Below are 57671 nucleotides of genomic sequence, written 5' to 3'. Positions count from 1 at the left end.
GATAAAAAGTATCATAAAAAAAACGCATAACAAATTCAACGTGAGTATCTCTGAAGTTGGTGCTCATGATACGTTAAACCAAGGAGTACTAGGGATTGCCGTTGTGAGCAATAATCGCAAACTGTGCCAACAGACATTAGACCTAGTTTTGAAAGAAATCGAAGACAATGGTGAAGTAGAGATTCACTCCATTGAACGAGAAGAACTGTAAAAAAATAAACCAGAGAAGCCATTAGAGCTTGTCTGGTTTATTTTTTATTTAGTCTTCTTCCATTGGAAACGGTGTTTCTGCTCGTACGTTTAAGTACTCATCACGGAAAGGATGGTCTGACTCACTTTGCCATGGTTTGACATGTCCACTATAGTGAATCAAAGCTGGTTCATTACGTGCTTCAGTGTATTCTAGATTACCAATTTTTGTTGGGTGTTTTTTTTCCTTCGTAATGATATAGGCTTGAGCATTCCATCTAGGATGGAGCACCAACCAGCGGTCATGTAAAATAGCATTCAATGCATCTTGGTCATGGAATCTTAACTCATCTGAATTTTCAGTAGCAAATTTTAATACTTGCTCCGATATTTTTTCTGCTCGCCATTTTTCAATATCAATAATCATCATACCAGAATTGAAGTAAGTATTTGATTCGGCATCAATTTCCATTGCATCTAAACGTGCATGGAACCCAGCATCTTCAACAGCTGCTAACAAGTTATCGCCTAAATCGATATTCCAGATGTCCTCGATATCTTCTTTAGCAATAATATCGCAATCTAAATAAATGACTCGCTTGATATCTGTGTGTTTAAAATAATTAGGAATCGCAATTCTAAAGTAAGCTGTTGTAGGTATCCGATCACTTTCTACCATATCCTCAAATTTAACTGTATCAATCTGCAAATAACTGATTGAAGCATTGTACTCATTTATCATACGGTTTAAACTATCTTTAGAAGTTAATGAAATATTGTCATCAATAACATAAAAGTTAACTTTTGTTTCGTCTTTTTTAGTTTTTAAAATAGATAAGAATAATGTAGCTAAGTGAGGAACAAAGCCATCATCTGTAGCTGAAACAATTGTAATTTCTGGATCAATCATGTTGGTTTTCTCCTTCTATATACAAAATGACTAAATAACTGTCTTTTTTTGTACTGGTTGATGTGTAATAAGTGACTTAATCATAATCTTTTGCTAGTAAAGAATCAAACAAAAAGCCTAAAGGCGTATTTTGGATAATTAAAAATAAATAAGCTATTTTGAAAACGAGTGTGTGGTAAAAGAGTTTGAATGCTAGTATACTGATGGTGAAAATGATTAAAGCGTATAACAAAAAGAAGTTTTTTTACATAAAAAGGAGGTGTGGATAATGGCTGTTGGAGTACAATCAATTTTTATAAATTTACCGGTTAAGGATCTAACAAAGTCTATTGAATTTTTCAAAGCACTTGGTTTTGATTTTGATGAACAGTTTAAAGACGATAAGGGAGCAAGCCTGATTATCACCGAATCCATTTACGTAATGCTGCTTACTGAAGAATTTTTCTCTAGTTTTACCCACCAAAAAATTACGGACACATCAATAGAAAATGAAGTGATCACTGCTTTACAGGTTGAATCAAAAGATGCAGTAGATGAACTAGTAAACAAAGCAATTGAAAATGGCGCAGAAGACAAGACAACGAAATTGAGTGAAGAAGAAGAGGCTATGATGTATTACCGTCGCTTTAAAGATTTAGATGGACACTTATGGGAAGTCATGTATATGGATATGAGTGCAATGGGAGCCTAAAGTTTTGGGTAAAGACATGAGAACGATGTTTCTTATGTCCTTTTTGTCTATTTTACGAATAGATTTAAATAAGGTAGAATAAGAGTAACCAATAGTAAAAATATAGGAGTTTGAATAATGACAGAATTACATAGCATGCTGATTAAAGGGAAGCCTCAAACAGATTTAGAAAAAGGTTTGCTAGCTTATAAAAAAGAACAGTTGCTTCAAATCGCTGTGCAACAGCAACTATCCGTTAGAAAAAGTTACACAAAAATGAAGATTGTAGAACAATTAAAACCGGTTATTGTTAAACAGGCCGTAGATTTTTTTGCACAATTAGATGGTCATAAAAAGGAAAAACTAATTGATTTAGTAAAGGAATCAGCAACATCTGTCTCTAACGAAACAGTCATGCAGTTTCAATCGAGTATTGAATCAGGCTATGTATTTGCTTATTTAGCAAATGGTACAATAACGCTTATCTTGCCAAATGAACTTGTTTCTTCTATTAAACAAGATACAAAACCAGTTATAAATTATCCGCAAGCAGAAACGCAACCACTATTTTTAAGACAAATGAAAAATGCCCAAAAAATATATGGCACATATGACGTCCATCATTTGGTCTCAGTATGGAATTCTTATTTTGCTCCAACAATGACTATTGAAGAAGCGACGCAATTGATTGAAACCGTTCAGTAGAATGAACTAATGAAGTTAAAATGATTCATTGGGGGAGTTAGAATGGCTGAAAATAAAATGCAAGAAACAACAGAGAATGTGATGGACTTTGTAGAAAAAATCGAAGACGGTAACAAACGTCAAGATACGTATCGGTTGATTCAGTTATTTAATGAAGAAACAGGAAGTGCACCTAAAATGTGGGGAACAACTATTATCGGTTTTGGCCGTTACCATTATAAATATGCTAGTGGACATGAAGGGGATGCGGCTCCAGTTGGTTTTTCTCCTAGAAAAGCGCAGTTCAGTATTTACCTCTCACAACCTGATAATGAAAAAAGGGCTCTTCAGTTAACGAGATTAGGCAAACACAAAATGGGAAAAGGCTGTTTGTACATTAAAAAGTTAGCTGATATTGATGAATCCGTCCTAAAAGAACTAGTCCAGGATAGTGTAAGTTATATTAAAGAAACGTATCCGGACTCAAAATAACCAGAAGAGTAAGGAAAAGAAGGTCAATTTGGTAAATTTAATTAGATAAGGTGAGATAAAGTGACGAAATTAATTATTGATACAACCTGTGATCGCAATGTAGAAATGGAACAGCAATACGATTTTGAGGTTATTCCTCTTAGCATAACATTAGATGATAAAACTTATTTGGATGGTGAAGAAATCACTGTTGATGCTGTTTATGAAGCGATGCGAGCAGGAAAAGTACCAAAAACTTCTCAAATTTCATATGGATCCTTAACAAAAGTATTAGATAAAGGAATCCAAGAAAATGAAGATATGATTTATCTGTCTTTTTCATCAAAAATGTCTGGTACCTATCAATTTGCTTATCAGATTATTGAAGACTATAAAGAAAAGTACCCTGAGCGAAAAATTAAGTTGATTGATTCAAGGGGCGGAGCCGGTGGTGGAGCACTTATTGCGTTACAAGCATTAAAAATGATTGAGGCTGGAAGACCTTTTGAAGAGATCGTGCACCAAATGGAATGGAACATTGATCACGTCTTTTATCGATTCACACTAAGAGATCTTAATTGGCTGGTAAAAGGTGGGCGTGTTAATAAAACGACAGGTTACGTTGGAACAGCGTTGAATATTAAACCTTATTTGATTATCAATGATGGGTTTATCCAATTAAGCAAACTTGTTCGTGGAGAGAAAAAAATCTATAAAAAGTTGATTGAAGAGGTAAAGAATGGTGTAGGAGATTTTACTGATCAAACCATTGGCATTAGCCACGGGGATGATGAAGAGACCGCAAAAAAAATAGAAACCATGATTAAAGAAGCCTTACCAAATTGCCAAACTCAAGTCTTTAGGATTGGGGCAGTACTTGGTTCTCATATCGGAGTCGGTGGAATTGGGGTCTTTTATTTTGATGAAAGACCAGATTGGTACCAAAATTAAAAAAGAAAAAGGATGTGAGATAAAAAATCTCGCCCCTTTTTCTTTTGTTTTAAAGTACATGCTGTGAGCGTTTGAACTGACTCTTCAAGAAGATAAAAGTTACAATAAAGGCTAAAAATTCAGCTATTGGGACAGCTGAGTAGATGCCATAGAGTCCGAAAATAGGAGACAAAATAAGAACTAAAGGAATTAAAAAGATGATTTGACGGGCTAAATTTAAGAAGCTTGCCAACTGCACTTTTCCAACTGCTTGAAAGTAACTCGCCCAAACAATTTGGATTCCTACCAGTGGGAATGCAATGGTCCAGATTCGAATGGCTTTTATTCCCAATGAGACGACTTCTGGTTCTTGATTAAATAGGGAAATAACAAATACAGGGAAGAATTGAAAGAGAAGGAAACCTGTTGTGCTGATGATTCCGCCAATAATGCTTCCTGTTTTTAACGCTTCTTTTACACGATCTATACGTTCTGCTCCGGTATTGTAACTGATAATCGGTTGCAATCCTTGAACTAATCCGGAAACCATCATAATGATCAAAGTTGTTGCGCTTGTTATAATACCGGCAACTGAGATAGCAATATCTCCTCCGTAAGCCACTAAACTTGCGTTGATAACAATATTTAGTACACTATTCGCAATCTGTAACAAGAAAGCAGGTACGCCAGTAGTCAAAATGTCCTTTACGTATGCAGCTTTTAGTTTCATATTTTTAACAACCAATTGAATATTGGCTTTTGGCCCTAAGAAATAAACAAGCTGCCACACCATTGAAAGAAACTGACCTCCGATTGTAGCATAAGCTGCTCCTTTCATTCCCCAACCAAGCTGAACAATAAAGATGTAGTCAAAGACAATGTTGAAGCCGGCACCAATCATCATACTGATCATCGAATTACGCGGGTTTCCATCTGCTCTTGAGAAATTATTCAATGCCATAGCGACACTTTGGAAAACTGCTCCAAATAAAATAACACTTAAATAATCAGTAGCGTAGGGAAGAACAGCATTACTCGCACCAAGTATACGTAAAATAGGTTCAATAAAAATATTGCCCAAAATCATAAAAAGAAGTCCCGCAATAATAGCTAAAGTTACACCGTTACCTAAAAAAAACTTGGCCTTTTCATTTTCCTTTCTTCCTAAACTAATCGAGAAACGTGTGGATCCTCCAACACCAACCATTAATGCAAATGCAAGTAAGACTAAGGTGACAGGATAAGTAATGGAAACAGCTGCTAATCCTAATGAACCTAATTCGGGATCATTTCCAATAAATATGCGGTCCACAATATTGTAAATGGCATTAACCAACATTCCTATGATTGCAGGTATTGAAAATTCTACTAATAATTTAGGAATAGACTCTGTTTCAAGCCGATTTTTTTTAATAATCATACACCTCTTTTTATCTATTATAGTAGAAACGTTACTTGTTAAAATATAACAATGTTGTTTAGTGAAGTCAATGGTTAAAGCCTTATAGATACTGATAGAATAGGTATTCAAACTTGTTTTCTCAAGAAGTAATGAATTAGATAATGCATATTATTTTGTTAAAAAATAGACATCCGCTATACTAGTAATTGTAAAGCAAAACATTATAAAAAAGAGGAGATGTTAAGTATGAACAATGTATCAGATTCATTTAATTCGGGACTACATTCATTTTTTGATTTTCTGCCGACGCTACTAGGAGCTGTCTTGCTATTATTGCTAGCTTGGATTATCGCTACATTAGTTAAGAAAGCTGTTCAAAAAGGGTTGAAAGCAGCCGGATTTGGCAGACTATTAACCAAATGGGGTGTAACGAATTCACAAGAACAAGCCGACAAAACCATCGACTCCCTATCACAAGTCCTTTATTTCTTAGTATGGTTATTATTCTTACCTGGTATTTTAGGTATGTTGGGATTAGATGCGGTCGCTCGACCAATCTCTAATATGTTTGACACGGCGTTGAATTTCTTGCCTAACTTATTCGCTGCAGTAGTGATTATTGCTATTGGCGTATTCGTTGCTCGTTTTGTTAAAAATTTAGTTTACAATTTAGCTGTAACTTTAAATATCGATAAATGGGTATCGAAGTTTACAAGTTCTAGTTCAGAAAAACCAGCTACACCTTCTGCAGGACAAAAGAGTACAATGGCTAAAGTATTAGGAAACATTGTTTACATTGTTATCTTGATTCCAATCGTAACGATTGCTTTAGAAACATTAAATATTGATTCCATTTCTCGTCCAATCGTAGAAGTATTGAACCAAATTTTAGCTGCTATTCCAAATATTATTGTAGCGATCATCTTATTAGCTGTAGGAATCGTTATTGCTAAATTTGTTGGTGAAATGTTGACTGACTTACTTTCAAGCTCAGGTATCAATAATTTAACAAAATACGTTAAAAACTTAGGTAATATGAACTTTGACTTAGCTAAAATTATTGGTCAAATCGTTGCTGTAGTTATCGGCGTGTTCTTCCTAGTTGAAGCATTAAATGTCTTAAACTTAGAAGTCTTAAACACTATTGGTTCAGCAATCATCGCTTACTTGCCATTAGTCCTTAGTGCATTAGTTATTTTAGGAATCGGTGTTGTAGGTGGAACGGTACTTGGAGGATTCATTTCAAAATCAACTGGGAATAAATTTGCCGGCGAAACGTTGAAATACATTTTAATTGTTTTATCTGTCTTTATGGCATTAGATCAATTAAAATTTGCTACAAGTATTGTTAACTTAGCCTTTATCTTGATCTTAGGTGCTTTGTCTGTTGCCTTTGCTATTGCATTTGGTGTCGGTGGACGTGACTTTGCTAAAAGCCAATTGGCTAAATTAGATAAAAAAATGGATAAAGAAAATAAATAAACAAATAATCAAGGTCCTACTTTATAAGACCTTAATGAAAAAAGTCGGGCTTCTAACTTAAGAAGTCCGGCTTTTTTTGTCTATTTATCTAGTCTACAGCCACTCTTTTTCAATATATAGATTCAACGTGTAGGAATACAGATTTTATTTTTAGTCAATTTTATGGTACAATTTATTATGGGTAGTAAAGTGGGTGCTTGCATGAGTGGTTGATGAAAGCAAAAAACTTTCATGTTAAACGAATAGATAAAAGGACGGCAAATCATCTTTTTGTTTTCTTCAGCAATTCTCATTAAGTAAAGACGGAACTACCAAAATTAGGAAGGATGTGTCGTTTATTTGAATATACTTACAGAAAAATTTAAAGAAGTGTTGCTCTCAGTTTTACCAATTGTTGCAATCGTTTTGATATTGCATTTTACCATAGCGCCACTTGAAACGAATTTATTACTGCGTTTCTTATTAGGTGCTTTATTTGTAGTAATAGGACTAGCAATTTTCTTATTAGGAACGGATATAGGGATCACCCCGATCGGGACCAATCTAGGAAAAGGAATTGCTAAAAGTAATAAGGTTTGGATTGTTGCTGTGGCGGGGATCGTGTTAGGCTTCTTTATTTCAATAGCTGAACCTGATCTGCATATTTTAGCAAATCAAATCTCAGACGTAACAGGAGGACTCATCAATAACTCAAGTATACTGATTTATGTTTCGATCGGGATTGCAATTATGATGACCATTGGTTTGTTACGGATCGTGTTTAATATTCCTTTATACAAATTATTAACAGGAATTTATTTTGTTATTTTTATTCTTTCATTATTTACATCAAATGAATTTTTAGCCATCGCCTTTGACGCTTCTGGAGCGACTACAGGTGCTTTAACTGTTCCGTTTATGTTGGCTTTAGCTTTAGGTGTATCGAATTTGAAAAAAAATGGAAAAGCATCTGAAAAAGACAGTTTTGGATTAGTAGCCGTTTCTTCTTCAGGAGCCATTATTGCAGTTATGATGATGAACATACTTGGCGGACAAGATGAACTTTCAGGAAGTTTAGCAGTCGATTTAAGCGGTTCTGAATCGGTTATCGCACCATTTCTTCATCATTTTCCTACGATTACAAAAGAAATCTTAATTGCTTTAGTACCAATTATTTCCATTTTCTTACTATACCAAGTCTTTTTCTTAAAATTATCGAAAAGAAAGTTAGTTAAGATTTTAAAAGGTGCCTTATATGTTTTCATTGGTTTAGTTATTTTCTTAGTTGGAGTAAATGCTGGTTTCATGGAAGTTGGAAGTGTGGTAGGATATACTGTAGCGGCATTGGACAATAGCCTATATGTCTTGATCGTTGCTTTTGTACTAGGAATCGTAACCATATTAGCTGAACCAGCTGTATATGTGTTGACGCATCAAATTGAAGATGTAACAAATGGATATGTTAAGAGAAAAGTTGTACTAACAGCTCTATCTATTGGTGTCGGTTTAGCCGTTCTTTTATCAATGATTCGTATCTTAGTTCCTGGTTTACAACTATGGCACTTTATCTTACCAGGTTACATTGTAGCTATTGGATTAATGTATGTCACGCCTAAAATGTTTGTCGGAATGGCATTTGATGCTGGTGGTGTAGCTTCTGGACCAATGACAGCCACGTTCATTTTAGCGTTTGTTCAAGGAGCAGCTGAATCGATTGAAGGTGCTAACGTCTTGTTAGACGGATTTGGTATGATCGCAATGGTGGCAATGATGCCGATTATTACATTAGAAATACTTGGTTTGTTATTCAAAATCAAATCTCGTAAAGGAGGACTCCAATCGAATGAGTAATACGATTATAGAGGGAATGGACTTTGATATGCTGTTCTTAGTAGTCAATAATGGAACAGGGAGCAGAGCCCTTCAAATTGCAAAAAAATGCGGTATATCAGGCGGAACCGTTTTTCGAGGATTGGGAACAGCCTCTAATTCAGCATTGAAATTCTTTGGAGTAGAAGATGTCAAAAAAGAAATATTAATTATGGCAGCACGCAAAGAAACAGCTGAAGAAGCATTAGATACTTTAACTGAAAAATTACAATTGAAAAAAAGAAATCGTGGAATCGCCTTTACGATTCCTTTAGCAAATTTATTAGGAAACCGAAATTGCGTCTATAATCAAGATGCTCACAGCAGAAAGGTTGAGGATATTATGCATCAAGCTATATTTACGATTGTCGATCGTGGCCAAGCAGAAGAAGTGATCGATGCTGCTGTTGCAGCTGGATCTCAAGGAGGAACAGTTATCAACGCTCGTGGTTCCGGCAGCCATGAAACAAGTAGATTGTTTTCAATGGATATTGAACCAGAAAAAGAGGTTGTCATGATCCTTACCGAGCAACACACCACAGATGCTGTAGTAGCATCCATCAGCAACGCCATGAAAATCGAACAACCCGGAAACGGTGTACTCTTCACAATTGATGTATCAAACACAAGAGGATTATTCTAAAGATTGCTCTCATCTTGTTAGTCCAAAAAAAGATAAAGTTCCCTTAAACAGCTAAGGCTGAAAACGGAATTTTATCTTTTTTAGTTTATTTCTGTCATTTTTACTAAACAGTGGACAAACAAGAGCAATTTTAGAAGATGATTGTCCATTAATAATAAACCGGTTAGCAGCAATTTAATTTGATGATTAAAATAATTCTTTTGCTCTTTTACCATGTAAAAGGTAAGTAAATTGAAATTAAGCTTTATCTACGTTAAAATAATGAATATCAATCGAATTGATAATCAAAAAATAGACAATGGGTAAGTCACTACAAATAAAGGCATCTTGTAATAATCATGATTTATATGAGAAGGCTTACAATAATTGTAGGAGGATTTATAAATTAAACAATGAAGGAACGATTTGCATCGTTTATGCTTATGGATCTGATACTTTAGAGGTCTTAATTACTACAGCTATTAGTAACGTAACAGAACATGAGTTGCAAGCAATAGATGGGGAAAATCAGTTGATTCAAAAGAATGCTAAAGTGAATGTAGAAAGATGTAACAAGAAAGGAATACACACTCATGAGCCTTAATGAAAAAGAAAAGTTAATTTTAGAATCTATTCGTGATAACCCTTTTATACCGCAACAAGAATTAGCTGATACTATTGGCTTATCTCGTTCAGCTACAGCTAATCTTATTTCAGGGCTTGTTAAAAAAGATTATTTATTAGGAAAAGCATATGTATTAAATGAAGAAGAACCAATCATTTGTATTGGCGGAGCAAATATTGATCGTCGCTATTTGGTAAAAGATAAGATGATTCAAGGGACGTCTCATAATGTGCAATCACGTACCAATGTTGGAGGTGTAGCACGCAACGTTGCTGAAAATTTAGGACGGTTAGAAGAAAAAGTGATGCTGTTTTCTGTTACGGGAAATGATACAGAATGGAAGATGATTGAAAATCAATCGGAACATTTTATGAATCTTAAAGCTGTTGATAGAATTGAAGGCTGTCCTACTGGAACGTTTATGGAAGTCATAGATATGAATGGAGAAATGGTTTTAGGCTTAGCTGAAGTGGATATTTTTGATAAAATGACGCCTGAATGGCTCAGTAAGCACCTTTCTGTGTTAAAGCGTTCAAAATATATCATTGCTGATTTGAATTGTCCGAAAGATACCATAGAGTTTTTAAAGAGTTTTGCTACTAAATACAATATTCCAATTGCATTAATGACCGTCTCCGTCCAGCGTCTAAACAATTTGCCGGATTATTTAGGTGGGATAAAGGTGTTGGTCACGAAACACAATGAAACAGCAGCTTACTTTGATATGGAAGTCGAAACGGATGAGGATTTAAAGGATGCTGTAAAAAAATGGTTAGGTAAAGGTACAGAACACGTTATTATTTCTAAAGGAAGCACTAAAATTGCTTATGGAAGTCAAGAAGACGGTGTTCAGATTTTTAATTATTCAAGTGAACAAGATGATCGCTATAATTGGGGAATGAATGAAGCCTTTTGTGCTGGATTAGTCTATAGTCGTTTACAAGATAAGTCGATTCCTGAGAGTATCACTGTTGGCTTAACGAATGCTTTTCAAACATCTCAATCCATTTATGTTGTCCGACCTAATTTATCCAAGAATCAATTACAAAATGAATATAATGCATGTTTAGTAGATAAAACTTTTTATGATTAATTCATGATTTTTGTTTGGCCATAAAGGAAATACGATAGATTTAATAAGTGAGATATGCTATCTTTAATGAAAACGTGAAGATAGCGAGGAAATTTAAAAATGAAGATAGTAAAATATATTGGAAATACAATAGTGTTAGTTGCAGTTCTTATTTTTGTCGTAATCGCCGGAATTAGCTTCTTTTCTGCACCAGATAGTAGCGGGTTATTTGGGTATAAAGGCTACACTGTAGTAAGTGGAAGTATGGAACCTAAAATATCAGTTGGAGATTTCATTATTGTTGAAATAGGGCCCTATGATGATATTGAAACCGGAGATGTTGTAACTTTCGAATACAATACAGAAATCGTTACACATAGAGTAATGGATAAGACAGAAGAAGGATTAGTTACAAAAGGGGACGCAAACAATATCCAAGATCAAGGATTTGTAGCAGAAGAATCTTATATTGGGATTCAAAAATTGCTTATTCCTTATTTTGGATACGTTATTACCTTCTTACAAAAACCGATTGCTTTTGCTCTTGTTGTTGCTTTAATGGGCGTATATCTCATTTATCTTTATCTCCATCCGACAAAAGAGGAAGAAATAAAAGAGTAATTTTAAATAAACAAGTGTTTGTTTATTGGTATATCAGTAAATTGTCACAAATTAGACAAAAAAATATTTATGCATTAGAAAGCGTAATTAATAAATAGATAGTGGATAAAATAGTCCGCTACCTATTTATTTTTTTTGTTTTTTTTATTTTTTTTTAGTTTAGTAAGAAAAAATTAGAAATTAATTCAACTAAAAAGAAAATGGAATTGCATCAAAATTTATAAATAATACTAAAAATAGCTTTTTTTTTATAAAAAGACATTTTTAAATTCCAAAAGATACGCAATCGACCTTTTTTATGCAATAAATATTCACTATATACTTTTTATCTAAAAACAAATGTTGCTTTATTGTTTAAAATTACATTTGTTCTTATACATAAAGATAACAATATAATTATAAATGCCATTCTAATGCAATTTGTTTGATTATCAAACCTTATCTTAAAGGTTCTGAAAAATGAACAAATGTTACATCTTAGAAGATGTATATTTATAGTGTTGAATAAAAATGATATAATTTGACTTCTTTTTTTTCTAAGACTATAGTTACGGATGTTGGGAACAAATAAAAAATTAAAGAAATAATGGAGGAGAAAATAAAATGAAAAAAGAATCGGCAAGCAGAAGGAAAAAGTTACCATTATTACTAGGAGCCTTATTAATCATCAGTGTGGCAGCATACGGGACACGAGCTTACTTTTCAGATAGTGCTACACAACAAGCAAACATTGAATTGGAATTAGGAGACGTAGAAATTTCAACAGATAAAACAAAAGAGTGGAAATATACTCCTTTAGAAACTGGAATTAATTTAGATGCAACAGAAGCTAAAAATAAAAAATTAGGTAAATCAAAACAAGACGCTAACGTGGTTTATACTAATGTACGTCCAGGGGATTCATTTACAAGAGAGTATGTTATTGAAAATACAGGGTCTCTAGATGTTAAAGTAGGATTGGAGTACAGTGGTCAATTAGTACAATCTCCTCTACCTATTAAGTTAGAAGGAGCAGAGATAAATGTACCTAATATTAAGGTTGAAGATACACCTTTCCTAATTTCTATTAGTGGACTACAAACAAACTTTACTCTTAAACCAAAAGGAACAGAAAAATATACTGTTACAATCACTGTAGATGAACAGGCAAATAACGATTTTAATATTAATAACAAAAAATCAGCTGACTTAGATAAATTCACATCTGATTTTCTTGAAGAAACTCTAAGTATAAAAGCTGTTCAAACAAATGCGGATAATGCTACATTAGTAGATTAATAGTTAGCGAATAATATTAGAAAAAATATATTTTGAAGCAAACTGTTAGGCACGACGTCTAATCGTTTGCTTCAGAATTTTTTACTATATAAAATAAATTGTGTGAAGGGGATAGTAATGGGAAAACTAAAAACGATATTATGTATGTTAACCAAAATTAGTTTACTTTGTTTTGCTTTCTTTGTGCTATTCCCTTCATTACAGGTACAAGCCGTTTTTAGTGATACGGCTAATATAAACATGGGGATCAAACTAGAGCTGGGAACAGTAAGTTTAGCTGCAGAGGATACCAATATTATTAACCCTGTGAGTTTCACTGAAGGTGGTCCCATCTTAATCGCTTCAAGTAAATTGGTAAATGATGGTAATCTGTCTGGGAAACTTGCTTATAAGATTGATGTGACAAAAGAGAATAAGCCACTGACAGCCGATGAATTAAATGATACGGAAATTTCAATTAATTTTGGAACCCTAGCGAATAAAGTAGAAGCAACTGCAACAACTTTAAATACTAATAGTTTTACTTTTGTAAAAAATTCGAGCGGTAGTGATGTCTTTATTGAACCTGATTCTGTAGGTAAAGTTCCAGTAACTGTTTCCTACAAAAATAGTACTTCTACTAAACAAGAAAAGTTGAAAATTAAAGCTACATTTAGATTGATCCAATCGAATGCTTCAAATGCGGATGCTAATATGTTTTTGGATGAAATAATGTTAGAAAATAGTATTTTGTTAGTTCCGAAAGTTATTGAAGAAAAAAGTTATTGGCCAGATAAAAGTACATTTACTAATAAAACTAGTAACAATAAAGTTACTTATAGCTTAGAAAAAATGGAAATGGTATTTAGCGAAGTTTACAATCCAAAAAATTATCCTATTAAAGAAATAAAAAATTTAAATAAAGCAGTATTATATATACAGTTACCAATTGAAGAAGAATTAAAAACAACAGATTATAAAACAGGGAAACAAATTGATACTTTTAAGTTTTATAGCAGAACTCCAAATGCCACAGGTAAAGTTAATGTTGAAAGTATAGAACTAGATGAAAAAAATCATGGTTATAAAGTGACGTTTAGTCTATTAGATTCTTATGATTCTTCTGATCCTAATAAGGTGCAGGAATATAAGAATAAACTTAATTATCAATTACATCAACAATTCGGATTGGAAAAATATACTTTTAATGGTTATGATGATGGATATTATGACACATATGCTGAGATAGGTATTGATAATGACAATTATGCTAGCCGATTAGTTCTAAGTAGTGACATTCCGAATGAAACAGATGCATGGAATTATGAACAAAAAATAATTCCGTTATCAGCGGCGGAAAAAACGATTACCATAAAACAATTAAATAAAAATTCAAATTGGGTATACAAAAGTGAATTTAAAGACGTTCGATTTACTGAAGAAACTCTCGAATTTGAAGTGAAAGAGAAAGATTCTAAACTAGTGGACTATTCTTTAATTTCTAAGAATGCATTTTCTCTAAAGTTAAATCCGGGTGGAAATAGTAATGAGGCTACCTTAAATGTAATAATTACTGGGGATACAAAAAATACATTGATCATTTCCAGAAAATTAGAATTGCAGAATTATTTAGTGAAAATAAAGTCAGCTAAGATATCTTCAACAACTGAAGAAACTAAACAACAAACAAATTCTGAAGAAAAGATAAAAGAACCCAGTTCAATGATTGACAGCACCGTGCCAAATGGTCAAGTTATTGAAGAACCTATTGATGGAGATGATCAAGAAGAAGTAGAAGAAGTAGAAGAAGTTGTTGATTCTTCATCAGCTGACAGCGATGCTGAAATAAAGGAAGAAACTGTACCAATTGAAAATTCGGATCAATCTACATCTGAAGAAAAAATAAGTGATGAACAGATAAACGAATAAAATAAAATACAATAAGTCCTTACCTTTAAAACAAAGATAAGAACTTCATCTAAGAGAACTAGGAAACTAGTTCTCTTTTTTTTGCCTTTTTTTAAAATAATCCTTAACTAATGAAATTTTATGCCGATTAATTATATAAGAAGACAATTTTTTGAAAGATTAGTTTAAATGATAAAATTAAAATGTAAGGGCTTTATATAATAAAAACAGAATCTTTATACAACATTTACACAAACAAAACGTGACAAAAGCAACGAAAAGTAGTAAATTTATTGTATGAAAATAGATTAAAATTGAATAATAGGAAGTGGTGTTTTTTATGAGAAATCCAACTGTTCAACCTCATACAACTAAAAAGAACGCAGCGCATCCTCGTTTAAATTCAGTTGTCCTTTTTGGTTTAGCCTTATTATTACTCATTTACATTCTTCATCCTGCTTATACTAGAATAGTAGATGATGTAATCAGCACCTATCGTACTACTTTTCCATCAGAACAAATGGAGAAGAAAGATACACTTCAGGTTATCGGTGATTCTGCCAGCTCTGAAAAAGAGATAGTAGAAGAAGCAAAAGCTTTGAAACAGGAAAAGCACCAAGAAGTGACAATTTTAACCTATTATGATTCTAATTTACCTTCTGAAGAATCCAATTCTGCAAGAGAAATAAAATATAAAGCTGAAACAACTGATGAAGGAGTAAAAATTAAGAATTTTTATTCTAATAAAAATGTGGCTCCGGATACGACGTTATCTAGTCAATGGGACGTTAGCGAGAATAATTTTGATTTAGTCAGTGGCGTTCTTACAATTGAATTAATGATTGAAGAAAAGTTGAGTCCGGAATCGATTATAGCTCAATCAAGAGGATTGATCGAATTACTTATGACGTATAATGCTGAGAAAGAAATCCACTCTATTGAACTTGAAATGAAAAGTGGTAAGGAAAATTATTCATTTAATTCTAAGGAAGCAGACACATTAGTAAGTACAAAGATAGTATATACAAACTAAATACAATAAAATTAAAATTCCAGTTCTGTATAAATTAGAACTGGAGTTTTTTTGAAAAGTTCCTTTCTTTGGTAACCGTTTTAATAAGAAAACTATGATACAATAAGGCTAGATTATTAAAAGGAACGCATAGAAGCAATTAGATTTAGTTTGGTCAAGGAGGAATACACATGTCAGGATGGGCAATAGTTGGTGTGATCGTAGCAATTGTATGTGTCATCATTCTTTATTTATACTTACAAAACACACAACTACAACGAACAGAGATCGAAATAAAATTACCCTTTACAGAAAAAAAACTAAGTGGCACGAAAATTATTCACTTATCTGATTTTCATCTGCCACGTCAAGGAGTGTCTATCAAGAGACTAATTGAAAAAGTTGCAAATGAGAAACCAGATATGATTGCATTAACAGGTGATTTAATTGACGTACGAGATGACTTTCCTCAAGAACAGTTGGAGTCTTTGTGTCGTGCTTTAGTCGATATCGCGCCAACTTTTGCGGTCACAGGAAATCATGACCTTGGTTCGGGTCATTTACAAAAGTGGGAAACAACACTAACTTCTGTTGGTGTCAGAGTATTGATTGATGAAGCGGAGTGGTTGCCAGTCGGTGATGATGGAATAGTCGTGATGGGATTATCCGAAAAAGAAGACTTTGAGGCTACTCCAAAACCAATTTTAAGAGGAGTGACGATCCCTGAACCTTTGCGCACAAAACCACGTATTTTATTAGCGCACCGTCCAGAATTGTTTGAAGAGTATTTAATGGATTTAACACGTGTTCCTGCCCTTACACTTAGTGGGCATGCTCACGGTGGGCAAGTGAGAGTACCTTTCTTAGGCGGCTTGTTTGCCCCAGGACAAGGCAAATTTCCGACCTATACCAGCGGAATTTATTATGATCCTGAAATGCCTGCTTATCGTATGATGGTCAGTCGTGGAATTGGAAACTCGACTTTCCCATTTCGGGTCAATAATCGTCCAGAAATGATCGTCATTATCTTACATTAATAAATAAAGTAATGATCAAATAGAAGACAAGATCGGAAGGACTGTAATAGGTCCTTCCAATCTTGTTTTTTTATTTTTGTAAGTGTTTTCTTTTGAAGTTTAGGTCACTCTTGTTTAAACTAAAGGTAATAAAGTTTAGGAGGCGGATAACTATGGTAGTAAGCTTATTAGACAGAATGGCATTAAACAACGGATACACGATTCCAGGAATTGGTTTAGGAACAAGTGGAATGAAAGGCCAAGAAGCTGAAGATGCAGTTTTCTCAGCTATTATGAAAGGTTATCGTTTGATTGACACAGCTTCAATGTATGATAATGAAGAAGACGTAGGACGCGGAATTAATCGTGCTGTCAGCTCAGGTGTTTCACGAGATGAAATTTTTGTTGTAACTAAAATCTGGAAAACGGATGCTGGGTTTGATAATGCTATCCAATCTTTTGAAGCAAGTTTAGAACGGTTAAATCAACCTTATGTAGACTTATTGTTGATTCATTGGCCGGATAAAGATGACGCTGTAAACTTAGATACATGGAGAGCTTTAGAAGATATCTATGAATCTAACAGAGCAAGATCAATTGGTGTATCTAACTTTAGCAGAGGCGATTTGGCTGAACTATTAAAAGAAGCAAAAGTACGTCCAGCAATTAACCAGTTTGAAGTTTATCCAGGTAACCCAAATCAAGACTTAAACGACTATTGTGATTCTGAAAATATTGTAACGATGGCATACAGCCCATTGAAAAGAGGAAATGTCAGCAAAGAACGCCATTTAACAACGATTGGCGAAAAGTATGGCAAGACGCCTTCGCAAGTAGCTTTACGCTGGGATATCCAACGAGACGTTATTCCAATTCCAAAATCTAGCAACAAAGATCGGATCCAAGAAAATGCTGAAGTCTTTGACTTTGTATTATCAGATGAAGATATGAATACGATTAATGGTTTAGATAAACAAAATAGAGACCGAAATCCGAATGGAATGGTTCGTTCTGGAGATGTAAAAGGACGGACAAGTCGCGAAAACAGACAAGGACGTCGGTAAAAAGTAAAAGGCCAACCACTACAAAATAATTAACTAAATAAAAGAATAACTGACACCATATAGTGTGAATAACCTTTAAACCAATGGATAAAATGCTTTTTAAAGCATTGATTATTCATTGGTTTTTTTGCAAAGATAAAAGATGGATACCAAAGTAACATCAATCGAAATAAGAAAGCAGCAACTTGCCAAATACGTATTCTTGTTTCAATTAGAGAAAGGAATATGGTATGATAAAAGAAAAAACGGTTGCACTAAAAGTGTAAACGATTTATTAGGTGGGGTTGAAATGGTGTTAAACTTAGGAATAATTGGAACAAATTGGATCACAAACCAATTTGTGGATGCTGCAATAGCTACACAAGAATATCAAATGGTAGGGGTTTATTCTAGATCGATCGAAAAAGCAAAAGCTTTTGGCGAACCGTATCATGCAACTGTTTTTGAAACAAGTCTGGAAGCTTTTGCAACCAACACAGATATTGATGTCGTATATATTGCTTCTCCAAATAGCATGCATTACGAACAAGCGGTGACTTTAATGAAAGCCGGTAAGCATGTTATTGTTGAAAAACCTATTTTCTCTAATCCACGCGAATGGACTGCGGCAATTAAAGTAGCTGAAGAAAATAATGTCTTTATTTTTGAAGCAGCTCGCCATGTTCACGAAGAAAACTTCAAAATTGTAAAAGAAGAAGTTAAATCGATTGAAAACCTACAAGGCGCAACTTTTGCTTATATGAAATATTCGTCTCGTTATGATGCTGTTTTAAATGGCGAAGAACCTAATATTTTCTCACTAAACTTTTCTGGTGGAGCTTTAGCTGATTTAGGGATTTATCCACTATATGCCGCTATCTCATGGTTTGGTGTGCCAGAAAGCAGCCATTATTTCTGTACAAAAATTGCTACAGGAGTAGATGGGAAAGGGACGATCATCTTACGCTATAAAGGGTTTGACGTCACTATTCTTGCTGGGAAAATTGTTAACTCTTATTTACCAGCTGAGATTTATGGATTAAACAAAACGTTGTCGATGGACAGCATTGAATCTATCAATACAATTGAAGTGATTGATCGCAAAACAAAATTGAAAGAAAGTATTGCTCAAAGTGCTTCTGAAAATCCAATGGAGGATGAAGCGAAAGATTTTGCAGATGTTATCAATTTTCCTGATGATGCAGCTAAACAAGCAGAATACAAAGAATGGTTGACGCTAAGCCAACAAGTAAATCAAGTCATGACCGATTTGCGTAAAGATGCCGGTATTGTTTTTGCAGCAGACGAAAAATAAACGGAACAAAACTAGAGTTGAGACAAAAGTCTCAGCTCTTTTTTAATTATCTAAGAGAGTTCTACCGTTCAAAATAAAAAAATTCTTTTAGTTTTTGATTAAATAAGATAAGTGGTAACGGAAAAGTTAGCTGAAACAAGATAAATTTGTTATGATAGACGATGACAGCAAGCAACCTGTACCAAAAGAAACGAGGACTTAATTATGTTAATAGAAAATAGTTTACCCGCATTTAAACAGCATTGGGAAGAATTAGCTTATTCAGAACCTTCTGCTATTCAAGAAAAAGTATATGAACCTTTAAAAACAGGCAAAGATGTGGTGGGTATTTCGCCAACTGGAACTGGTAAAACAGTCGCGTATACTCTTCCAGCACTCGAACAAGTTGAGCCAAAAGCAGGTTTACAACTTGTTATTTTGACACCCTCACAAGAATTATCGATCCAAGTCGGGGAAGTCGTGCAAGAATGGGCAAGCCAAATCGGACTAACTAGTCAAACCATTATTGGTGGAGCAAATTTAAAACGTCAAATCGATAAATTAAAAGAAAAACCTGAGATTATTGTAGGTACTCCAGGTCGGATCTTTGAAATTTCGGAAACCAAAAAGCTAAAATTACATGCTGTAAAAACAGTTATTTTGGATGAAGCGGATCAATTATTGCAACAGGAACAATTAGCAACGGTGAGAAAGTTAGTCAATAAAATGCCTGGCCAACGTCAAATGGGATTCTTTTCAGCAACGAGCAATGAATTGATGCAAGAACTAGCCAAGTGGTTTAATGTAGAACCATTATGGATCGATGCAACAGAGGAAGACCGTTCTAAAGGTGAAGTTCTTCATGCCTACATTGAGACTCCTACACGTAAACGAGTAGAGACACTTAGACGATTGACGCACATGAAAGACTTTAGAGGATTAGTTTTTGTTAACAATGTAGCCAACTTGACATTGGCATTTGAAAAACTGACTTATGAAGGTATCTCAGTAGCTGTATTGCATGGAGAAAAATACAAAACCGAACGTCGACAAGCTTTGCAACAGTTTCGTGATGGAAAAATCAAGTTGTTGTTAACGACCGATGTTGGATCTAGAGGATTAGATATTCAAGATCTACCCTATGTTATTCAATACGATGTTCCGCAAACAAAAGAAAGTTACATTCACCGTTCGGGCCGTACTGCTCGTATGGGGAAAACTGGTACTGTTTTGACTTTAGTAAATGAACGAGAATTGAGAGAGTTTAAAAAATTGATTTCTTTATTAGAAATTACATTGACACCAGTGTATCTGTACGGAGGAGACATTGTTAAAGAACGTCCTTTGGCAGAAGAATCCCCCGTGAAAACTGAAACTGAAAAACCGACTAATAAACCGACTAATAAACCGAAAAAAACAGTTAAACCTCAGACAGAAAAACTAAGTAAAGTAATTGAAGAACCAGTTAAGAAAAAGAAAAAGCACCGCAAAAAAGTGGATAAAAATAAAGGTGCACGAAGAAAAACAAAAAATAAAGAAACAGACTAGAAAAACGAGAGTGAGACAAAAAGCGTTTAGACCCGAATCACTGGAACGAATAAGCGCAGTATGGTCATCGACCATCGAGCATTGTTCGCGAAGTGGACGTCGGGTCTACTCTTTTTATAGTTTAGGTTTATAAGATATCACTTGGTATTTTCCAACCAGCATCTAAGTATTCTTGAGAGGTAACGGGGTAAAAAACAACCGTGCTATTGGTAGATTTTAAAATGTATAATCCATCTTTTTTAACAAGCTCTAATGTTAATTGGTACGTTTCATCCGTACTTTCAAGGTTGGAATTAGGGGTGTACAGTTTTAAAGTTAAGGTAGAGCCTTCAATCGTATAATCTTTAATCTCACTGGCTCCCAGAGTCGTTCCCCACTCGCCAGGAACAAATAAATCATCCGTAATGGCGACAGTATATTTGCCGATATCGGATTGAATCGGTTCTGATTCTTTAGAATCAAAAGTAGCCCAGTACCCTTTGAAATCATCAAAAGTGATTATTCCATCATCTTTTTTTTCGTCGGATGATTCAATCGGCATAGCTAAGGCAGAACTTGATAGAGAAGAAGACTTTTCTTTTTGATCCGAACTAGAGATATCTGCAGTTGGTGATGCTGTCTCTTTCCCACAGCCTGTGATAATCAATAAGAATAGTAAGAGCGTGAACAGAAAGCCAGAGTGGAATAACAGAGAATAATGGCTCATTTTTAATTTATTCATTAAATAGACCTCATTTCGTTTTGAACCAATATTTATAGTGTAAGTGTAACAAGATTTAATTAAGAAACAAAGGAATATGCTGGTGAACAAAGCTTTCTGTTTAGTAGCGACTGGGGTATCGAATCATTATTTTTTGTAGAATAACACACTCTGGAATAAAGAAGAAGCATTATCGTTAAATAACTATCGAAATAAGTGTAAAAAGTTGACAGTCGTTTTTATTTTGTTGAAAATAGAATTGTAAAGGATTACAAAAATAGTTACACACTAGTTGTAGGATCAAATAAAGTGAGGATGAGAAAGCATGCTGAAAAACGGATTGTTTATGATGACAATTGGGTTTATTGCTGTGATACTAGGCCTGACAAGTTTAGATGAACACCGTATCATTATTTTAGGTATTGGTATCTTGCTAATTGTCTTAGGATTTATTTTATACAATACAGCTGAAAAGAAAGAAGATTAGTTAGCAAAAAGAACGTCAACTAAAGAATATGCGGGGGTGCGGATAGAATGTTGGCAGAAATACAGCAATTAAATGATGAAACGGTGGTTGAGTTTCATCGTGACTTTTCCTATCCTGTCTCAAAAGTATGGAGAATATTAACGGATAATGACCAGTTAGCAAAATGGTTCAGTGAACTAAAGATACAAGAGTTAACTGAAGGCGGAAAACTAGTATTTGATATGGGAAATGGGACATACGAAGAGATGACGATTACTGAAGTGAAAGTCCCAACTGTATGGGAATTTACATGGGATAAAAGTTTGGTTCGTTTTAATTTAAGTGAAAATCCAAACGGAACCCATTTAGTTTTAAAAGAATATATTAAAGTTGTGACAGAACATACGGCACGTGACGTTGCTGGCTGGCATGTTTGTTTAGATGTGATAGAAAAGGTATTAAAAGATGAGCCAGTTCAGAACCGAAAAGAAGAGTGGGATAAAGTCTATCCTGAATATAAAAAGAAACTGGAAGCCTAGCAAACGAAAATCTTTGAGAAAAGAAAAGTCCCTTTTTAGGGACTTTTTTTAGGTTTCAGACCAATCATCACTTTTGAACCATTTAGGTGTAGATAAAATAGAAATATGACGAATCGATTCTAGTTCTACAACCACATAGTCAGAGTCTGTTCGAATATAAATCAAGTTGTCTTCAAATCCACTCACGGTGCCAGTAATATCATCTTTGTAAAGACCGTTTTCTAGAATATCTGTTTGGAGCATCACAGACAGCTTTTTTGAAAAAGCATGGCTCAAACATTCAGAGATATCTTCTACTGTTTGCTTTACCTTTGGCTCATTAACCTTGTGGCGAATAGTCGCATGTTTCTTTTGTAACTCTGCATGGTCGGAGAGGATGAATCCTTGCCACTTGGCCATTTTTCGATCTTGATAGCCTTGTTGAGCAGGAATGAATCCTTTTTCAGGCTGTTCTTGAAAGTCTTTTACCATGTCTACCAACTCCTATAGTGTTTCTTTTCATTATACGAACAAACGTTCTTTTAGTAAAGGCGAACAGATTAATAAAAAAGTTATTGACAGCAAAGTGTATGAACCATATAATACAGAAATGGTGTATTAAGCAACTCATACACTTTTTTGTTTATAGCGTATTAAGTAAGTAGTACAGTTTGGAAAATAAAATTAGGAGGCTGTTATGAAGGTAAATTTCAATAAGCGAGACCCACTTTATGAACAAGTTGTGCGTCACTTTAAAGAAGAAATTGCAGCAGGAAATTTAATCCCAGGTCAAGAAGTTCCATCTAGACGAGAACTAGCAAGTCAATTAACTATTAATCCAAATACAGCTCAACGGGCATATAAAGAAATGGAGGAACAAAAGTTGATTTATACAGAAAGCAATTTGCCAAGCAAAATTACAGAAGACCCATGTATATTAGAAAAGGTCCAGAATGAATTATTGGAAGAAGCTGTTTCTTCTTTCGTAACTGCCATTCGTCCAATTCAACTGCCGCTTGATAAAGTTATTGGATTGCTAAAAGAAAAATATGAAGATAGTGTACTTGAAGAAAAGGAGGAGAAAAATGATTGAAGTAAGAGGGATAACGAAAAAATTTGGCCGAAAAAAAGTGTTAAAAGGAATCTCGTTTACTGCTAATAAAGGGGAAATCACCTGCATTATAGGAATCAATGGTGTTGGGAAAACGACGATCTTGAACGGAATCATGAATCTGACACCGATGAATAGCGGCGAGATTCTGATTGATGGAGAGAAAATCACAAAAAACAGCTATGAAAAAATGACTTATATCCCTGATACAATGACAATGTTGCCAGGTTTCAGAATCGAACAAGCTATGCAATTCATGCAAGATTTTTATCAGTCATGGAACCAAGAACGAGCTGATGAACTATTAAGCTTTTTCAAATTAACCAAAGAAGATAAAATCTCTTCACTATCTAAAGGAAACACAGCTAAAGTTAACTTGATGTTGGGCTTAGCTTTGGATGTTGACTACTTATTAATGGATGAGCCTTTTTCAGGAATTGATATCTTTAGCAGAGAACAAATAGCCAATGTCTTTACAAGTCATCTAATTGAAGACCGCGGAGTAATTATCACGACACATGAAATCAATGATATTGAACATTTGATTGATAAAGTGGTCTTGATCAATGAAGGACAAGTATTGAGAGAATTTAATGCAGAGCAAGTCCGTGAAGAAGAAGGTAAGTCCGTTGTGGATGTAATGAGAGAGGTGTTCCAACCATGAAAAATTATTTAAAATTGGTAAACTTTGAATTTAACCGTTGTATTAAACTTTATTCCGTCTTGATCGGGTTGACTATTGTATCGCAGATCATTGCTGTTTTTGTGGAGTCGAGACAATATTTGAGCATGGTGAATCAAGAAGTCTATCTAAATAAAATTCCCAAAGAAGCTTTTTTAAGCGAAACGGGTGGAATGAGCATGTTTTGGGTAGTAAATAATGGTTTGTTTTTAGTACCGATTCTTATTTGTATCTCAGCGATTTTATTTTATAGTTTCTACATTTGGTATGTTGAGTGGATGGGTAAGAATTCTTTTATCTATCGCTTATTGACTCTTCCAACATCACGAATGGCTATTTTTTGGTCTAAATTAACAACAATTGCTTTAATGATTTTTGGATTGGTTTCCGTTCAATTGATTTTATTGGTAGCGGAAAGTCAGCTATTAAAGGCATTGATCTCAGATGAGTTTAGAATTGATTTATCGATCCAAAAAATAAGCCAATTATCCTTTTACCTTTCCGTTCTTATGCCAAAAACATTTTTGGACTTTCTGACTTACTATGGTATTGGATTTATTTTACTCTTTTTACTATTTACCGCTATTTTATTCGAAAGAAGCTTTCGATTTAAAGGAGCAGCAATCGGTATTGGCTATGGTATTGGTTTATTCTTTATCTTTTTAGCACCCGTTATGGCTAGAGACTTATTTAATTTTAATAAGCTTTATCCAAATGAAATCATGTTCCTAGAATTTATTTTAGGAATACTTGTCATAGCAATAAGCTGTTGGACGAGCCGCTACTTATTGAATAAAAAAGTAACCGTATAAAAGGAGGCGAAAAAAACTATGAAACGTTATGTAAAATTAATCATTATTGCAATAGTCATTTTATTATCCATTGGAGTCTATTATATTCAACCTATGTTCAGTGCGGATGAGAGACCCGAATTCAAGATCATAGCGAATAGCGGGGATGAAACATTGAGTGAAAATATGGTCTTAAAGGGTTATTACTCAGAGAATGTGATGTTAGGAATGGGAATCGGGGATGACCTAAAAATCACATCAAAAGGGACCACCTATTATTCAGAGAGTACGAATAGTTTTCAATCACAGACCAGTGAAAGTGACTATGAAAAAATAAATCAATTGCAAGAGGATTACCGAAGCTTTATGCGCGGTAAAGAACCAAGTTTAGCAAACTTTTTTGAAGATGACACACTATTAGCTTATGCAGAATTGACCACCAATAATTATTCTTCTGTCACAGAAGATGAAGAGTTTAAAATCGAAGTGCTAAACAAGAAAACAAATAAAGAATCATCATTTTCAGTAGACCTTCCTAAAGGCACAAACTATTCTTATATGTATATAGAAGATATAGAAGTAGCGAATAACCAATTGATTATTGTCACAAACGGGTATTCTTTAAACAATGAAAACGAGCAGGATGAGCACCACTTTTATTCCATCAGTCTGCCGAACGAAAAAATTGAAAAAGATGAAAGTCTGCAACTGGACCTAGTAAATCTAGACGGTAAACAAATTCAATATGTTGAATTATTGAGCGGAATGAACACGGTTCAGACATCAAAATTTTTGGTGTACCGTGTAGAAATCGGTGATGAACAATCAGAAACAGAACTGTATGAAGATCAAGAGATCTATGAAACTACTTACGAATTGATTGGTGTAAATATAGAAACTGGTGAACAGTTTTTGATTGATCTGTCAGATGAAGTAGGAAACCAAGCATTAAGTAGTGCTTTTTCAATAGAAAAGGATATCCTTTACTTTTACAAAAAAAATAAAGAAACCATAACGATCTATACTTACTCTTTAGAGCAAAAAGAATTAAGAGAAATGGAAACAGCTGAATTATCTGAAGCTCAAAAAACAGCTCTAAAAGAAGAAATAACACTATCTGTTCATAACGGGACGGCTTTCTTCGTAAACAATGATAAAATAAAAGGGAAAGATCAACAAATTATGGCTTTTGACCTTGAATCAGGTAAAGCCGTTTTTGAAGGAGCTTTAATAGAAACCAAAAAACAATCCGCTACAAATTCGGAACTGTACCTTTATGAAGTGAATTTTCAAGAATAATAGACACTAAAAAGAATGACCTCTTTTCCAAAGTTGAACTTGGAAAAGAGGTCATTGTTTTTTTAATTTGATTGTACTAATAAAATGATCCTAGAGAGATTTGAACTCCCGACCTAACGTTTAGGAAACGTTTGCTCTATCCACCTGAGCTATAGGACCTTTTTAACACAGGTTCTATTTTCTCATAATTTAAAATAAATGTCTAGGAGGAATAAAAAAGCAATCGTTTTGTTTTGGACCACAATCCTTAATCAACAAGTTCATCTTTAGGTATACGGCCAAATACGGGTAATTTAAAAACATTACGATCCAACACGAAGATATCAGCCAATTGTTGTGCCATTTCAGCAAGTGCTGAAACATAGGATGTTGCATCCCATTCAACTAGATAACCATATATCCCATTCGCAACATAGGCACCAAGAAGATCTTGATACTTTGGAGAGTACGGTGTAGCCGACAAAAAGTTGTTAATTAAAAAATCTTTTAAAAGTGCAGAGAAATGCATTTGGAAATTTAAGAAGCCAACTGAATGAATGGCTAAATGGAAAAACCGGCGATGTTCATAAATAACGGCAAACAGAGCATCAGACAAAGGAACGGTTTGTAACTGAGAGTAGTCGATTTGTTGGTAGTTATCTTGTAATACAACAGCTAAGTAATCTAAGAACTGGTCTTGTATTTCTTTTAGAATATCTTCTTTGTAGGCATAGTGTTTATAAAAAGTTCCTCTATTAACTCCAGCTTTATTGACGATGTCTGTAATTGTGATCGTTTTAAACTCATTTTCTTTTAACAATTCAATAAACGCTTCAGATATAGCTTTTTTACTTCGCATAATGCGTATATCGACTACTTCTTTTTCTGACATAATGGTTCCTCCTGCAATAATCCAGCAACTTGTATTTACAAATAGTATACAGTAAATGAAAAGCGAAAAGCTAAAAGAGACTGAAATAATAAGTGAACAATTGGTGACAATGTAGCGATATGTCACTATTTGTTCAAGAAATGCCTGTTGAAGAGGCATATTTTGTCCGAAATTGAACTGAAATGATTATAAATGTACCAAGAGAGAAAAAGTTACAAAAAAGTACGTAGAAATAAAAAAACATGTGCTATAATTAGATGGAATAAATAAAGCGGTTAATATTTTTAAGGGGTTGAAAGGAACGTATGGGTATAAAGAATCTAGTTAAAAAATGGATTGGGGTCCAAGTCAAGGAAACGACTTCAGCGGATGTAGCAGTTCTGGAAAGAAGTGAAACCGTTTTTTTAGAGAAGGATAAAAAGCTTAATGAGCAAATAGAGTATGCTGCAATCTTTAATATGATCCAACAAGAAGTTGCATTGACTGGTATCGTATTATCTTCCCAATATGATGAAGAATTAGCTAGTGATGTGGTTAAAGTAGAAGTGAGTGGCATTCCGGTTGTCATTACTCGTGAAGAGTTAGGTTGTACGCCACATAATCTCCCTTTGATGCGTTACGTGGGTGAAACGATTCAATTCCAACTAATCGAAGCCAATGAAGCAAACGGTTTGGTGATGGGTTCTGCCAAAAAGATAAAAGAGAAAGAATTCGACAAACTCTATCAAGAGCTTAAAGATGGAAAACAATTTCAAGCGAAAGTGACTAAGATTTTGCGTTATGGCGCGTATTGTGTGATTGGAGATATCTCTGTTCAAATGTTGAATAAAGACTTTGCTGAAGACCACACCACAATCGGAGATGTTTTAGAAATAGGGGATACCATCGATGTGCGATTCAAACGAATTACTGAAAATAAAAATTTAAGAGTCGAACCTCTTGTAAGATACAAAAACGGAGTATCCGTTTCATTAACCGAACTGGAACCAAACCAAGTGGTATTAGGAACGGTTAGAAGTGTAAAAAAATGGGGAATCTTTGTAAGAATTGCACCAAATTTAGATGCGTTGTGTTCAATTCCTTCTCACCTAGCAGTAAGAGAAGGCGATAAAGTTTCTTTTAGAATCACACAAGTGTTAAAAGAAGAAAAACGAGTCCGTGGAAAAATCGTCCGTTTAATAAAGAAAGATTAAAAAATACATAATAAAATAGAGGAGGTGAGACTATATTGTCTTATCGTCTCTATTTTTCTGTTCAACTGAAATGTATTCTTAAATATAGTCCTGATAAATATTTTTAAAAGAATAAAAGCAGCATTTGCGACAAAAATTGATGTCACTCTTTCGTGAATAGACTCTACACGAAAGAGTGAGATCTAAAATGAAGTGAACCCATCATTTTAGATAAAAAACCCAATAAGAAAAAAGCTCACTCAGCCATAATCAAAAGAATATGGCTGAGTGAGCTCAATTTTTTTTATTTGTCCAAATACTCATCATAGTTGGCATGACTAAAAGTTAATTCACACCAAACTATAATATTAAGCCCAATCACCATTACGGAAAACAGGAACTTTAGTACCATCTTTACGGATTCCATCTACATCCATTTTGTCAGAACCAATCATGAAGTCGACATGGACAGTTGAACGATTTAATCCAGCTGCTTTTAATTCTTCTTCAGTCATTTCTGTTCCGCCAATTAAGCTAAAGGCATAAGCAGAACCTAAAGCTAAGTGATTTGATGCATTTTCGTCGAATAAAGTATTGTAGAATACGATACCTGATTGAGAAATAGGAGAAGGATCTGGAACTAAAGCAACTTCGCCTAAACGTGCAGAACCTTCGTCTGTTGCGACTAAATTTTTCAAGACATCTTCGCCTTGTTCAGCAGTTACATTGACAACTTTTCCGTCTTTAAACGTAAATTCCATATTTAAGATCGTATTTCCAGCATAGCTTAATGGTTTAGTACTGCGAACCACACCGTCAACGCGATTAGCGTCAGGGGCCGTGAAGACTTCTTCAGTGGGCATATTTGCCATGAAACGTTCGCCACGAACGTTATCACTACCGGCGCCTTCCCAACGGTGACCTTCAGGTAAACCAACCGTTAAATCAGTACCAGGAGCTGTGTAGTGCAAGGCTACAAATTGTTCTTTGTTTAATTCGTCAGCTTTTTCATTTAATGTGATATCCTTTTTAGCCCATGATTCAACAGGATCAGCATCATAAAGACTAACAGCTTTGAAGATGGCATCCCATAAAGCATCAACCTGTTCTTCTTCAGTTTCTAAATTAGGGAATACTTTTGCAGCCCATTTAGCACCAGCAGCTGCAGCAACTGTCCAACTCACTTTATTTGCTTGAGTTGCTTTACGTTGTTCGCTTAAAGCAATGCCAGCTGCAGATTGATAAGCAGCAATTTTGTCGCTGTCCACACCAGATAGTGCATCTGGATCTGAAGAACGAACACTGATGCGACTAGCACCTTTAGCAAGTTGATCTAATGATTCATCGATTTTATATTGAGGAATATTAGTTAAGCGTTCTTGGGGCGTTCCAATAAATTGTTCACGATTGACAACGTCATCTGCCCATTTCACGATAACTTCTGACGCACCTAATGCGTAAGCTTCTTTTGTAATCAAACGAGCCAATGGAGCTTGGTCTACATCGATTTGCAAGACAACTGTGTGTCCTTTTGTAACATTTACACCCGATTTAACTAATAAATGAGCGTATTTTTGTAAATTTTCTTCAAAGTTTGGCAATACCATAATCTTTTCCTCCTAATATACGAAATGAGGTTGGAACAAAAGGAACTAAAACAGAAAACGAGTTGTCTAGTTAGTTTGGTTTCAAACTCTTACTAAACAATAATAGCATACGAAAGAAAGAGAAACAATTTTACTAAAAGTCTTTTTTAAATTAAAAATAAAAAAAGAATTGACAATAGTTTGGCTGCGTGTCTCTTATCCTTTTTCTGAAGATAAAGAACAACTAGACCAATTTTGTTCGGGAAACACTTAATATATACGCAGTAATTTTTGTAAGACAAAAGTGTTCTCTTTTAATCACAATAGTGATAAAATAAATTAAGGAATATTGGAGAGAGAATCCGGATAACATAAAAGCAGTATTGTTTTTAAAGGGTAAGGATAAAAATAATATTACTTGATATTGGAATCAATTTCTAAATGAGGATGGCCAGTTATTCGTAAAAAAAGAAGTCAAAAACTGTTGGTTGTTATGATAAAAGATTTCAGGAGATAAAGATGCCCTATCCTAATCGATGGTAAAAGAGACCGAAGAGGTGAGTTGAAATGGCCAGAAAAAAGACAATTTTAAAATCACAAATTCTTGAAACAGCTTATCAAGTTGTGAAAACAGAAGGATTTGAAGGTTTTACAGCGCGGAATATTGCTAAAAAGATGGATTGCTCAACACAACCCATTTATTTAGAATTTAAAAATATGGATGACTTAAAACAAGAACTTGTTGAAAAGATAAAAACGTATATAGATGAAACAATCTATAAAAATGAACGAACAGAAGACCCTTTACTCAATATGTGTTTAAATTATGTTTATTTTGCAAAAAATGAACCCATCTTTTTTAAAGCACTTTTCTTTGAGTCTCAACTAGACCCTGATCAAATGCATAAGATTTCATTAGACATGATGATGGGAATTTTTAAGGAACTTGAAGGAACGAAAGAGTTGTCAAAAGCTGAAAAAACAAAACTGTTTAAAAATATTTGGATCACGGTTCACGGTACAGCTGTATTGATCGCCCAAGGGTTCTTGAAGTTTCATGAAAAAGATGTAATGGATTACATCGAACAAACATTAAAACAACACATGCCTAATTACAAAGCATAATAAAAAAGCCCTTATCTCCTGATAAGGGTTTTTTTATTGTCTAAGCTAGAGATTCAACTTTTTCAACTAATGCTTTTGCAAAAGCTTTAAAGTTTTCTATGTCTTCATCATTAGCATCTAAATCGACTTTTACGCTTTCAGTACCTTCTATAGCACCGATTGAAGCCAATTTATCAGAAAAATCATCTACGGATTGGCAGAACTTATCGTAAAAATGGTCTCCTGAACCGAATGTTCCAAAAACTTTTCCAGTTAAATCAATTTCACTGAGTTCTTCATAAAAATCAACGAATTCATCCGGTAAATTTGCATCATTTCCATAAGTGTAAGTACCTATAATACAGATATCTACATCAAGAAAATCCTCTGGTTCAGCTTGCATACACTCAACTGTTTCAACGTCCACATCTAAATCTACCAAAGCTTTTTCTACAATATCTGCACATTCTTCTGTGTTGCCGGTTAAACTTGCAAAGACAATTAAGGCTTTTGTCATTTTACATCTCATCCTTTTCTGTGCGTGTGTGTTTCCTTAGCAAAGTATACCAAAGGAATGGTAAGTTCTGCAATGGAATATAAGAGATTACTAACTGGATAATAGGTTTTATGCATGAATGAATGTTTCATAAAGTGCTAAAGTAGCATCATAGAATTTTTTGAGAGAAAATTGAGTAGAAGCTAATTGGTAAACTAACTCACCTTTAGTCTCTAGCGTTCCATTTTCCCATTCATCATAAGCTTCATTGAGAGTTTCTGTTAAAGATTCAATAGATCCAGCGGGGACACACCAACCATATTGTTTATCTGGAACTAAAAGGGAAATATCCCCAACATTTGTAGCGATAAAAGGAACTTTTTGATTGGCAGATTCCAACAACACCATCGGGAAACCTTCGTTATAGGAGGCTAATAGTGTCAAATCTGAGTTTTTAATCGTTTCGTCTACTAGAGGTTTATTTAAAAAACCTAAAAAATGAACACGGTCTTGCATATTAAGTTGCTGAACTTTTTTTTCAAGAGCAGATCTTAATTCTCCATCTCCTACTAAGTTTAGTGTAAAGTCTGAAAATTTGGCCGCATCTAAGCTTTCGAGTAAAAGCTCATGCCCTTTAATAGGGTGCAGACGAGCAACACATGTTAAAGTAAATTGCTTATTTGTTTTTGTTGCTTTAACCAGAGGAGAGCCAAATTGGAGACCGTTATAAATCACCGTTATCTTTTCTTTATTGATGCCTAAATCGCATAAAGGTTTTATCAAGCTGTCAGTCACAACGATTAAATGATCTGCTTTTTTTAAGCTGGCTAAATTAAGTTGAGTGAATACGTATCCTTTTACCCCTCTATTCATAAAATCAAGCGTAGGGTCACTGTGAACTGTAGTAAGCCATAGAGCTGGTACTTTTTTATGAATAAGAGAAAAGATAAGATTTGCACGTGCACCATGTGTATGTACAATATCAAAAGAATGGTCATTAATAAATTGAGCCAACCGTTTCAAAATAGATAAATCATAACGGGACTGTTGTTTGAGCGTGTGTACAGTTATTCCTAGTTTTTTAGCTTCCTCAGCAATAATTCCTTCTTCCAAAACAAGCAGTTCCGCAACAGATGGATCAAATTGAGAAAGCAGGGATAAGATATGATTTTTTCCACCACCATCTTCTAACCCAGCATTGATGTGTAAGACTTTCATAACGAAATAACCTCATTTGTGTTTGATTTTTATCATTAAACTAGTAAAAAACTGAACAGAATTTGTTCAGCTTTTTAGACTAATGTTTAGATACTTGTTTTTTTTCATTTTTTACTTCACGTAAGAAGCGAGGCAAAGCCATCATACGCTTTATTCTAAAGGGTTGTTTAATCAAACGATACAACCATTCAATGTTTAACTTGATAAAGATTTTTGGTGCACGTTTTGATTTTCCAGAAAGAACGTCAAAACTACCGCCAACACCCATTAACAAACCTGTTGAAGCAGTCCTCATATACTGGTGGATCCATTGTTCTTGCTTTGGATAGCCTATAGCAACGAACACTATATCTGGTTGAGTTGCTTGAACCGCTTCAATGACCGCAGAATCAGAAAAATCAAAATAACCATTTCGTGACCCAACTAGATTGATAGAAGGGTAAAGCTTCTTAACTTTAGCAACTGTGCTTTGCAAGACATCTTCTTTTGCACCTAATAGGTAAACACGACTGCCTTGTTGATTCGCTTCATCCAACAAAGCCAACATTAAATCGTACCCAGCTACTCGTTCAACAATTGGAGTACCTAACATTTTTGATCCTTTGATAATACCGATTCCATCCGCAATGACGTAATCCGCTTCTTTTATAAGCGACATATAATTGGGATCTTTTTTTGCGTACATGACAATTTCAGGGTTGGCAGTAACCACAAAAGATTTTTTTTTGTGGTCGATACGCGCCATTAATTCTTTGAGAAAGGCTTCTTTTGTTTTATTGTCAAAAGTTACACCTAAGACAGATACTTTTTTATGCTCCATAATTGCTAACCATCCTTAACCCCTTTTACTAAATATAACCATTTTACTTATCATACCATTGAACTAGCAGAGAGATAAAGCAAAGCTTTCTAATTTTTTTATTAATACAGAATATTTTACGTAAGTCTATTTTGAATGCATCAAAAATACTTTAGGTACTTTAGAGTGGAAACGTACCAATTCACCGCTAGTAGGGTGGATCAAAGCTAAAGTAGTGGCATGAAGGCCCAAGCGTTTTAACGGGTTCGTAGAAGCACCGTATTTTTTATCACCAGCTACAGGATGACCAATTGATTCCATGTGTACGCGAATTTGATTTTTACGTCCTGTTTCTAATTGAGCTTCTAATAAAGTAAATTCATCATTAGAACGAATTTTTTTGTAATGCGTGATGGCTAACTTTCCGCCATTATCATACGTACTTGAATGAACTTTCATTGCTTTACTACTTTCCACTAACCATGTTTTGATGGTTCCTTTTTCCTCAGTAACAACGCCTTCAACTAATACAGTATAAATTCGTTCCTTAACGATGTCTTTCCAATTTTCTTGCATAGCATCTTTGATTTTTTCAGTTTTTGCAAAAACCATTACACCTGAAGTGTCGCGGTCTAAACGGTGAACAATGTAGATACGGTTGTTAGGGTTGTCTTGTTTGACGTAGTTGATCAACTGACGATGAGCAGTCAATTCTTGAGCAAATTTAGCTGCAATCGATAATAGACCAGCTTCTTTATCAATGACAATGATTGCATCATCTTCATACACAATAGTCATTCCAATCAATGCGGTTTCTTTGATCGCCGCTTTGTTAGATTGAATCGCCACAACTTGACCAGGAAGCAAAGCATGATTGTGTTGCTTTACCATCTTTCCTTCGACCATCACTTGACCTCTCGTTAAAGTAGATTTTACAGAATTACGACTTGCGTTTTTCATGACACTTAATAAAAAAGGCAATAATTCTATTGCTTCAGTTACGGTATAAAGATTGTTATTGGTATTTTTTTTAGGGGTATACTTCGTTTTGTTATTCATTAAACCACTCGCTCTCATTAGTTGTTCTCTAGTGAAGTATAACGGAAAACGAAAGAAAAATAACCCTAAAGTCACAATTTTTCGAAGAGAATAGCCTATAGTTCGTTTCCAACTCACTTAATTATGAGAGAAAGGGCCTCCATTTTAATCAATAGGAAGAATGGTTCACAAATGGATAAATTAAGCTTATAATAGAAAAGAAGAGAGAATAATAAATGAGTAAGACTAAATAGAAAAGAGGAACAAAATTGATCACACTAAAATCACAACGTGAAATTGATGCAATGGATGAATCAGGAACATTACTGGCAAATGCACATATTGCCTTGAGAGAGATTATCAAACCGGGTGTCACGAGCTGGGAAATTAACGAATTTATGCAAAGTTATATCGAGGAACATGGCGGCATTGCTGAACAAATTGGATTTGAAGGCTATGAATATGCTACTTGCGTCAGCGTCAATGATGAAATTTGTCATGGATTCCCTAGTAAAAAAGAAGTATTGAAGAACGGCGACTTGATTAAAGTTGATACGGTTGTTAATTTAAAAGGTGCAATGTCAGATTCTTGCTGGAGTTATATTGTTGGTGAAGGAACTCCTGAAACCGAAAAATTGATGGAAGTCACTAAAAAAGCTCTTTATTTAGGAATCGAACAAGCACAAGTGGGAAATCGTATTGGGGATATCGGTCATGCAATCCAAACCTATGTTGAAGGGGAAGGTTTTTCTGTAGTTCGTGAGTTTATTGGACACGGAATTGGACCTACCATGCACGAAGCACCATCTGTTCCGCATTATGGAGAAGCTGGAAAAGGTCTTCGCTTAAAAGAAGGTATGGTTATCACGATTGAACCTATGGTCAACACAGGAACGTGGAAATCTAAGATGGATGACAATGGTTGGACAGCTCGTACTAAAGACGGCGGAATCAGTTGCCAATTTGAACATACATTAGCGATTACTAAAGAGGGTCCAAGAATCTTAACAGAACAAAAAGCTTAATTAAAAGTGAATTGAGTAAACTTAAAAATTAAAAAAGTAGGTTGAACACCAACTATGTATTCGTTGATGTTCAACCTACTTTTTTTAATGGTATACTAATAATAGAAAATTAGTTCATGAAAAGGAGGAAGTCTATGAAAGAAAGAGTTTTGTATGCTGATATTCTGCGTGTAGCAGCTACTTTTTTAGTAATTACCATTCATATTGCTTCACGTGATTTTAGTTTATATGAAATGGATTCCTATCAATGGCAAGTATTAAATATCTTTGACAGTTTTGCACGTATGAGTGTACCGCTATTTTTTATGTTGAGTGGAGTCTTTTTTTTAGATCCTAAGCGAGAATTTTCGATAAAAAAGTTATATAAAAAAAATCTTTTTCGATTAGTAACAGCTTTTATCTTCTGGTCAGCCTTATATGCAATGATTTTTACATGGAATGAATACCGGACATTCAATGCAGAAGTATGGGGAGTAATGGTTGAAGCATTTAAAGAAGGGCATTACCATTTGTGGTTTCTTTTTCGAATGATTGAAATTTATGTCATGATTCCTTTTCTGCGAAAGATTGCTGAAGATAAAAAAATCATCCTCTATCTTGTGACGTTTTGTTTTTATATTGGATTTATTTTACCTTCCTATAATGAATTTCCAGTTAGTTCGACTGTAACGTTTGTTGAAAGAGGAGTTAACCTAGATATCACATTTGGCTATGTTGGGTACTTTTTTATTGGCTATTATTTAGCGCATTACGATTTGAAAAAATGGATGAAAACAGGCATCTATCTATTAGGAGTGGCTGGATTGATCAGTACAATTATGATCACAAGTGTTGAGTCGCTTAAACAAGGCGAACATTATGATGTTCCTTATGAATATCTAACTCCAAATGTATTTTTTACTAGTTTAGCAGCTTTTTTATTGGCAAAAGAGAGATTACAAAGTAAGAACTTTTCAACTACATTTAAACGTGTTCTTTCAGAATTTTCAACTTATTCATTTGGCATTTATTTGGTTCATGTGCTGATTATATTTCTAGTATGGAAAGCGAACTTGAATACACTGTTTACTACTCCGATTCTATCTGTCCCACTATTAACCTTAGCTATTTTTTTAATCAGTTACGTTTGTGTAAAAGCAATGTCAAAAATACCTTTTGTCAAACGATTTATTTTATAAGACTTAGTCTATACAATAAATTGTTTGTTTTTTTTTGCCAAATGAGTATAATGGTGTTTGGTTTGAAAAAGGAGTTTAATCATGGCGGAAAATAGTCATATAGCTAAATTAGAAGTAAAAAAAGAAAAAACAAAAAGAGTAGCAGTAAAGTTTAGTAGAATTTTGATCCAAAAATATCAGGAAGCTGAGGTTTGGAGTTCAGGAGCCATTATTAGTTATTACATTTTATTATCCGTTTTTCCTATTATTATTGTGGTTGGAAATATATTGCCATATTTGAATATAGATGTAGCGCAATTGTTGCCTTATATAGAAAATGCTATACCAACTTATTTATTTGATCAAGTTGAACATTTGTTAACGAGCTGGTTTACACAAAGTAGCGGAGGAGTTCTATCTATTGCAGTAATTGGAGCGCTTTGGTCAGCCAGTCGAGGAATGAACGCGATGCAGGTGAGCATGAATAAAGCCTATGGAGTAGAACCGAGAAGAAATATCATTATGATACGGTTGTTTTCATTGATTTTAACGACGATGATGATTCTATTAATTATGGTATTAGTAATCATTTTTGGGTTTGGACAGTTAATATTGGAAAAGATTACACCGATAGTTGAATTACCTACTATCCTTATTGAGACATTTCAAAGTTTAAAATGGCCGGTTACGATGAGTGTGCTATTTGTCATTTTCTGTTTGTTATATTATTTTGTACCACATGCAAAAATAGCGTTTAAAAGGGTTCTTCCGGGAGCGGCATTTTCAACAATAGGCTGGATGTTAGTTTCTCAATTATTTGCTATTTATGTTGAATTCTTTGCTTTGGGGACAAAAAGTTACGGGACGATTGGAACATTTATGATCCTGCTGATTTGGTTACAGGTTATAGGTGCCCTAATGACTGCAGGTGCAGTGATTAATGCCGCTCTTGAAGTTTATCAAACTGGCTCTATCAATGAAGCTGCGCCACTTCGTGCAGAAAGATACATTCGAGCTAAAGTAAAAGGTTATTTTTAGATAATTCAAAAGAGTGCTAAAACCAGTCAACTGGTTTTAGCACTCTTTTATTGTTTATTCGTATCCGTTTGGATTGTTTTCTTGCCATTTCCATGAATCACGACACATATCTTCAAGTGTATGTTCTGCTTTCCAGCCAAGTTCTTTAGCTGCTTTTGAAGCATCTGAGTAGCAAGTGGCAATATCGCCAGGACGTCTATCAGTAATGGTATAAGCTACCTTTTTACCTGTAGCTTTTTCAAAGTTCTTAACTACATCTAATACACTGTACCCTTTTGCAGTTCCAATGTTGTAAGCTTCAATACCTTTTGTAGAAAGTACCTTTTCAACAGCTTTTAAATGCCCTTTAGCTAAATCAACCACATGAATGTAATCACGCACACCAGTGCCATCTTCAGTGTCATAGTCGCCGCCGAATACACTTAACTGCTCACGTTTGCCTACAGCTACTTGTGTGATGTAAGGCATCAAGTTATTCGGGATACCATTTGGATCTTCGCCGATTCGTCCACTTTCATGAGCGCCGATTGGATTGAAGTACCGCAACAATGCAATGCTCCAAGAAGAATCTGCAACATAAACATCTTGTAGAATTTGTTCGATCATCATCTTAGTTGTCCCATATGGATTAGTTGTGCTTAACGGTAAGTCTTCTGTTAATGGAGAAACATTAGTCATTCCATAAACGGTTGCAGAAGAACTGAAGACCAATTTTTTAACATTATATTTTTCCATTAGTTCGGCTAAAACAAATGTACTGGTTAAGTTGTTGTGGTAGTATTTCAACGGTTCGCTCACAGATTCTCCAACTGCTTTGTAACCAGCAAAGTGAATAACAGCTTCTATCGTATGTTTTTTGAAAACAGCTTCTAATGCTTCTTTATCTAATACGTCTACTTCATAAAAAGAAAACGATTTTCCAGTAATTTCTTTAATTCGATTTAACACTTCTGGTTTGCTGTTTGAAAAATCATCAACGATGACAACTTCATGTCCAGCATTTAATAATTCTACAGTTGTGTGGCTGCCGATATAACCGGCTCCGCCTGTTACTAATATAGCCATATGCTTATCCCTCATTTTTTTAATTTTTTTGTATTGTCAATAGTTCTATCTAACAAGGTTAAGTCTACTCATTAGAGTAAAATAAGTCAACGCTAATCAAGTTGGAAAACTTTAAAATTTCATTATAAATTTGAAGAAAATACTCTTTAGGAAACTGTAATGTTTCAGGCAATCGAGTGTGCTATAATAGGAAAGTCATTGTTTAATGAAGATAAGAGGGATAGAACTATGAATAAAGTATCAATTATTATGCCAATTTACAATGTTGCTGAGCAGCTAGAAAAAGCAATTCAGTGTGCATTAAATCAAACGTATAAAAACATAGAAATTATTTTAGTGAATGATGGATCGACTGATGAATCAGGAGCAATATGTGACCGTTACGGATTAAAAGATATTCGTATAATCGTGATCCATCAAAAAAATGCTGGTTCTGGATTTGCCCGAAATGCAGGATTAGATAGGGCTACTGGTGAGTATATTTATTTCGCTGATCCTGATGATTATTTTGAAGCAAACTTAATTGAAGAAAACGTTGCAAAAGCAGAAGAAACAGCTGCTGACATGGTCGTTTTTGGATATATTGATGAAGTAATAGATAAAGAAGGCAAGGTCACAAAAACAGAAAAAATACCCAAATTAAATGGACTTATAGTAAAAGAAGATTTTAGAAATGAATTTAGAAAACATTATGCATTATCTCCATATGCTTTATGGAATAAGTTGTACAAACATGATTTTCTAAAAAAACATCCTATTCGGTTTACAAATCAAAAAGTAGGCCAAGACGCGTTATTCAATCAAGCAGTTGGCTTAGATGTAGAAACGGTTTTTTACCATCAAAAAACCTATTACCATTATGTCTTTCGTGAAGGCTCTGCTGTCAATCGTTACCGCAAAGAGCGCTTTTATTATGAATACAATATTGCGAATCAATTTGAAGAGTGGATGGTCTATTGGAAGAAATCAGAAGAGTTCCACGATTTAATCAACCAGCACTATTGGGGAGCAATGTACTTAGAACTAAGCAATTTAGCTTGGGAAGATTGTCCTTTAACAAGTCTTGCAAAAGAGGAACGGGTCGAAGAACTGATGGAAAACCCTAGAATTAATCAAGCTATTGCTAAAATAGAAATAGAAAAGGAAAAAAATTCATTTGTAAAAGTATTGATATTACTATTAAGGTATAACAAATATACAGCTGCGTTAAAATTGATGCAGACGAGAGTCACGATAGGAAAGAAATTTCAGAAAAGTTTCAAAGTCATTAAAAAAGCTTTTGGGTAAATCATTAAAAATGAAGGAGTTGATGGATCATCATGGGAATGGCCGATGAGTTTAAAAAAGGCATTTTTTACAGTGCGATTGGGAAATATTCCAATGTTGTGATTCAGCTATTGGTTACCGCAGTCTTATCAAGAATATTAACTCCGCAAGAGTATGGAATAGTCGCTGTTGTAAATGTCTTTTTGGTTTTCTTTCAAATGCTGGCTGATTTTGGAATTGGTCCAGCTATTATTCAAAATAAATCTTTATCAAAACAGGAAATCAATAGTATTTTTGGATTTTCTCTCTATTTAGCTTTATTTTTAGGAATCATTTTTGTATTTCTAGGTTACCCAATCAGTGCTTTTTACAATAACGAGGTATACAAACCAATTAGTATGGTATTAGCGGTGTGTGTGTTCTTTTATGGTATTTTAGTCGTTCCGCAATCAATGTTATTGAGAGATAAAAAATTTAGTACTGTAAACATTGTAACAGTGTTAGCCAATATTGCATCAGGTGTTGTATCTATTGTACTAGCTATAAATGGCTTTAGTTACTATTCATTAATCATTAGTAATACCGTAAAAGCTGCATTATTATTTATTATTTTTTATGTCAAAACAAATTTAACGATTCGTCTAAAAATAGATAAAGACCCCTTGAAAAAGATTTTTAGTTTCTCAAAGAACCAATTTTTATTTAACTTTATTAATTATTTTTCTAGAAATTTAGACAGCATGTTGATTGGTCGCTATTTCTCAGCTAGTTCTTTAGCTTTTTATGACAAAGCCTATCAAGTGTCTTTATATCCTAATCAGATTTTGACAAATGTGATTTCTCCAGTTATTCAACCGATTATGTCTGATTATGAAACAAATCTAGACAAAATAAAATCAGTTTACTTAAAAATTACCACTATTTTAGCGACAATTGGATTGCCACTGTCTATATTTTTAGTTTTTAATTCTAGTGACATTATTTTGTTTTTGTTTGGGGACCAATGGGGCGGAAGCGTTGTAACCTTCCAGATTTTAGCCGTATCTGTCTGGATTCAAATGATATCAAGCAGTACGGGAGCCATTTTTCAATCGGCTAATCGAACAGATTTGTTATTGCTTTCTGGGATTTTGTCTGCAGTTGTGACCGTAACAGCTATTTTTGTAGGTGTTTTTGCTGGAAAAATAGAATATGTAGCTTTAATGGTTATAATGGCTTTTTCAATAAACTTCATTCAAACGAATTACTTATTGATGTATCGTTTATTTAAATCAAACTTTATTGAGGTCGGAAAAGCATTAGTCAAACCAGCTATTATGGCTGCTATACAAGTTTTATTTTTCTTGATCGTACCTCAATTTCCTTTTTCGAATTTCATGAATCTTGTGATTAATGGAATAGCCTTTTTACTCTTATTTGTTATAGGATTAATGATTACCGGACAAATGAAACTAATAAAAGAAGTCATTAAAAAGAAATAAGCATGATACAGGTTTGGAAAGGAAGAGTAAGATGCAGATACACCCAGTCGTTTCAGTCATTGTACCTGTTTACAATGTTGAACTGTATATAGAAGAGTGTTTAGATTCTATAATAAAACAGAGTTACCAAGAATTGCAGATTATTATAGTTGATGATGGAAGTACAGATACAAGCAAACAAAAAGTGAAACCTTATTTATCAGACACTAGAGTTCAATTTATTGAACAAGCAAATAAAGGCCTTTCAGGGGCTCGAAATACTGGATTAGCAGCAGCAATTGGAAAGTATATATTATTTGTGGATTCTGACGACTATCTAGAGTTATCGACTATTGAAGAATTAGTTAAGTTAACAGAAGAAAAACAAACAGATCTTATAAGGTTTAATGGCAGAGCATTCTTAGATGAATTGAACGAACCGATTGAACAAAACAACTATGATTTTAGCCAACGATTGCAAGAAGGAAGAGAATATATACAGGATCGTTTTGAAGCGAATCGTCGCACATTTGTGTCTCCTGTATATCTGTATATGGTGAAAAGAGAAGTCTTAGTAGAAAATGCTCTTTCTTTTTATGAAGGAATTTTACATGAGGATGAGTTGTTTACCACTCAAATATTTTTGAATAGTAGTTCTATGTTGTATGTTAATGCTTTTTATTATAATAGAAGATACCGTGAAAATTCGATTATGACGAATCAAAGTCCAGAAAGATTGCAGCGAACTTTTGATTCCTATTTGATTATCTATCAAGAACTCGAAAAATTATATTTGAAAAAAGAATATTCTAAAGAACAAAAAAAATTGATTAAAAGACAAATGATCTCCATTTATTCAGGTTTGCAGAATAGCAACATAAGCAATAATAAAAAAGAAAATGCTTTAAAAAAACTAAAAGGGATAACTAGAATAGACAAAATTTATATTTTTATACAAAAGTTGAGAAGTGCAAGACAGAATAACAAAGGGTAAATTATCTATTTAATAAGGAATAGATAATTTTGGGAGGCTAAGGTTATGAGGAAAATAAGAGTATTGACAATATTTGGGACTAGACCAGAAGCCATAAAAATGGCTCCGGTTGTAAAAGAACTTAATAATCAATCAAATCGATTTGAATCTATTGTAGCAGTAACGGCTCAGCACCGTGAAATGTTAGATCAAGTATTACATACGTTCAATATTTCTCCAGATTATGATTTAGATGTTATGAAAGAAAATCAAACGTTGTCGGAAATTACATCGAATGTATTGATCGGTTTAGACAAAGTTATGAAAGAAGTTAAGCCGGACATTGTTTTAGTTCATGGAGATACGACAACTACATTTGCTGCCAGTGTTTCTGCTTATTACAATCAAATCAAAGTAGGCCATGTTGAAGCAGGCCTTCGTACTTGGGATAAATATTCTCCTTTTCCAGAAGAATTAAATCGCCAATTAACAGATGTGATTGCTGATGTTTATTTTGCACCTACAATTGAAAGTAAAATGAATTTATTAAAAGAAAATCACCCAGAAGAAAAAATTTTTATTACAGGAAATACAGCAATTGATGCGTTAAAAGAAACAATTACAGAAGATTATCATCACCATGTGTTAGATAAAGTTTCTTCTACCAGCAAACTTGTTCTAGTAACCATGCATCGTCGTGAAAATCAGGGCAAACCGATGGAACAAGTATTCAAAGCTATACGGCAAGTAGTAGATGAACAGGATGACGTTGAAATTGTTTTTCCAGTTCATCTAAATCCGATTGTTCAAGAAGCTGCTGAACGAATTTTAGGGCAACACCCTAGAATTCATTTAATTGCTCCACTTGAAGTCATGGATTTTCATAATTTAGCTGCTAAGAGCTATATGATCATGACGGATTCAGGTGGTGTCCAAGAAGAGGCGCCTTCACTAGGGGTGCCTGTTTTAGTGCTTAGAGATACAACTGAAAGACCTGAAGGAGTAGCAGCAGGAACGCTTAAATTAGTAGGTACTCAATCGGAAACGATTCTAAAAGAAATGACAAATCTTTTAACAAATAAAGATGAACATGAAAAGATGGCAAAAGCTAAAAATCCTTATGGAGATGGAGTGGCTAGCAAAAGAATTTTAGATTCTATAGCTTATTTATTAAAAACAACAAATGAAATGCCAAGTTCTTTTACTGCGGTTAAAGATAAATAAGCTATGTGAAAGTAGGAAATCCTGTGGAACCAGAAACAATAATAGATAAATGGGTAATATTCAATGATAAATATAAAACAATTTGGATGTATATCATTCTTATCAGCGTGGGAATAGCTTCTACTGTAGCAGATTGGATGGTTGGAATATTCTCGCTGAGCGATTTTATCTTTGGATTTATATTAATTTGCTTAATCATAAGTAATAACTACAGAATAACCGTTAAGCAAATTATTGGGATTTTAATTTTATTAGGAATCCTATCAGCTAATATAGTAGTTAATTATTATAATAATGATTTGTTTGTCCTGAAAACTGGAATTGCAGCATTAATAAAAGTTGCTTATTATGCTGTTGTACTTGTAGGTTGTTACAATCTTATTAAAAATAGAAAGCAAGAAAAGAGACTGTTAAAAATAATAAATGTTATTGCTATTTTAGTTAGTATAATAGGTATTTATATAACTTTAGCTATCTATTTAAATGGTAAGTTGCCATATGAATTTTTTTGGAAATTTACGCGTACCGATGCAACGAGTTATCTCTATGATGGAATTGAGCATCTGTATCGAACCAGAAGTATTTTTTCTGAGCCTTCTTATTTAGGGTATTACTTAAATATTGTACTTGGTATGAATTATTTTAATAAATGGGATATAAAAATAAATAAATACATTAGTCTCTTTATCACTGTGACAATCATATTAACCTTTTCATATAGTTCTATAGCTGTTATGTTGGTTATTCAAGTATTACACTTTTTTACTTTAACAAATTTAAAAAAAATAAGGTTTAATTGGTTTTACTTATTGTGCTTGATAGCCTTGATTATAGTTATAAGTTTATTTTGGGATATTATACAAGTAACAATAATAGACAGAACAATGTCCATTTTAGATGGAACGGACTACTCAACCAGAGGAAGGTTATTAGAGAGTTGGCAATATGTGAATCATGAACATATTTTTATGGGTAACGGAATTGGACATACACCCTCTATTTGGAATATATATGCTTATATCTTATCAGACGTAGGATTAATAGTTTTTTTGTTATTCTGCCTGTTAACGATATTTATTGTAGTATCAAATGCTAAACTAGGTATTCTATTCATTTGTTTGAATTTTCAAAAAGGTGGGTATTTGTCGCCTGAATTTTGGCTTTTTCTACTAATGATAGTCATTTTTATGGGTAATGGATATTTTAAAAAAGATAAAGTAGGGATTTTTAATAAAATAAATTAAAACATTTGGTATATTGGACAGTTTTGTTTATGGTAAGAAATTATGGTACTATAAATTGATTGTAAATAGTGAAATAGAATTGTTATTGGGAGGAAATATCATGAACCAGGAAGAAAAGTTTAGCAAAACAAAAAAAGTTGTAATAGGAATAATAGATATTGTTCTGTTGCATCTTTCTATGTTGCTTTCTTTTTATCTAAAATTTGGAAATTTAGTTCCAGATAGAAATTACGAAACATATAAAAATTCATTTATTTTTATTGTGATAACATTTATCATTTTAAATATTTTATTTGGCATATACATCTTATACAATAAATCGTTGACTGACTTCTTGTATATTACAATTATTGTCCAGGTAATTTTGACATTGGCAATTATGGTGGTTACTTTTGCTGGGAGATGGTTTGCTTTTCCTAGATCAGTGCTGCTTATCAACTTAGTAGTTAGTATAGTTGTTTTATTTGTCTGGCGAGTCATTGTATTTAAGGTATACGAAAAAATGAGTGGAAGCAAAAAAGTAATGGTTGTCGGCTTTGAAGAAGATGTAAAGTCTGCGGTATATAACTTTGAGAATTCAAAAAGTAAACGCCATGTAGTTACTTTTGCCGTTATATCAAATTATTTTGAAAATGTTAAGGCATCTTTAGATAAAGTTGATATAGTATACCTCGCAAGTAGAATAGATGAAAAAGAAAAAATGGAAATTTACGAATTGCTAATGGAAAGTGACAAAAAATTATTTTTAAATACTAGTTTTGAAAATTTAGTTTTAGTTAACCCTAATATTATGAATATTGAAGATGAAAGTATTATTGAGGTTTCTCAATTTAAAATACCTTCAGAAGATGGAGCAATAAAAAGGATAGTCGATATTTTGTTTTCTCTGTTGTTAATTGTTATAACTTCACCATTTATGCTCATAACAGCTATTCTAGTGAAATTAACCTCAAAAGGACCAGTCTTTTATAAACAAATAAGAATAACCCAAGATGGAGAAGAGTTTCCTATATTTAAATTTAGAACGATGAGTGCAACAGCCGAAAAAGATACTGGCCCTGTACTTGCTACATCTAATGATGCAAGAATAACACCACTTGGAAAATATTTAAGAGCACTTAGAATCGATGAATTGCCACAGTTGTTTAATGTATTAAAAGGAGACATGTCTGTTGTAGGACCTAGACCAGAAAGACCATTTTTTGTAGACCAGTTTAAAAAGGAAAATCCTTACTATTATTTAAGACACAATGTTAGAGCAGGAATTACTGGATATGCACAAGTTTATGGGAAGTATGCAACTGATTTCAATAGTAAATTGAATTTTGATTTACTTTATATTAAAAAATATTCTCTACTATTAGACATTAAAATAATGTTGCAAACAATAAAAATTTTATTCGATAAAGTATCTTCTAAAGGATTAGAAGAAGAAAATGAAATTGGCACAAATTATGTTATTCCAGACAATGTCAAAATCATAAAATAACTACCAAATTTTTCTCCTCTTTACTATTGTTTATATAAAGTAAACAATAAGCATAGAATTATGCATAGGGTAAGAGAAAAAAGAGAATTGATATGATATAATTGACTGGATATATTTAATGGTATTCAAAATGCTAGAATCTTATATAAGATAGAGGAGAGAGAAAAATGACAGTATTAGTAACAGGAGCAGATGGTTTTATTGGAAGCCACCTTGTAGAAGAATTAGTTAAAAAAGGAGAAAAGGTAAGAGCTTTTGCCTATTATAATTCATTTAATTCATGGGGATGGTTAGATAGTTTACCTAAAGAAATATTAAGTCAAATTGATGTTTTTACAGGTGACATCCGTGATCCAAATGGCGTAAGAGAAGCAATGAAAGGCGTTGATACGGTTTATCATTTAGCAGCATTGATTGCTATTCCGTTTAGTTACCATTCACCAGATTCATACGTAGACACGAATATTAAAGGAACGCTAAATGTATTACAAGCTGCGAGAGATTTAGGTACTAGCCGTATTCTTGTAACGTCTACGTCAGAAGTTTATGGAACAGCTCAATATGTGCCAATTGATGAAAACCATCCTTTCCAAGGGCAATCTCCTTATTCAGCTACAAAAATTGGAGCAGACCGTATTGCTGAGTCCTTTTATAGAAGCTTTAATATGCCGGTTACAATTGTTCGCCCATTTAATACCTATGGTCCAAGACAATCTGCTCGAGCAGTTATTCCAACGATTATTACCCAATTATTGGCAGGAAAAGAAGAAATCAAGTTAGGTTCTTTAACTCCAACACGTGATTTTAACTATGTAAAAGATACTGCTAATGGTTTTATTACATTAGCTAAAGCTGAAAATACAATTGGAGAAGAAATAAATATTGCAACACAACAAGAGATTTCTATTGGTGAATTAGCAAATGAAATGATTCGCCAAATCAACCCTAATGCAAAAATTATTACAGATGACGTAAGATTACGTCCTGAAAAAAGTGAAGTTAACCGTCTTTTAGGATCTAATGAAAAAATTATGCGTCTAACAGATTGGAAACCAAATTATACACTTGAACAAGGATTAGCTGAAACAATTGAATTTTTAAAGAACAACATGGATAGCTACAAAACAGATATTTATAATATATAGGAGGCTTTCGATATGGAAAGAAAATTTATCCCATTATCTGTACCAAATATTAAAGGTAATGAATTAAAGTACGTCACTGAAGCAGTAAAAGATGAGTGGGTTTCTACTGGCGGAAGTTATATTGAAATGTTTGAAAAAAATGTTGCAGAATATGTTCATGTTGAAAAAACAGTGGCAGTCCAAAGTGGAACAGCAGGATTGCATTTAGCATTGATTCAAAGCGGAGTAGGTTTAGGCGATGAAGTATTAACTGCAACATTAACTTTTATTGCAGCAGTTAATCCTGTACGCTATGTCGGAGCGGAACCAGTTTTTATGGACTGCGATGATTCATTATGTCTAGATCCGATTAAAGTGGAACAGTTTATTGAAGATGAATGTACTTTTGAAAATGGTAAATTGATAAATAACCATTCTAATCGCCAGATAAAAGCTATTTTAGGGGTACATGTTTTTGGAAATTTACTAGACATGGAAAAATTAGTGAAAATAGCTGAAAAATATAACCTTAAGCTGATTGAAGATGCTACAGAAGCATTAGGCTCATATTATACAAGTGGTTTATATAAAGGCCAATTTGCTGGAACAATAGGAGACTTTGGTGTGTTTTCTTTTAATGGAAATAAAATTATGACAACCGGTGGCGGGGGTATGATTTTAGCTAAAAATAAAGAAGACTTAGAGTATGTTCGTTATCTGTCAACACAAGCAAAAGATGATACATTAAATTTCATCCATGGCGATATTGGTTATAATTACCGTATGACTAATTTGCAAGCTGCTCTTGGAGTGGGACAATTAGAACGTTTAGAAGAATTTATTGAAACAAAAAGAACAAATTATAACCTGTATAAAGAACTTTTTGAAAGCAATGAAAAAGTTGAATTGATGGATTTTAATCAAAATATACGCCCTAATTATTGGTTTTATGCTTTAAATATTAAAGAGAATCCTGATATTCAAGATATTATTCAAAAGTTACAAGCTGAAAAAATTCAAACTCGTCCTATTTGGGGCTTGATTCATGAACAAAAACCTTACCAAAAAGCTCAAGCCTATAAAATTGAAAAAGCAGAATATTATGTTAATCATATTTTAAACATCCCTTGTAGTTCAAACCTTGATCAAGAAGAAGTACGATATGTAACGGAATGCTTAAATGAAGTGCTATGAGTGGGAGGATACTATGGAAATAAATGATTTTATTGTTTCAGAACAAACAACGATTAAAGAAGCAATGGAACAAATGGATAAAAATGCTCGAAAGATTATCTATATAACGAAGGATAATAAGTTAGTAGGTTCGTTATCGGATGGCGATATAAGAAGATTTATTTTAAAAGATAAGTCGATTCAAGATCTAGTTATAGAAGCTATGAATACTAACCCGATATGTATTTTAAAGAGTGAAGCGAATAATGGTGTGAAAGAAATGGAAGAGATGAAAGTTGATTCTCTTCCTATATTAAATGAGGACCATTCTATTCGAAATATCATGTTTAATTCTAGTGAATTAGTACAAGGTAAAAAAATTAATCCTCCAGTTGTCATTATGGCAGGTGGAAAAGGAACGAGACTTTATCCGTATACTAAAATTTTACCTAAACCGCTAATTCCTATTGGAGATACTCCGATTATGGAAAGAATTATTGATAAATTTCATAATTATGGCTGTTCAAATTTTGTTGTAAGCGTAAATTACAAAAAAAATATGATTAAGAGTTATTTTAACGAAGAAGAAAGAGAGTATCATCTTACTTTCGTAGAAGAAGACAAGCCTTTAGGTACGGGCGGAAGCTTATCTTTAATGAGAGACTATCTAAATGAAACATTTTTTGTATCTAATTGTGATATTTTAGTAGACACTGATTATACAGACGTAATGGATTTTCATCAAAAAAACAAAAATGATATCACATTCGTAGCTTCCCTTAAAAATACTCAAATTCCTTATGGTGTTTTAAAATTAGATAAAGATGGTCTACTTGAAAGTACAGTTGAAAAACCTGAATATAGTCATTTGATTAATACAGGAATGTATTTAATGGAGCCACAAGTATTAGATTTTGTTCCTAATAATGAATTCGCAGATTTACCAGATGTTATTATGAAAGCAAAAGACGCTGGGTTTAAAGTAGGCGTATTTCCAGTAAGTGAAAACTCTTGGTTGGATATGGGACAGATCAAAGAAATGGAAAATATGATCGATAGTTTGGGTGTTAGATAAATGGAAAAAATACTTTTGATTGGTGGCGGCGGACACTGCGAAAGTGTGATTGATTCTATTCTAGAATCCTCTTCTTTTGATATTATCGGTATATTAGATACACCAGAAAAAGTTGGAGAAACAATAGGTGGAATTCCAATTGTCGGTGTAGATGAAGACTTGCAAGGGTGGCGAGATAAAGGTGTTCAAAATGCCTTTATTACTTTAGGAAGTATTGGGAATACTCAATTACGACAAAAATTGTTCCAAAAAGCTAAAGACCTTGGTTTCTTTTTTCCAGTTGTAAAAGATAAAACGGCAATTGTTTCTAATAAAATAAATATAAATGAAGGTACATTTATTGGTAAAGGTGCAATTGTAAATGCATCTGTGAAAATCGGTAAATTAGCTATCATTAACTCTGGTGCTATCGTGGAACATGGTAGCACCATTGGTGATTATTGCCATTTAGCACCTGGGGCAACCCTTAGCGGAAACGTAAGTATAGGTAAATCGACTCATATTGGAACCAATACTACTATTATTCAAGGTGTTAAAATAGGAGAAGATACAATAATTGGTGCAGGAAGTGTAGTTATTCGTAATATAGGAAGCTTTAAAAAAGCTTATGGGAATCCATGTAAGGAGGCAACTAATGAATAAAGTTTTTATTATAGCAGAAGCAGGAGTTAATCATAATGGCAGTATTGAGCTTGCCAAACAGTTAATCGAAAAAGGTGCAGAAGCTGGTGTGGATGCTGTTAAATTTCAAAGTTTTAAAGCCAGTAAATTAGTAACAGTAAACGCTGAGAAAGCGGATTATCAAATAGCTAATACTGGTAATAATGACGAAAATCAGTACGATATGATAAAAAAACTAGAATTAGATTATGATAAGCATCAAGAATTAATGGATTATGCTATCAGTAAAAATGTTATGTTTTTATCTTCTGCATTTGATTTGGAGAGTATCGATTTATTAGTGGATTTAGATCTTAGTGTGTTCAAAATTCCTTCTGGTGAAATTACTAATCTGCCATATCTAAGAAAAATTGCACTGACAAAAAAACCGGTTATTTTATCTACTGGTATGGCAACTTTAGGAGAAATAGAAGAAGCATTAGAGGTATTAAAGAATAATGGAACTACGGACGTTACTATACTTCATTGCAATACAGAATATCCAACTCCTATGTCTGATGTAAATCTTACGGCTATGAATACCATGAAAGATGCGTTTAAAGTAAAAGTAGGCTATTCAGATCATACATTAGGAATTGAAGTTCCGATAGCAGCTGTAGCACTTGGAGCTGTAGTGATTGAAAAACATTTTACATTAGACAAGACAATGGAAGGTCCAGATCATAAAGCAAGCCTTGAACCAGATGAGCTAAAACAAATGGTTAAAAGTATACGTAATATTGAAAAAGCTTTAGGAACGGGTGTTAAAACACCTACAGACTCTGAAAGAAAAAATAAACCTATTGCGCGTAAAAGTATTGTCGCAAAAGCACCTATTAGTATAGGTGAAATTTTTTCAGAAGAAAATTTAGAAATCAAACGTCCAGGAACTGGAATTTCACCTATGTTATGGGATGAAATCATTGGATCAAAAGCGACTAAAGATTATCAAGCAGATGAGTTGATTGAGAGATGAAAAAGATTTGTGTAGTAACAGGAACAAGAGCTGAATATGGTCTATTGATGCCTCTTCTTGAACAAATAAAACAAGCTAAAAATTTAGAATTACAATTACTGGTTACAGGTATGCATTTATCTCCAGAATTTGGTTTGACCTATAAATTGATTGAAGCAGATGGATACACCATCAATGAAAAAGTAGATATCTTATTAAGTTCTGATACACCTGTTGGGATTTCAAAATCAATGGGGCTTGGAATGATTGGCTTTTCTGAAAGCTTTGAACGTTTGCAACCTGATATGGTGGTACTGCTTGGAGATCGTTATGAAACTTTTGTAGCTGCAACAGCAGCCTCGGTCGCTCGTATTCCGATTGCTCATTTACATGGTGGAGAAACAACGGAAGGTGCTTTTGATGAAGCATTTAGACATGCCATTACTAAAATGAGTTGGTTGCATTTTACAAGTGCTGAAGAATACAGAAATAGAGTCATTCAATTAGGAGAAACTCCTGATCGCGTGTTTAATGTTGGAGCAATTGGGATTGAAAATATTAGGAAAATGCCTTTAATGAATAAAAGTGAATTAGAAGCTAGCTTAGATACGGAATTTAAAGAAAGATTATTACTTGTGACTTTTCATCCTGTTACTCTAGAAGATGCGACTTCTGAGGTTCAGTTTAAAAATCTTTTAAATGCATTAGAGACAATAGAAAATGCAACTATTATCTTTACAAAAGCCAATTCTGATACAGATGGTCGAATCATTAATGAAATGATTGATGACTATACAAATAAACATTTAGATAATACTCTTTCATTTGTATCTATGGGACAACTACGTTACCTTAGTGCGATGAAACTAGCTTCAGCTGTTATTGGCAATTCATCAAGCGGAATTATCGAAGCTCCATCCTTTAAAATTCCTACAGTTAATATTGGTGACCGACAAAAGGGTAGAATGCAAGCTCAATCTGTTATTAATTGTGAACCACAAGAAGAATCAATTAAAGAAGCTATTTCATTAGCTTTATCAGACTCTTTTAAAAGTAGTATCCAGTTAATGTCTAATCCATATGGTGATGGAAGAGTTACCGATAAAATAATGGAAGTCATTCAGAAATCTCTTTCTAAAGAAATATCGCTGAAAAAAACTTTTTATACTATTTAATTCTAAGATATAAATAATCTGGGTAAAAGAAGTGTATTTTATATAACTTCTTTTACCCAATTATCTTGTGAATTTCAATAGCTAGTTATATAGAATACTAAAAAAGCGGAGTGAAATCGAATTATGACGCATCAAGAAATAAAAAAAACAGTAAAACAATAGGTAAACTATTTTTTTTGATCTCTTTATTATCAATTTTAATTATAGGCAAACTTTTTTTTGACTTATCTATTATTAATTTTTCTTTGTTTTTGTTGTATATAGCTTTATATATTTATTCTCCTGGAAAAATAATATTTAAAATACTAAAAATAGAAAATTTTAGTAATATGATAGAAGAAGTAATGGCCTTTTTTTTAGGGGTATTTTTGATTATTATCCAGTATTACATCTTTTCATTTTTCAATAGTTTATTTTTAATCAAGTATTTTGTACCAGTTCTATTAGTGGCTAGGCTAATTTATTTAGTAGTGCAAAAGAAGCCCATTTATAAATCAAAAGATAATAATACATTAGATGCAGGCACCTATTTATTTATGGGAGTAAATATTTTTATATCTGCTATATTTACACTGTTTGCTTTTCCAAAACCAACAGTTGTTTCAAATGCAGTCATTAATCAAGATATAGGTTGGCATATGGGTAATGTCAACATTCTTTCTAGCGGCAGTAACATGGATTCAAGAGTATATGGCATTAAATTTCTTTATCATTACTTTTCAGATTTATTCTATGCTATTGCAAAGTATATTTTTGGCTTTAGTGCGTATGAATTAATTGTCCAATTTCAATTTATTGTAATTGGAACAATAGTGACTATTTCGACTATTGCTTTTTTTAAAACGGTTTTTAAAGATAAAAAAAATCTAGCTTACTTTGCTGCTTTTGTACTTTTTTATGTACCAACAGTTGCTAATGGTTATTACAATAACATTTTTTATCATATATTCACCAATGTTAATGCAATGGCACTTACTTTTCCAGTCGTATTGATTACATTGTTAACAATAAAAAATAGTTTAGAAATTAAAGGAAACAAACAAAATATTTTATTAATGTTTATTTTTATATTTCTGTTAGCAGGATTAAAAGGACCAATTGCGCTAATAATTCTAGTTGCTTTATTTGCTTTAACTATTGCAATGTTAATTCAGAAAAAAAGTAATTTATTTTGGTTGAAATTGTTAATGGTTACTGCCGTTTCTTATGCTATTATTCACTTTACACTCTTAAGTCAAGGAAGTGATTTAGTAGAAATCGGTATGAATTCTGCTTTTGATGTTATTACTTCTACTTCTTTATTTCCAGGTGGGTTGAATAATCCCGATAGCAACTTTTTCATAAGATTTACTTATGTTATCCCTCATTTTGTACTTGCTGTCTTTTTCTTTTCGATTCCTTATTTATGGAGTTTAATAAGAAATGCTTATCAATTAGTAACCAAACAATACATATCTTTGTTTGAGCAATTCTGCCTTATTTTTTCGATAATATCTCTTGGAGCCTACTATATAATTAGGCATTCGGGTTATTCGCAGATGTATTTTCTTTTTGGTGCCCTTCCAATTATTTATTATTTAGGAGGAAAAGAAGTAGAGAAGCTATTAGTAAAAAATACTGATAAAGAATTTAAAGTGATTTTTATAATTACTATTTCTTTATTCTTTATCCGACCAGTACTTGGAACAGTTGATACTATTATTGAAAAATTAGAAGAGAGCTATTCTAATTTTCAAAATGAACAAGAAGATTATTTCAATAGTAGTATCAGTGCTTTAGAATACGAAGGTATGATGTGGTTAAAAGATAATACTACTAGTAAAGATTTATTAGCTACTAACAGACACAACGATAATAATCTTTTTTTCTTATATAGCGCCTATTCTGATAGGAGTTTTTATATAGAAGGTTCTGATTATGCTAAAAACAGCGGTTTAAAACCCGAAAGAGCACAAGAAATGTTAGAAGAAAATGATTTGTTGTTTTCCGAAGAATATCAAAATAAACATAATCTAGCGATACAATTGAATTTGGATTATATTGTACAATATAAAAAACAACAAACAAATGATGTATTTAGTAAGGAAAGTGGTTTTCAACAATGCTTTGAAAATAATGATATAAGTATTTTCAAAGTATTAAAGTAATTAAAAAAACAGTGTAGATAAATAAACTGAAAGAAGCGATATAAAATGGAAAATACCTTATATATGGTGATCCCTTGTTACAATGAAAAAGAGGTATTAAATGAAACAGCATCTAGATTAAAAGAGATCTATTTAAAACTAATAAAAAGTAATAAAATTAATAAAAAAAGTAAAATTGTCTTTGTTAATGATGGTTCAAAAGATACAACTTGGGAAATTATAGAAGATTTGCATAGAAGCGATAAATTATTTAGTGGTATAAATTTAAGTAGAAATAAAGGACACCAAAATGCTCTCTTAGCTGGATTATTAACAGTAAAAGATTATTCTGATATGGTTATTTCCATGGACGCGGATTTACAAGATGATATAAATGCAATTGAAAAGATGGTCGATAAATATTTAGAAGGATACGATATTGTTTATGGGGTTCGAAGTAAACGTGAGACAGATACCTTTTTTAAACGTGTTACAGCAGAGAGTTATTATAAAGCGTTAAACTTTATTGGTGGAGAAGTAATTTATAATCATGCTGACTATAGATTAATGAGCAAACGAACAGTTGAAGAATTAGCTAAATACAAAGAAGTTAACCTCTTTTTAAGAGGAGTTGTTCCTATGCTAGGCTTTTCTTCTACTACTGTTTCTTATGAACGCAATGAAAGATTAGCAGGAGAAAGTAAATATCCTTTGAAAAAAATGTTATCTTTTGCTTTAGAAGGAATAACTTCTTTAAGTATAAAACCAATTAGAATAATTTCGGGATTAGGTGTTTTAATATTTTTAGTAAGTATATTGATGTTGATTTACATTATTGTACGCCATCAAATGGGAGACACCATAACAGGATGGGCAAGTGTAGCCGTGTCTGTTTGGGCTATTGGTGGTCTAATGCTCTTGTCTATAGGAATTGTAGGCGAGTATATCGGGAAAATTTATTTAGAGACAAAACAACGCCCTAAATTCATTATCAAAGAATTTATAAATGATCCTAATGAATGAGTGCAAACAAATACATGATAACATTACAAAATGATAGTCCTTAGTTTGCTAGTAAAAGTTTTTATTTTGATTTAATTAATGTCGTTTGAAGAATCTTTTCAAATGTACTACAGTAGTATATTTGAAAGAAATTGTTCTATTCATTAATTAAAGGTATATTTAATACTGAATTTATAATACAATTATAGTAGTTGCGAATAGAAAAAATCTATTCACAACTACTATTTTTACAAGAAAACAAGAAGGAGAATGTAATTTAATGAAGAAAAGTTACAAAGCTGCATTGGTTTTAAGTATAGTGGGTATTGGTGTTATTGGTCTATATCAACCGACAGATACAGTAGAAGCTGCATTAGACTATAGTATATTACAAAGAAGTACATATCCAAAAGTCAATACATATATTAAGCAACAAAATTTATGGATCCCAAAGATAACTCAACAGGTTACTCAGTTTCCAAAATTTGATTATCGCAATGGTAATGGTCAAGCAGAAGGAATTGTCATCCATGAAACAGCAAATAAAAATTCAACTATTGCTGGTGAAATAGCATATATGAAACAAAATTATGAGAATGCTTTCGTTCATGCATTTGTTGATAAAGATAATATTATTCAAATTCACCCTGCTGATTATGCTGTTTGGGGTGCAGGAAAACAAGCTAATCCACGTTTTTATCAGATTGAATTAGTCGAACACAATACATTTCATCAGTTTGCTCAATCAGTAAATAATGACGCTTTTCTGATTGCTAATATGTTGCATTATTTTGATTTAGCACCCTCAAGAGCTACTAAAGAAGGATCAGGAACTGTATGGACGCATGATGAAGTTTCCCGCTATTTAGGCGGAACAAACCACACAGATCCAGTGGGCTATTTTGCTCAGTGGGGATATACAGTAGCCGAATTTTACAGTCTAATTGTTGAAAAATATAATGCAATGCCAAATCAAGTATACCAAGAAGAAGATATGGTTGGAGCATATGCGTTACCTGTGGATCCACATAACTATGGAGTTTGGAGTTCAGCTATAAATGGTACAAAAGTAACTAATTTATCTAATTACTCCAACCAATACATTTATATTCAAAAAAGAGTTAGAACTAATGCTGGCGATTGGTATCTAATTGGCAAAGATGGAAAAGATATAGGTTGGGTCAGTGCAGATGGCGTGCAATTATCTTCAATTTCAAGTACACCAGACAAAGATGCTTACAACTATGGGGTTTGGAGTAACTATATTGGTGGAACACGAGTAGCAGGTTTATCCAGTTATTCTGGGAAAACTATTGAAGTGACAAATGAAAAATATGTGAATGGTTCGCCATGGGTACAATTTGCAGTAGATGGAAAAGTAATCGGTTGGGTAGCTAAAGATGGGGTTGCTATTGGATCAAAACCTCAAGAAGTACCACAACCCGTTGATTTGACAGGTATGCCAGTAGCTAATGCCTATAATTATGGTATTTGGACTGATTATAATGGAGGATCACTGGTTAATGGCTTAAATGTATATTCTGATCAGATCGTTAATATTGTAAGTACTGTTAAAGATGCAAACGGAAATGAAAAAATACAAATTGCAGTTAATGGAAAAGCAATTGGTTGGGTAGCTAAAGAAGCTGTTGATACGAATATTAGACCAGTTAATTATGCTGGAATAGCAACGACAGACGCTTATAATTATGGTGTGTGGAGTAATTACACGGGAAGCAACAATAAACGTGTAGGCAGCTTAAATGATTATGTTAATAAACAATTAACCATAACAAAAGAAGCGACCTTACCAGACGGCTCTAAATGGGTGGAATTCTCAGTAGACGGAAAAGTAATCGGCTGGGTAGGCGAAAAAGGAATTGATACAAGCATTATTCCAGTAAACTACATTGCAATGCCAGTAACAGATGCTTATAACTATGGTGTGTGGAGCAGTTACACAGGAAGCAACAATAAACGTGTAG

At 33.3% G+C, this 57671-nt stretch carries 55 protein-coding genes and 1 tRNA gene (2 of these 56 running past the window's edge); 44 read left to right on the top strand and 12 right to left on the bottom strand.

Going from position 1 to position 57671, the window contains the following annotated elements:
* Nucleotides 1-211, top strand: the 3' portion of a protein-coding gene (locus tag BR65_RS04980; RefSeq protein WP_034537082.1) for a DUF503 domain-containing protein. It extends 71 nt beyond the left edge of the window; only the last 211 of its 282 coding nucleotides appear in the window; its start codon lies beyond the left edge, outside the window; it ends in the stop codon at nucleotides 209-211.
* Nucleotides 212-259: 48 nt separating this feature from the next.
* On the opposite strand, the gene BR65_RS04975 is transcribed toward BR65_RS04980, so the two are convergent.
* On the bottom strand, nucleotides 260-1099 hold the full coding sequence (locus BR65_RS04975) for a glycosyltransferase family 8 protein (protein WP_034537080.1): 840 nt from the start codon (nucleotides 1097-1099) through the stop codon (nucleotides 260-262).
* A 268-nt stretch (nucleotides 1100-1367) separates the two neighbouring features.
* Between BR65_RS04975 and BR65_RS04970 the strand changes: the two genes are divergently transcribed.
* From BR65_RS04970 to BR65_RS04955, 4 genes are all read left to right on the top strand, one after another.
* Nucleotides 1368-1790 carry a VOC family protein gene (locus BR65_RS04970; RefSeq protein ID WP_034537079.1) on the top strand — a complete coding sequence of 141 codons (423 nt, stop codon included), beginning with the start codon at nucleotides 1368-1370 and terminating at the stop codon, nucleotides 1788-1790.
* A 117-nt stretch (nucleotides 1791-1907) separates the two neighbouring features.
* Nucleotides 1908-2474: a hypothetical protein gene (locus tag BR65_RS04965; RefSeq protein WP_034537078.1), complete on the top strand. Its 567-nt coding sequence runs from the start codon at nucleotides 1908-1910 to the stop codon at nucleotides 2472-2474.
* Nucleotides 2475-2516: 42 nt separating this feature from the next.
* Nucleotides 2517-2945 carry a DUF1801 domain-containing protein gene (locus BR65_RS04960; RefSeq protein WP_023178481.1) on the top strand — a complete coding sequence of 143 codons (429 nt, stop codon included), beginning with the start codon at nucleotides 2517-2519 and terminating at the stop codon, nucleotides 2943-2945.
* A gap of 60 nt (nucleotides 2946-3005) precedes the next feature.
* Nucleotides 3006-3875, top strand: a complete 870-nt coding sequence (locus tag BR65_RS04955) for a DegV family protein (protein ID WP_034537076.1) — start codon at nucleotides 3006-3008, stop codon at nucleotides 3873-3875.
* Nucleotides 3876-3924: 49 nt separating this feature from the next.
* Here the strand turns inward: BR65_RS04955 and BR65_RS04950 are convergent, their stop codons facing one another.
* Complete coding sequence (locus tag BR65_RS04950; protein WP_081901353.1) at nucleotides 3925-5274, bottom strand: MATE family efflux transporter; 1350 nt, start codon at nucleotides 5272-5274, stop codon at nucleotides 3925-3927.
* A 228-nt stretch (nucleotides 5275-5502) separates the two neighbouring features.
* Here BR65_RS04950 and BR65_RS04945 point away from each other — a divergent pair, with 228 nt between their 5' ends.
* From BR65_RS04945 to BR65_RS04885, 13 genes are all read left to right on the top strand, one after another.
* The gene (locus BR65_RS04945; RefSeq protein WP_034537075.1) at nucleotides 5503-6738 is read left to right on the top strand and encodes a mechanosensitive ion channel; all 1236 of its coding nucleotides are present in this window, start codon (nucleotides 5503-5505) and stop codon (nucleotides 6736-6738) included.
* 339 nt (nucleotides 6739-7077) lie between these two features.
* A complete protein-coding gene (locus tag BR65_RS04940; protein WP_034537074.1) occupies nucleotides 7078-8568 on the top strand; it encodes a DUF1538 domain-containing protein in 1491 nt (496 codons plus the stop codon).
* On the top strand, nucleotides 8561-9229 hold the full coding sequence (locus BR65_RS04935; RefSeq protein WP_034537073.1) for a P-II family nitrogen regulator: 669 nt from the start codon (nucleotides 8561-8563) through the stop codon (nucleotides 9227-9229). Before BR65_RS04940 ends, BR65_RS04935 begins: the two co-directional genes overlap by 8 nt.
* 298 nt (nucleotides 9230-9527) lie before the next feature.
* Nucleotides 9528-9812: a hypothetical protein gene (locus tag BR65_RS13960; RefSeq protein WP_034537072.1), complete on the top strand. Its 285-nt coding sequence runs from the start codon at nucleotides 9528-9530 to the stop codon at nucleotides 9810-9812.
* The gene (locus BR65_RS04925; RefSeq protein WP_034537071.1) at nucleotides 9802-10926 is read left to right on the top strand and encodes a carbohydrate kinase; all 1125 of its coding nucleotides are present in this window, start codon (nucleotides 9802-9804) and stop codon (nucleotides 10924-10926) included. The genes BR65_RS13960 and BR65_RS04925 overlap by 11 nt, the downstream gene beginning before the upstream one ends.
* 99 nt (nucleotides 10927-11025) lie before the next feature.
* Entirely contained in the window at nucleotides 11026-11526 is a 501-nt protein-coding gene (locus BR65_RS04920) for a signal peptidase I (protein WP_034537070.1), read from the top strand.
* 603 nt (nucleotides 11527-12129) lie between these two features.
* Nucleotides 12130-12804 (top strand): M73 family metallopeptidase, encoded by a 675-nt coding sequence (locus BR65_RS04915; protein WP_034537068.1) that lies wholly within the window; start codon nucleotides 12130-12132, stop codon nucleotides 12802-12804.
* 117 nt (nucleotides 12805-12921) lie between these two features.
* Nucleotides 12922-14712: a hypothetical protein gene (locus BR65_RS04910; protein ID WP_034537066.1), complete on the top strand. Its 1791-nt coding sequence runs from the start codon at nucleotides 12922-12924 to the stop codon at nucleotides 14710-14712.
* A gap of 319 nt (nucleotides 14713-15031) precedes the next feature.
* On the top strand, nucleotides 15032-15724 hold the full coding sequence (locus BR65_RS04905) for a hypothetical protein (protein WP_169741892.1): 693 nt from the start codon (nucleotides 15032-15034) through the stop codon (nucleotides 15722-15724).
* 170 nt (nucleotides 15725-15894) lie between these two features.
* Nucleotides 15895-16740 (top strand): metallophosphoesterase, encoded by an 846-nt coding sequence (locus BR65_RS04900; RefSeq protein ID WP_034537064.1) that lies wholly within the window; start codon nucleotides 15895-15897, stop codon nucleotides 16738-16740.
* Between the two features lie 152 nt (nucleotides 16741-16892).
* Nucleotides 16893-17783 carry an aldo/keto reductase gene (locus BR65_RS04895; protein WP_034537062.1) on the top strand — a complete coding sequence of 297 codons (891 nt, stop codon included), beginning with the start codon at nucleotides 16893-16895 and terminating at the stop codon, nucleotides 17781-17783.
* A 292-nt stretch (nucleotides 17784-18075) separates the two neighbouring features.
* Nucleotides 18076-19077 carry a Gfo/Idh/MocA family protein gene (locus BR65_RS04890; protein WP_034538623.1) on the top strand — a complete coding sequence of 334 codons (1002 nt, stop codon included), beginning with the start codon at nucleotides 18076-18078 and terminating at the stop codon, nucleotides 19075-19077.
* A gap of 204 nt (nucleotides 19078-19281) precedes the next feature.
* Nucleotides 19282-20604 carry a DEAD/DEAH box helicase gene (locus BR65_RS04885; protein WP_034537060.1) on the top strand — a complete coding sequence of 441 codons (1323 nt, stop codon included), beginning with the start codon at nucleotides 19282-19284 and terminating at the stop codon, nucleotides 20602-20604.
* A 127-nt stretch (nucleotides 20605-20731) separates the two neighbouring features.
* Here the strand turns inward: BR65_RS04885 and BR65_RS04880 are convergent, their stop codons facing one another.
* Nucleotides 20732-21325, bottom strand: coding sequence for a hypothetical protein (locus tag BR65_RS04880; RefSeq protein WP_034537058.1), 594 nt, complete (start codon nucleotides 21323-21325; stop codon nucleotides 20732-20734).
* Between the two features lie 304 nt (nucleotides 21326-21629).
* Between BR65_RS04880 and BR65_RS13955 the strand changes: the two genes are divergently transcribed.
* Nucleotides 21630-21791: a hypothetical protein gene (locus tag BR65_RS13955; RefSeq protein WP_023178450.1), complete on the top strand. Its 162-nt coding sequence runs from the start codon at nucleotides 21630-21632 to the stop codon at nucleotides 21789-21791.
* A gap of 47 nt (nucleotides 21792-21838) precedes the next feature.
* A complete protein-coding gene (locus BR65_RS04875) occupies nucleotides 21839-22309 on the top strand; it encodes an SRPBCC family protein (RefSeq protein WP_034537056.1) in 471 nt (156 codons plus the stop codon).
* Nucleotides 22310-22357: 48 nt separating this feature from the next.
* On the opposite strand, the gene BR65_RS04870 is transcribed toward BR65_RS04875, so the two are convergent.
* Nucleotides 22358-22780, bottom strand: a complete 423-nt coding sequence (locus BR65_RS04870; RefSeq protein ID WP_051932661.1) for a hypothetical protein — start codon at nucleotides 22778-22780, stop codon at nucleotides 22358-22360.
* A gap of 205 nt (nucleotides 22781-22985) precedes the next feature.
* On the opposite strand from BR65_RS04870, the gene BR65_RS04865 reads away from it, so the two are divergent.
* Genes BR65_RS04865 through BR65_RS04850 form a run of 4 tightly spaced genes read left to right on the top strand, consistent with a single transcriptional unit; the run spans nucleotide 22986 to nucleotide 26171 of the window.
* Nucleotides 22986-23381, top strand: coding sequence for a GntR family transcriptional regulator (locus BR65_RS04865; RefSeq protein ID WP_034537054.1), 396 nt, complete (start codon nucleotides 22986-22988; stop codon nucleotides 23379-23381).
* Complete coding sequence (locus tag BR65_RS04860) at nucleotides 23374-24063, top strand: ABC transporter ATP-binding protein (protein WP_034537053.1); 690 nt, start codon at nucleotides 23374-23376, stop codon at nucleotides 24061-24063. The genes BR65_RS04865 and BR65_RS04860 overlap by 8 nt, the downstream gene beginning before the upstream one ends.
* Complete coding sequence (locus tag BR65_RS04855) at nucleotides 24060-24893, top strand: hypothetical protein (protein WP_034537052.1); 834 nt, start codon at nucleotides 24060-24062, stop codon at nucleotides 24891-24893. The genes BR65_RS04860 and BR65_RS04855 overlap by 4 nt, the downstream gene beginning before the upstream one ends.
* Before the next feature lie 18 nt (nucleotides 24894-24911).
* A complete protein-coding gene (locus tag BR65_RS04850; RefSeq protein ID WP_034537050.1) occupies nucleotides 24912-26171 on the top strand; it encodes a hypothetical protein in 1260 nt (419 codons plus the stop codon).
* Between the two features lie 85 nt (nucleotides 26172-26256).
* On the opposite strand, the gene BR65_RS04845 is transcribed toward BR65_RS04850, so the two are convergent.
* A tRNA-Arg gene (locus BR65_RS04845) sits at nucleotides 26257-26330 on the bottom strand.
* 88 nt (nucleotides 26331-26418) lie between these two features.
* A complete protein-coding gene (locus BR65_RS04840) occupies nucleotides 26419-27042 on the bottom strand; it encodes a TetR/AcrR family transcriptional regulator (RefSeq protein ID WP_034537046.1) in 624 nt (207 codons plus the stop codon).
* Between the two features lie 305 nt (nucleotides 27043-27347).
* Here BR65_RS04840 and BR65_RS04835 point away from each other — a divergent pair, with 305 nt between their 5' ends.
* Complete coding sequence (locus BR65_RS04835; RefSeq protein WP_156098849.1) at nucleotides 27348-28235, top strand: S1 RNA-binding domain-containing protein; 888 nt, start codon at nucleotides 27348-27350, stop codon at nucleotides 28233-28235.
* Nucleotides 28236-28582: 347 nt separating this feature from the next.
* On the opposite strand, the gene BR65_RS04830 is transcribed toward BR65_RS04835, so the two are convergent.
* On the bottom strand, nucleotides 28583-29821 hold the full coding sequence (locus BR65_RS04830; RefSeq protein ID WP_023178433.1) for an aminopeptidase: 1239 nt from the start codon (nucleotides 29819-29821) through the stop codon (nucleotides 28583-28585).
* A gap of 546 nt (nucleotides 29822-30367) precedes the next feature.
* Between BR65_RS04830 and BR65_RS04825 the strand changes: the two genes are divergently transcribed.
* Entirely contained in the window at nucleotides 30368-30925 is a 558-nt protein-coding gene (locus tag BR65_RS04825; protein WP_034537044.1) for a TetR/AcrR family transcriptional regulator, read from the top strand.
* 40 nt (nucleotides 30926-30965) lie between these two features.
* Here BR65_RS04825 and BR65_RS04820 read toward each other — a convergent pair whose 3' ends face one another.
* The 4 genes from BR65_RS04820 to BR65_RS04805 form a co-directional block, all read right to left on the bottom strand.
* Nucleotides 30966-31421: a flavodoxin gene (locus BR65_RS04820; protein WP_034537042.1), complete on the bottom strand. Its 456-nt coding sequence runs from the start codon at nucleotides 31419-31421 to the stop codon at nucleotides 30966-30968.
* A gap of 108 nt (nucleotides 31422-31529) precedes the next feature.
* Nucleotides 31530-32618: a glycosyltransferase gene (locus BR65_RS04815; RefSeq protein WP_034537041.1), complete on the bottom strand. Its 1089-nt coding sequence runs from the start codon at nucleotides 32616-32618 to the stop codon at nucleotides 31530-31532.
* 79 nt (nucleotides 32619-32697) lie between these two features.
* Nucleotides 32698-33438 (bottom strand): WecB/TagA/CpsF family glycosyltransferase, encoded by a 741-nt coding sequence (locus BR65_RS04810; RefSeq protein ID WP_034537040.1) that lies wholly within the window; start codon nucleotides 33436-33438, stop codon nucleotides 32698-32700.
* A gap of 126 nt (nucleotides 33439-33564) precedes the next feature.
* Nucleotides 33565-34476 carry an RluA family pseudouridine synthase gene (locus tag BR65_RS04805; RefSeq protein ID WP_034538620.1) on the bottom strand — a complete coding sequence of 304 codons (912 nt, stop codon included), beginning with the start codon at nucleotides 34474-34476 and terminating at the stop codon, nucleotides 33565-33567.
* A gap of 248 nt (nucleotides 34477-34724) precedes the next feature.
* Between BR65_RS04805 and map the strand changes: the two genes are divergently transcribed.
* The 3 genes from map (at nucleotide 34725) to BR65_RS04790 (ending at nucleotide 37675) form a co-directional block, all read left to right on the top strand.
* Nucleotides 34725-35480, top strand: a complete 756-nt coding sequence (gene map / locus BR65_RS04800) for a type I methionyl aminopeptidase (RefSeq protein ID WP_023178422.1) — start codon at nucleotides 34725-34727, stop codon at nucleotides 35478-35480.
* 134 nt (nucleotides 35481-35614) lie between these two features.
* Nucleotides 35615-36658: an acyltransferase gene (locus BR65_RS04795; protein WP_034537039.1), complete on the top strand. Its 1044-nt coding sequence runs from the start codon at nucleotides 35615-35617 to the stop codon at nucleotides 36656-36658.
* Nucleotides 36659-36739: 81 nt separating this feature from the next.
* Nucleotides 36740-37675: a YihY/virulence factor BrkB family protein gene (locus BR65_RS04790; protein ID WP_034537038.1), complete on the top strand. Its 936-nt coding sequence runs from the start codon at nucleotides 36740-36742 to the stop codon at nucleotides 37673-37675.
* A gap of 54 nt (nucleotides 37676-37729) precedes the next feature.
* On the opposite strand, the gene galE is transcribed toward BR65_RS04790, so the two are convergent.
* On the bottom strand, nucleotides 37730-38740 hold the full coding sequence (galE, locus tag BR65_RS04785) for a UDP-glucose 4-epimerase GalE (RefSeq protein WP_034537037.1): 1011 nt from the start codon (nucleotides 38738-38740) through the stop codon (nucleotides 37730-37732).
* A 228-nt stretch (nucleotides 38741-38968) separates the two neighbouring features.
* Between galE and BR65_RS04780 the strand changes: the two genes are divergently transcribed.
* From BR65_RS04780 to BR65_RS04710, 15 genes are all read left to right on the top strand, one after another.
* Entirely contained in the window at nucleotides 38969-40027 is a 1059-nt protein-coding gene (locus tag BR65_RS04780) for a glycosyltransferase (protein ID WP_034537035.1), read from the top strand.
* A gap of 32 nt (nucleotides 40028-40059) precedes the next feature.
* The gene (locus BR65_RS04775) at nucleotides 40060-41487 is read left to right on the top strand and encodes a lipopolysaccharide biosynthesis protein (RefSeq protein WP_034537033.1); all 1428 of its coding nucleotides are present in this window, start codon (nucleotides 40060-40062) and stop codon (nucleotides 41485-41487) included.
* 31 nt (nucleotides 41488-41518) lie between these two features.
* Nucleotides 41519-42460 carry a glycosyltransferase gene (locus BR65_RS04770; protein ID WP_051932659.1) on the top strand — a complete coding sequence of 314 codons (942 nt, stop codon included), beginning with the start codon at nucleotides 41519-41521 and terminating at the stop codon, nucleotides 42458-42460.
* A 45-nt stretch (nucleotides 42461-42505) separates the two neighbouring features.
* Complete coding sequence (gene wecB / locus BR65_RS04765) at nucleotides 42506-43663, top strand: non-hydrolyzing UDP-N-acetylglucosamine 2-epimerase (protein WP_034537031.1); 1158 nt, start codon at nucleotides 42506-42508, stop codon at nucleotides 43661-43663.
* A gap of 23 nt (nucleotides 43664-43686) precedes the next feature.
* Nucleotides 43687-44907, top strand: coding sequence for a hypothetical protein (locus BR65_RS04760; protein ID WP_244877147.1), 1221 nt, complete (start codon nucleotides 43687-43689; stop codon nucleotides 44905-44907).
* Nucleotides 44908-45007: 100 nt separating this feature from the next.
* A complete protein-coding gene (locus tag BR65_RS04755; RefSeq protein ID WP_034537028.1) occupies nucleotides 45008-46396 on the top strand; it encodes a sugar transferase in 1389 nt (462 codons plus the stop codon).
* Between the two features lie 167 nt (nucleotides 46397-46563).
* Entirely contained in the window at nucleotides 46564-47541 is a 978-nt protein-coding gene (locus BR65_RS04750; protein WP_034537026.1) for an NAD-dependent 4,6-dehydratase LegB, read from the top strand.
* Between the two features lie 12 nt (nucleotides 47542-47553).
* Nucleotides 47554-48714 carry a LegC family aminotransferase gene (locus BR65_RS04745; protein ID WP_034537023.1) on the top strand — a complete coding sequence of 387 codons (1161 nt, stop codon included), beginning with the start codon at nucleotides 47554-47556 and terminating at the stop codon, nucleotides 48712-48714.
* A 13-nt stretch (nucleotides 48715-48727) separates the two neighbouring features.
* Nucleotides 48728-49768, top strand: a complete 1041-nt coding sequence (locus tag BR65_RS04740) for a nucleotidyltransferase family protein (protein ID WP_034537022.1) — start codon at nucleotides 48728-48730, stop codon at nucleotides 49766-49768.
* On the top strand, nucleotides 49769-50410 hold the full coding sequence (locus tag BR65_RS04735) for an acetyltransferase (RefSeq protein WP_034537021.1): 642 nt from the start codon (nucleotides 49769-49771) through the stop codon (nucleotides 50408-50410). It begins immediately after the preceding gene.
* Nucleotides 50403-51404, top strand: a complete 1002-nt coding sequence (gene neuB, locus BR65_RS04730) for an N-acetylneuraminate synthase (protein WP_034537019.1) — start codon at nucleotides 50403-50405, stop codon at nucleotides 51402-51404. Before BR65_RS04735 ends, neuB begins: the two co-directional genes overlap by 8 nt.
* A complete protein-coding gene (gene neuC, locus BR65_RS04725) occupies nucleotides 51401-52558 on the top strand; it encodes a UDP-N-acetylglucosamine 2-epimerase (protein WP_034537017.1) in 1158 nt (385 codons plus the stop codon). The genes neuB and neuC overlap by 4 nt, the downstream gene beginning before the upstream one ends.
* A 110-nt stretch (nucleotides 52559-52668) precedes the next feature.
* Complete coding sequence (locus BR65_RS04720) at nucleotides 52669-54705, top strand: hypothetical protein (protein ID WP_156098847.1); 2037 nt, start codon at nucleotides 52669-52671, stop codon at nucleotides 54703-54705.
* Between the two features lie 45 nt (nucleotides 54706-54750).
* Nucleotides 54751-55707 (top strand): glycosyltransferase family 2 protein, encoded by a 957-nt coding sequence (locus tag BR65_RS04715; protein WP_034537014.1) that lies wholly within the window; start codon nucleotides 54751-54753, stop codon nucleotides 55705-55707.
* A gap of 259 nt (nucleotides 55708-55966) precedes the next feature.
* Nucleotides 55967-57671 carry the 5' portion of a GW domain-containing glycosaminoglycan-binding protein gene (locus BR65_RS04710; protein ID WP_034537012.1) on the top strand. The gene runs 1190 nt beyond the window's last position, so 1705 of the gene's 2895 nt are visible here — the first part of the coding sequence; it begins with the start codon at nucleotides 55967-55969; the stop codon falls past the right edge of the window.

Origin of the sequence: Carnobacterium inhibens subsp. inhibens DSM 13024 (assembly GCF_000746825.1) — a bacterium.
Classification (GTDB): domain Bacteria; phylum Bacillota; class Bacilli; order Lactobacillales; family Carnobacteriaceae; genus Carnobacterium_B; species Carnobacterium_B inhibens.
This window is presented reverse-complemented; position numbering and strand designations above follow the sequence as displayed.

Coding starts and splice junctions, on each gene's coding strand:
- BR65_RS04735 (WP_034537021.1), top strand. CDS start 49,769: ATGGAAAAAATACTTTTGATTGGTGGCGGCGGACACTGCGAAAGTGTG.
- BR65_RS04840 (WP_034537046.1), bottom strand. CDS start 27,042: ATGTCAGAAAAAGAAGTAGTCGATATACGCATTATGCGAAGTAAAAAA.
- BR65_RS04815 (WP_034537041.1), bottom strand. CDS start 32,618: ATGAAAGTCTTACACATCAATGCTGGGTTAGAAGATGGTGGTGGAAAA.
- BR65_RS04915 (WP_034537068.1), top strand. CDS start 12,130: ATGAAAAAAGAATCGGCAAGCAGAAGGAAAAAGTTACCATTATTACTA.
- wecB (WP_034537031.1), top strand. CDS start 42,506: ATGAGGAAAATAAGAGTATTGACAATATTTGGGACTAGACCAGAAGCC.
- BR65_RS04780 (WP_034537035.1), top strand. CDS start 38,969: ATGAATAAAGTATCAATTATTATGCCAATTTACAATGTTGCTGAGCAG.
- BR65_RS04805 (WP_034538620.1), bottom strand. CDS start 34,476: ATGAATAACAAAACGAAGTATACCCCTAAAAAAAATACCAATAACAAT.
- BR65_RS04775 (WP_034537033.1), top strand. CDS start 40,060: ATGGGAATGGCCGATGAGTTTAAAAAAGGCATTTTTTACAGTGCGATT.
- neuB (WP_034537019.1), top strand. CDS start 50,403: ATGAATAAAGTTTTTATTATAGCAGAAGCAGGAGTTAATCATAATGGC.
- BR65_RS04860 (WP_034537053.1), top strand. CDS start 23,374: ATGATTGAAGTAAGAGGGATAACGAAAAAATTTGGCCGAAAAAAAGTG.
- BR65_RS04895 (WP_034537062.1), top strand. CDS start 16,893: ATGGTAGTAAGCTTATTAGACAGAATGGCATTAAACAACGGATACACG.
- BR65_RS04810 (WP_034537040.1), bottom strand. CDS start 33,438: ATGGAGCATAAAAAAGTATCTGTCTTAGGTGTAACTTTTGACAATAAA.
- BR65_RS04820 (WP_034537042.1), bottom strand. CDS start 31,421: ATGACAAAAGCCTTAATTGTCTTTGCAAGTTTAACCGGCAACACAGAA.
- BR65_RS13960 (WP_034537072.1), top strand. CDS start 9,528: ATGGGTAAGTCACTACAAATAAAGGCATCTTGTAATAATCATGATTTA.
- BR65_RS04825 (WP_034537044.1), top strand. CDS start 30,368: ATGGCCAGAAAAAAGACAATTTTAAAATCACAAATTCTTGAAACAGCT.
- BR65_RS04745 (WP_034537023.1), top strand. CDS start 47,554: ATGGAAAGAAAATTTATCCCATTATCTGTACCAAATATTAAAGGTAAT.
- BR65_RS04790 (WP_034537038.1), top strand. CDS start 36,740: ATGGCGGAAAATAGTCATATAGCTAAATTAGAAGTAAAAAAAGAAAAA.
- BR65_RS04755 (WP_034537028.1), top strand. CDS start 45,008: ATGAACCAGGAAGAAAAGTTTAGCAAAACAAAAAAAGTTGTAATAGGA.
- BR65_RS04770 (WP_051932659.1), top strand. CDS start 41,519: ATGCAGATACACCCAGTCGTTTCAGTCATTGTACCTGTTTACAATGTT.
- galE (WP_034537037.1), bottom strand. CDS start 38,740: ATGGCTATATTAGTAACAGGCGGAGCCGGTTATATCGGCAGCCACACA.
- BR65_RS04920 (WP_034537070.1), top strand. CDS start 11,026: ATGAAGATAGTAAAATATATTGGAAATACAATAGTGTTAGTTGCAGTT.
- BR65_RS04935 (WP_034537073.1), top strand. CDS start 8,561: ATGAGTAATACGATTATAGAGGGAATGGACTTTGATATGCTGTTCTTA.
- BR65_RS04975 (WP_034537080.1), bottom strand. CDS start 1,099: ATGATTGATCCAGAAATTACAATTGTTTCAGCTACAGATGATGGCTTT.
- BR65_RS04945 (WP_034537075.1), top strand. CDS start 5,503: ATGAACAATGTATCAGATTCATTTAATTCGGGACTACATTCATTTTTT.
- BR65_RS04850 (WP_034537050.1), top strand. CDS start 24,912: ATGAAACGTTATGTAAAATTAATCATTATTGCAATAGTCATTTTATTA.
- BR65_RS04830 (WP_023178433.1), bottom strand. CDS start 29,821: ATGGTATTGCCAAACTTTGAAGAAAATTTACAAAAATACGCTCATTTA.
- BR65_RS04750 (WP_034537026.1), top strand. CDS start 46,564: ATGACAGTATTAGTAACAGGAGCAGATGGTTTTATTGGAAGCCACCTT.
- BR65_RS04905 (WP_169741892.1), top strand. CDS start 15,032: ATGAGAAATCCAACTGTTCAACCTCATACAACTAAAAAGAACGCAGCG.
- BR65_RS04965 (WP_034537078.1), top strand. CDS start 1,908: ATGACAGAATTACATAGCATGCTGATTAAAGGGAAGCCTCAAACAGAT.
- BR65_RS13955 (WP_023178450.1), top strand. CDS start 21,630: ATGCTGAAAAACGGATTGTTTATGATGACAATTGGGTTTATTGCTGTG.
- BR65_RS04900 (WP_034537064.1), top strand. CDS start 15,895: ATGTCAGGATGGGCAATAGTTGGTGTGATCGTAGCAATTGTATGTGTC.
- BR65_RS04715 (WP_034537014.1), top strand. CDS start 54,751: ATGGAAAATACCTTATATATGGTGATCCCTTGTTACAATGAAAAAGAG.
- BR65_RS04925 (WP_034537071.1), top strand. CDS start 9,802: ATGAGCCTTAATGAAAAAGAAAAGTTAATTTTAGAATCTATTCGTGAT.
- BR65_RS04795 (WP_034537039.1), top strand. CDS start 35,615: ATGAAAGAAAGAGTTTTGTATGCTGATATTCTGCGTGTAGCAGCTACT.
- BR65_RS04855 (WP_034537052.1), top strand. CDS start 24,060: ATGAAAAATTATTTAAAATTGGTAAACTTTGAATTTAACCGTTGTATT.
- BR65_RS04960 (WP_023178481.1), top strand. CDS start 2,517: ATGGCTGAAAATAAAATGCAAGAAACAACAGAGAATGTGATGGACTTT.
- BR65_RS04970 (WP_034537079.1), top strand. CDS start 1,368: ATGGCTGTTGGAGTACAATCAATTTTTATAAATTTACCGGTTAAGGAT.
- BR65_RS04865 (WP_034537054.1), top strand. CDS start 22,986: ATGAAGGTAAATTTCAATAAGCGAGACCCACTTTATGAACAAGTTGTG.
- BR65_RS04875 (WP_034537056.1), top strand. CDS start 21,839: ATGTTGGCAGAAATACAGCAATTAAATGATGAAACGGTGGTTGAGTTT.
- BR65_RS04870 (WP_051932661.1), bottom strand. CDS start 22,780: ATGGTAAAAGACTTTCAAGAACAGCCTGAAAAAGGATTCATTCCTGCT.
- BR65_RS04880 (WP_034537058.1), bottom strand. CDS start 21,325: ATGAATAAATTAAAAATGAGCCATTATTCTCTGTTATTCCACTCTGGC.
- BR65_RS04740 (WP_034537022.1), top strand. CDS start 48,728: ATGGAAATAAATGATTTTATTGTTTCAGAACAAACAACGATTAAAGAA.
- BR65_RS04835 (WP_156098849.1), top strand. CDS start 27,348: ATGGGTATAAAGAATCTAGTTAAAAAATGGATTGGGGTCCAAGTCAAG.
- BR65_RS04950 (WP_081901353.1), bottom strand. CDS start 5,274: ATGATTATTAAAAAAAATCGGCTTGAAACAGAGTCTATTCCTAAATTA.
- BR65_RS04885 (WP_034537060.1), top strand. CDS start 19,282: ATGTTAATAGAAAATAGTTTACCCGCATTTAAACAGCATTGGGAAGAA.
- neuC (WP_034537017.1), top strand. CDS start 51,401: ATGAAAAAGATTTGTGTAGTAACAGGAACAAGAGCTGAATATGGTCTA.
- BR65_RS04910 (WP_034537066.1), top strand. CDS start 12,922: ATGGGAAAACTAAAAACGATATTATGTATGTTAACCAAAATTAGTTTA.